Genomic DNA, 55,793 nt, shown 5'->3' on the forward strand with positions numbered 1-55,793 from the left:
ATGGACAGCCCGGATTTCGGCAAAACGATCGAAATGTCGATCCGCGCGCTGACGGCTGTCTCCGACATGAGCCATATCTCCTCCGTGCCGTCGATCGAGAAGGGCAATGACGAAAGCCATGCGATCGGCCTCGGACAGATGAACCTGCACGGTTATCTCGCCCGCGAGCGCATTTTCTACGGTTCGGAAGAAGGCGTCGATTTCACCAATATCTATTTCTATACGGTGACCTACCACGCCATTCGCGCCTCGAACCTGCTCGCTGTCGAGCGCGGCCAGAGCTTCAAGGGCTTTGAGAATTCGAAATATGCTTCCGGCGAATATTTCGATAAATATACGAACCGGGAATGGAAGCCGGCGACCAAGCGCGTCGCAGAAATCTTCGAAACTGCCAGCATCGCCGTCCCAACGCAGGAAGATTGGCTCGCATTGAAGAAAGCCGTCATGGAAGGCGGGCTCTATAACCAGAACCTGCAGGCCGTGCCGCCGACCGGCTCGATCTCCTACATCAACCACTCGACCTCCTCGATCCACCCGATCGTCTCCAAGATCGAGATTCGCAAGGAAGGCAAGATCGGCCGCGTCTATTATCCAGCCGCCTTCATGACGAACGACAATCTCGACTATTACCAGGACGCCTACGAGATCGGGCCGGAAAAGATCATCGATACCTATGCCGCGGCCACTCAGCATGTCGACCAGGGCCTGTCGCTGACGCTGTTCTTCCGCGACACCGCAACTACGCGCGATATCAACAAGGCGCAGATCTATGCCTGGAAGAAGGGCATCAAGACTATCTACTACATCCGGCTTCGCCAGATGGCGCTCGAAGGCACGCAGGTTCAGGGCTGCGTTTCCTGCACGCTCTGAACCTTTGAGGGACGATGAAAATGAACATGCAATTCAAGCCGTCAAGCCGGGTTCGCGCCATCAACTGGAACCGCATCGAGGACGACAAGGATCTTGAGGTCTGGAACCGCCTGACCGGCAATTTCTGGCTGCCGGAAAAGGTGCCCTTGTCGAACGATATTCAATCCTGGGCGACGCTGAAACCTGAGGAGCAGCAGCTCACCATCCGCGTCTTCACCGGCCTGACGCTGCTCGACACGATCCAGAATGGTGTCGGCGCCGTCAAGCTGATGGCTGATGCCGCCACGCCGCATGAAGAAGCGGTGCTGTCGAACATCTCCTTCATGGAAGCCGTGCACGCACGCTCCTATTCGTCGATCTTTTCGACGCTTTGCCTGACGCCTGACGTCGATGACGCCTATCGCTGGTCGGAGGAGAACGAGTTCCTGCAGAAGAAATCGACGCTGATCATGGAGCAGTATGCCTCCGGCGATCCCTTGAAGAAGAAGGTTGCAAGCGTCTTCCTTGAAAGCTTCCTGTTTTATTCCGGCTTCTATCTGCCGATGTTCTGGTCGAGCCGCGCCAAGCTTACCAATACGGCCGACATGATCCGTCTCATCATCCGTGATGAAGCCGTGCATGGCTATTACATCGGTTACAAGTTCCAGCGCGGGCTCGAGCGGCTTTCGGAAGAGCGCAGGCAAGAGATCAAGGATTTCGCCTTCGATCTTCTGCTGGAGCTTTATGACAACGAAGCCAAGTACACCGAGGCGCTCTATGATGGCGTCGGCCTGACTGAGGACGTCAAGAAGTTCCTGCATTACAACGCTAACAAGGCGCTGATGAATCTTGGTTATGAGGCGCTCTTTCCGGTCGAAGCCTGCAAGGTCAATCCGGCCATCCTCTCGGCACTATCTCCGAATGCGGATGAGAACCACGACTTTTTCTCAGGCTCCGGCTCGTCCTATGTCATCGGCAAGGCCGTCGCCACCGAGGATGAAGACTGGAATTTCTAAGATTGCATCTTCCGCCGCCTGGATAATTTATCCATCGTTTCCGATCGCAGCTATTAGGCTGCGATTGCTGTTCTAAGATGTCGGTGGCAGCGATCGGCATCGCGCTTTGCAGATCTGTCAAAATCCCATGATACGCCTCGTTGAAGACGTGCGATTCTGGGCGATTTGCGCGTATTTCCGCGAGATAAGGGCCTATCATGGACTATGCCGACTATATCGCCGACCCCTCGCGCGATTGTGCGATCGTCGTTCATCGTGGGATCTGGCGCGCCGCGCCGGAAAACAGCCTGCTTGCGATCGAGCGGGCGATTTCAGCCGGCTACGATGTGGTCGAGATCGATGTGCGATGCAGCAGCGATGGCGAGTTCTTTCTTCTGCATGACGATACGCTCGAGCGAACGGCTGGCCTCGCCCGAGAGGCGGAGGGGTTGACGCTGCAGCAATTGTCGAACCTGAACCTGCGCGATCGTGATGGCGGCGAGACGAACCGGATGACCGATGAAAAGCTGCCGAGCCTGAAGGACGTCTTCGATCTCACGCGCGGTCGCATTTTCCTGCATCTCGATGTCAAGCGCAGAGACATGATCCCCGGCGTGATCGCCTGCGCCCGGGCGATGGGCGTCGATCGGCAGGTCGACTTCTGGAGCGATCTGAAAACCTCGGACGATCTCGCCTGGATCCAGAGCAGCGTGTCGCCGGAGATGGTACTCCTCATGGCGAAAACACGCCTCGGTTCTGTGGATGCCGAGAGCCAGCTTGATCTTCTCCGTCAGCTCAAGCCGCTGCTCTGTGAAATCTACTTCGACAGTCTTGACCAGCTCGCGGCGCGCAAGGCGCTTTTTGTGGATGCGGGTATGCGCCTGTGGGTCAATACCCTCGATTCCGTTTCCTGCGCGGGCTTCACGGATACTGCCGCCCTGCAGGATCCTGCTGCGATTTGGGGCAGACTTGTCGATGCCGGCGTCTCTGCCATCCAGACGGATGAGGCTGAGGCGCTGAGGATCTATCTCGATTCGCGTTGACCAGCCCTTCGATGCGATCAGCAAGCGCGGTCGCCTTCGTTTGAAAACGCAAACGGCCGGCTCTAACAAATAGAGCCGGCCGTTGAACTGTGGGATCCTAACGATCCGGATTACTTGTTGAGCGCATCCTTCAGCGCCTTGGCCGGCGTGAAGGCGAGCTTCTTCGATGCTGCAACCTTGATGGTTGCGCCCGTTCCCGGATTGCGTGCTTCGCGCGCCGGCGTATCCTTGACTTTGAACTTGCCAAAGCCCGGGATCGAGGTTTCGGCGCCGGATGTTGCGGCTCCGGTAATGGCTGCAAAGACGGTTTCGACAATCGCCTTGCTCTGGACTTTGGTAAGCTTGTGGTCTGCAGCAATCTTGTCTGCAATTTCATTGGTGGTGGTCATGAGGCTTCCCCCGCATTGATGACGGTGGAATCATTTCCATTGCCGATGTCCATTGTCACCTGGAGTCCGGGCCGGAAAGGCTTAGAATGCCCGTATTTCCACAGGTTCCGACGCATCGAGGCCATTTCGAACGCTTTCCGCAAGCGATTTTCCAGGCAAGGCCTCGGTTAGGCCGGCCGAGAGGAGAGCGGTCAGCGCTATCCGCAGACGCCTGCGAATCTGCGGAAGGACCGGAATCAGAGATCCGGCACCCCTTCACCATACGGATGCGAGCGGTAACGGAGTCATTGAAACTGGCCTTTTGCCCGGCAGGTCTATAGAGGCTTGGCTGTGATCAATAGATGGAACGGACAATGGAACACGAGATCAAGATAGACAACCGCGGTGATTTCGGGCTTTGGGCCATCGAGGTCGCAAAGCAGATCATCAGTGATGAGGGCTTTGAATTGGCAAGAGCCGCACGGGACGGCACGGAGGATGATGTCCGCGCGGCCGGTAACGCACTTGGCCAGGCCATCACCAATGCGATGATGGAAGTCTATGACGGTTTGATCGAAGGAGCGGATGAAGATTAGGATCGTCTTCGAAGGGTGTGGCCAGTCATCCGCATGCTCGCGCGGCTGGCTTGCTCTGGATTGAAATCTGAAACTTGCACCAACTTAAAATCGCAGCCTTACAATCACGAACAGGCATCCCCATATAGGGGCGGGTTAGTCTTTCTGCCCTATGACAGGAGAGCCAATGTTCAGTGCAGTACCGCGTTTCGCCAAGATCGCAGCCATCGTCGTCCTTGCCGCCGCGTCGTCTTTAGCGACCTTTGACGCTGCCGATGCACGCCGAGCTGGATCCAGCGGCTTCGGAAGCCGCGGAACGCGCACCTTTGATACCCCGGCCATAACACGGACGGCGCCTACGCAGGCTGCCCCGATCGACCGGTCGATGACGCAGCGGCCGCAGCAACAAACGACGACGCAGCCGCCGCTCGGCGCGCCGCAGCGTCCAGGTCTTTTCGGCGGCTTCGGTGGGTCGATGATCGCGGGCCTGATTGCCGGCGGTCTTCTGGGCATGATGCTCGGTCACGGTTTCGGCGGCGGCATCGGCTTCCTCGGCATGCTACTGCAGATCGGTCTGATCGTGCTGCTGATCAGTTTTGCCATGCGTTTCTTCGCAAACCGCCAGCGGACACAATATGCAGCACCGGGATCGGGCACGTCCTACAATATGAATCCGATGAACAACGCAGGTGTTTCCCCGCGCCCTTCCTTCTCCATCCCGTCTATCGGCGGTGGAGCGGCGGCCGCGCCGAAGGCGCGCCAAGCCAATGACGAGATCGGGTTGCAGCAGGCCGATCTCGATCGCTTCGAGCACCTTCTGACAGAAATCCAGTCGGCCTATGGTAAGGAAGACTATGCCACGCTGCGCCGGCTGACCACGCCGGAGGCGATGTCCTACCTCGCCGAAGAACTTGGGGAAAACGCGACCAGCGGCGTGCGCAACAGCGTTTCCGACGTCCGGCTGCTGCAAGGCGATATCGCCGAAGCGTGGCGCGAGGACAATGCCGAATATGCGACGCTTGCCATGCGCTATTCGAGCATCGACGCGATGGTCGATCGCGCGACCGGGAAACTCGTCGACGGCGACGATCGTAACCCTTCGGAAACGACGGAACTCTGGACCTTCGTGCGCAAGCCGGGTTCGGACTGGACGCTTTCAGCGATCCAGGGAACGGAGCTGCACTGATCTGCGCAGTTTCCGCAGAGCCCCGCCTCGCGAGGGATCGCGGGCGGCTGGCCATGTCCATAAACTGATTGTTCTCATCCTTTAAACTTGAAGACGTCAAGCGGCTGTCGAAGACGACGCTGCATCCGCCTTGACTCGCCAAATCTGTCCTCTAATGTGCCGATGTGGAAACGTTACCACATCGGGAGGAAATAGATGAAATCCGCGCGGTTCAACCGCCTGTTCGGCGTGTCTGGAAATTGTTTCGACGTCGCCATAGACCATGGCATGTTCAATGAACGGACCTTTCTCGCCGGCATCGAGGATATGCGAACGGCGATCAAGGTCATTGCCGATGCCGCGCCCGATGCCATCCAGCTTCCGCCGGGCACTGCACCCATTCTGCAGGCTATTCCCGGCAAAAGTCGTCCGGCTTTGGTGCTGCGGACCGATATCGCCAATATCTACGGCAATCCGCTGCCATCGGCGCTGTTTTCCGAAATGATCGACCGAGGCGTGGAGCAGGCCGTCGCACTCGACGCCGCCTGTGTGGTCGTCAATCTTTTGATGCTGCCGGACCAGCCGGAAGTTTATCGCGCCTGCGTGCGCAACGTGAACAGCCTGAAGCGCGAATGTGAGATTTACGGTATGCCCCTAATGGTCGAGCCGCTGGTCATGCAGGATAATTCCAAGGGTGCCTACATGGTCGATGGGGCGATCGACAAGATCCTGCCGCTGGTACGTCAGGCTGCCGAACTTGGCGCCGACATCATCAAGGCCGATCCCTGTGACGACGTGCGGGAATATCACCGCGTCATCGAGATTGCTCAGGGCTTGCCCGTACTGGTGCGTGGCGGCGGCCGCGTCTCGGATCAGGAAATCCTTTCACGTACGAAACAGCTGATGGAGCAGGGCGCCCGCGGTATCGTCTATGGCCGCAACGTCATCCAGCACGATAATCCGGCCGGCATGACGCGCGCCCTGATGGCGATCGTCCATGAGGAGGCTTCCGTCGAAGACGCCTCGCGGCATCTCGCCTGACGCATCCCGGGAGGAGGAAACATGAAGAAGGTATTCCGCTTCGGCGTCATCGGCTGCGGCCTGATGGGGCGTGAATTCGCAAGCGCCGCCGCACGCTGGCTGCATCTTGCCGACACGAGGGCACGGCCGGAAATCGTTGCCGTCTGCGACACCAATGAGGCGCTGCTCGACTGGTTCAAGGACAATGCGCCGTCGGTTCGGCAATTCACCAGCGACTATAAGGAGCTGCTCGCCAATCCGGATGTTGACGCGGTCTATTGCGCCGTGCCGCATGTGCTGCATAAACAGTTTTACGTCGATATCCTGAAGGCCGGAAAGCATCTGCTGGGCGAAAAACCGTTCGGCATGGATGCGGCACAGAACCGCGAGATCATGGCGGTGCTTGCCGAGAACCCGAAGCTTCTGGTTCGCTGCTCGTCGGAAATGCCTTTCTTCCCTGGAGCGCAGAAGGTCATCGCGCTCGCCGAAAGCGGTGAGATGGGTGATATCCTCGAAGTCGAGGCCGGTTTCCTGCATTCTTCCGACATCGACAGGCAAAAGCCAATCAACTGGAAGCGCATGGCCGATATCAATGGCGAATACGGCTGCATGGGCGATCTCGGCATGCATGTGCTGCATGTACCGCTGCGGCTCGGCTGGCGTCCGCAGACCCTGCACGCGCAACTGGTCAAGAAGATCATCGAGCGCCCGGACGGCAAGGGCGGCATGGTGCCGTGTACGACCTGGGACAATGCGACGATCAGCAGCCGTGTGCAGACAAAAGATCAGGATTTTCCGATGGTGCTGAAGACCTGGCGCATCGCGCCGGGCGAAGCCAATACCTGGTATATTCGCATCCTCGGCATGAAAAAGAGCGCCTTCTTCACCACCAAAGCGCCGCGGCAGTGGCAATGGATGGATTATACCGGCGGTGCCCAGGCCTGGAGTACCGAGGACCTCGGATACGGCTCATTGTTCCCGGCTATCACCGGCAAGATCTTCGAATTCGGCTTCGCCGATGCCATCCAGCAAATGTGGGCTGCCTTCGTCGATGAATTGGCCGGCGGAAACGCCAACGGCTTCACCTGTGCCACGCCGGAAGAGGCGCAGGCGCATCACGCAGTGCTGACGGCGGCACTGAAATCCGGCCGTGAAAATATCGTCGTGCCGGTCGATTACGAAGGAGCGACCGTCCGATGAAGCGCTCGGAAATCAATGAAGCGCTGCGGCGCGCAAGCAAAATCGTAGACCATTGGCGCTGGTCGCTGCCAGAGTGGGGTTATTGGACCGCGGCGGACTTCGCTGCAAATCCGGAGGCGGCGCGCTATCTGCGTAGTCATCAGCTGGGGTGGGATGTCACTGATTTCGGCTCGAGCCGTTTTGCCGAATGCGGCCTCGTGCTCTTCTGCCTGCGCAACGGCATCGTCGGTGTCGAAGGCGAACGCACCTATGCCGAAAAGCTGCTTTTCGTTGAGGAAGGGCAGGTCACGCCGACCCATCGTCACCAGGCGAAGATGGAAGACATCATTAACAGGGCCGGCGGCGATCTCGTCATTGAATTCGCTGCGACCGATGCCGAGGGCAATGTGCTGCAGGATGATGTGACCGTCCCGGTCGACGGCTTGCCGAAAAAACTTGCGGCATGGGAGCCGTTGGTTCTTTCTCCTGGCCGGAGCGTGACGATCCCCACCGGGCTCTATCATCGCTTCTACGGCCGCAAAGGCGGCGGTCCGGTCTTTGTCGGCGAAGTCAGCCAGGTCAATGACGACAATAGCGACAATTACTTTCTGGAACCGATCGGGCGCTTCGCCGCGATCGAGGAGGACGAGCCGCCGCTCAGGCCTCTATGGAATGAGGCAGGTGGCTGATGCGGACCGGGGAGGAGGTTCGCGACGGCGAAAAGAAGGACCACGGAGGTATCGTCTGCGCGGGAAACTTCATCGTCGACCGTGTCCATACGCTGTCCTACTGGCCCGAGCAGGGTAATCTTGCTTATATTCAGCATCAGGATGTGGGCGTTGGCGGCGGGGCCGCCAATGTCGTCACCGATCTCGCCTCCCTCGGCTTTCCCGGGAAGCTTGCCGCCGCAGGCTGTATCGGGGCGGATATCGATGGCGGGATCGTCAAGGCGCGGCTTCAGAGCGCCGGTATCGATGCAAGCGGTCTGCGGGAGCTTCCCGACCGCGCAACAGCCCATACGCATGTCATGAACGTGCCGGGGCAGAACCGCACTTTCTTCTATCACGGCGGTGCCAATGATGCGGTGACGGACGCGCTCCTCTCGCCCGCGACCTTTGCCAACGCCGGTTACCGGCTGTTCTATCTCGGCTATCTAATGCTCCTGCCTGGTCTCGACATGCTCGATGCGGATGGCCGATCCGGAGCATCGCGCCTGCTAGAGGCCGCGCGCAATGCCGGCCTGATCACTTGCGTCGATTTCGTCTCCAGTGAGGATCCGGAATTCGCGGCAAAGGTTGGCGCTGCGCTGCCCTATTGCGATTATCTTGTCATCAACGAAATCGAAGCAGGGCGGGCAACCGGCGTGACCGTGCGGGACACGAAAGGGGAGTTGAACGAGACTGCACTTCGGACAGTCGGCGAACGGTTGCTGGAGGCAGGTGTCGCCAAGGGCACAATCATTCACGCTCCGGAAATCTGTTTCTGGTTTGCACCGGGTATGAAGCCAATTGTCTCACGCTCCCGGCCAGTCGATCCGGCTGAAATCGTCAGTACCGTCGGCGCCGGCGATGCTTTCTGCGCCGCTGTACTTTACGGTCTGTATGAGGACTGGCCCGTCGAGCGCATCTGCGCCGTTGCACATGCTGCCGCTGCGCGTTGCCTGAGGGGGGCAACCGCGACGGATGGCATTCCTGACATGGCGGCACTTCTGGAGGATATAAAGGAGATGCAGCTCGCCGGTGTCTAGCGCACCGCGGTGGAGCGGCAACGCGCATCATTGAGTGCTATAGTGCCGATGGGAGCGGCGCGATAGCGAGCGAATCAAATTTTACGCTTGGAGGAGGCGAATGAGGGCAGTCCGTTTGGAAGCAATCGGCGATATGGCCATGCATATGGTCGAGAAGCCGAGCGCCGGTCCGGGAGAGATTGTCGTGCGGGTGCTGGCCGCCGGCATCTGCGGGTCAGACCGGCACATGTACAAGGGCGAATATCCGACGGCGATCCCCGTGACCTTGGGCCACGAGTTCTGCGGCCTCGTCGAGGAGGTGGGCGAGGGCGTTACCTCATTCGTGGGCGGTGAACTCGTAACCATAGACCCGAATATCGCTTGTGGCACATGCCCCGCCTGTCGGCGCGGGCGGCCAAATCTCTGCGCCAACCTCACGGCTATCGGCGTGACGCGCGATGGTGGCTTTGCCGAATATGTCGTAGTTCCCTGCGAACAGGCGTTCATACTGCCGGCGGATCTCGATCCCGTTCATGGCGCCTTCTGCGAGCCGCTGGCCTGCTGCATCCATGCCATCGACAAGGCACAAATCCGTCCGGGCGACAGCGTCGCCATATTGGGCGGTGGTGTCATTGGCTTGCTCATGGTCCAACTGGCGCGCCTCGCAGGCGCTGACCAGATCATCCTGATCACGAGGCAGCTGTCACGGCGGGAAGCAGCTTTGCGCCTGGGTGCAACACAGGCCCTCGATCCGACGGCGACCGACGCTGTTGCTGCCGTGCGGGATGCGACCGGCGGGGGCGTCGATGTCGTCATAGAATGCGCCGGCGTTCCCGAAACGCTGCAGACCGGCGTCCGGATGATGCGGCGCGGCGGTGCCTTCGTGCTGTTCGGCGTGACGCCTGCGGGCCTCCAAGTGCCCGTTCTGCCGTTCGATCTGCTCGTCAATGAAGTCGAGATCAGGCCAGCCTATCTCAATCCATTCACCCACGCTCGCGCCGCTGCCATGGTGGCAAGCGGGATTCTTGAGCTGGATTCGCTTGTTACGAAGACGATTGGCCTTGAGGATGTTGCAAGCGTGGTCGGCAGCGCTCCGTTGGCTGGCGAAATCAAGGTCATCGTCCGGCCCTGAGCGCTGCTTGCATTCATGTGCGAACGAGGCCGGTGGAGTCGCGCCGGATCAAGGTGACAGGCACTTTGATGAGGCTGTCCATACGCGGCTCGCCATCGACCTGGTCTTCATCGATCAGGGCCTCCAATCGCCGGACCGCCTGCTCGCCGACGCCGCGGATCGGTTGGGCGATGGTCGTCAGCCGCGGAAAGACATAGGCCGCCTCCGGCAAATCGTCGAAACCGATCACCGAATAGTCGCGAGGCACGGAAAAGCCGTGATCTTGAACGGCGTGGATTGCGGCAATCGCCGAAATATCCGTCGTGCCGATGATAGCAGTCAGTTCGGGCCGAGATGCCAGCAACTCCCTTGCGAGTGGATAGGTCGCCGCGAAGCTGTGCTCCTCGGCCATGGCTATTGCGGCGGGAGCCATGCCGTTTCCAGCCATTTCAGCCGTGATACCGAGAAGGCGAAGCTGGACAGGCTGGCTATGGGCGGGAGCGCCGACAATGCCGATTGCGCGATGACCGAGTTCGATCAGGTGACGGGCCATCAATCGCCCGCCCTCCTCGTGATCGGCCATGACGGCCTCGCCGGCTATTCCGGGAAGCTCGCGGTCGATGGCGACGATCGGGATATGGGCCTCACGCAACGCCTCGAAATGCTCCGTGCTGCCGAAGGCGCTTGCAACGATGACGCCGTCGACGCGCTGAGACAGCAGCATGGAAATATAGCGCGCCTCGTGATCCATGTTTTCGGCGGTGCTGCAGATCAACGTCTGATAGCCGCGCCGGAACAATTCCTGCTCGATGGCGTGGGCAAGGATGCCAAAGAAGGGTACGTCGATGGAAGGCAGCATAAGGCCGATCATGCGGCTCGGCGCGCCGCGAAGCATCCTCGCGCCCTTGCTTGGCGTGTAATTGAGCGTGCGAATGGCTGCTTCCACGCGCTCTCGGAGTTCCGGAGAGGCATAGCCACTGTTGTTCAGCACGCGCGAGACCGACGAGACGGACGTTCCCGCAAGTTTGGCGATATGTCTGATGCTGGTCGTCACTTGCGCGCATTTCTTTGGCTTGCGGTCGAATGGTCGGGAGCAAGACTGTCGGAGTGCAGGCCAACTCGCCCTCGGACTTAATCACCGCCAGAATGCCGCATCAAGCGCCATCCATGCGGTCTTAATATCTGGCTATGCCAAATCTTTCTATATTAGATTTTTTGCATATGGAATGATGCAATCATGGAAGGTGATTGAGATCGATGAAGCATCTTAAATGTCCTGTGCGGATCGTTCAGGAAATTCAATAAAATAGCGGCCCCACGCCCGCGGAATATGCCTCCTTCTTCGAGCGAGTTCGGCAATGCAGGCAGGCATCCGCTTCGCGTATGAACATAGTTTTAGACCGTCATCATCCGCCCCGGCATTTATAAGATTTTTATATCTTCCGCTTTTCCGCCGTCTCGAACCTTAATGCGGTTCGGTCGCATATTACGTCTGGAAGATGCTCCCTAAGTGATCTTCCAGGTCGGCAGGAAAAAGAGGCGCTCTGAGCAAGGGCGCTCTCCATCATTTCTGCATTCAACAATAACAATCAAGGAATCGCGATCAATGATGGACATTATTCTTGTCGGGATCGGCGTTTTATTCTTCCTCCTCTGTGTCGCTTATACCAAGGCCTGCGACAGCCTCTAGTCGGAGAGACGGCAATGCTTCTCGATTACATTCTCGGTGGCGGCGTGACGATCTTTCTCACCGTCTACCTGGTCTATGCTCTCATTCGCCCCGAGCGCTTCTGACAGCGCTGGATAGGGAAAGTTACCTCCATGACCTTCAACGGATGGCTTCAGATCCTCATTTATATCGGGATCCTTCTCCTGCTCGTCAAACCGCTCGGCGGTTACATGACGCGTGTCTTTACCGGCGAGCGCACCTTCCTCTCTTTCGTCCTCCGTCCTGTGGAACGGGGGCTTTATCGTTTGGCCGGCACGGATGAACGCGAAGAGCAGCACTGGACGACCTATTCTGTCTCCATGCTGCTGTTCAGCCTCGCGGGTTTCCTCGTTCTTTACGCCCTGCAGCGACTGCAAGGCAGCCTGCCGTATAATCCGGCCGGCATGACCGCAGTCGGCCCGGAACTGTCCTTCAACACGGCAACGAGCTTCGTCACCAATACCAATTGGCAGAATTACGGCGGCGAGAGCACGATGTCTTACCTCGTGCAGATGGCCGGCCTGACGGTGCAGAACTTCGTGTCTGCGGCAACCGGCATTGCCATTGCCATTGCGCTAATCCGTGCTTTCGCACGTGCCTCGGGCAAGGCGATCGGCAACTTCTGGGTCGATATGGTCCGTGCGACGCTCTACGTCCTCTTGCCGATCTGCATCGTGCTGACGATTGCTTTCGTCTATCTCGGTGTGCCGCAGACGCTCGGCCCCTATGTCAATGCCACGACGCTCGAAGGCGCGCAGCAGACGATCGCCGTCGGTCCCGTTGCCTCGCAGCTTGCCATCAAGATGCTCGGCACGAATGGCGGCGGCTTCTTCAATGCCAACTCGGCGCATCCGTTCGAAAACCCCGACGCCATCTCCAACCTCCTGCAGATGCTGGCGATCTTCGCCATCGGCGCGGCGCTGACCAATGTCTTCGGTCGTATGGTCGGCAGCCAGCGTCAGGGCTGGGCGATCCTGGCTGCGATGGGCACGCTGTTCATCGCCGGCGTGATCGTCACCTATTGGGCTGAAGCGGCAGGCAATCCGCTTATTCATGCACTCGGCATCCAGGGTGGCAATATGGAAGGCAAGGAGGTCCGCTTCGGGATTGCTGCCTCCTCGCTCTTCGCGGTCATTACCACCGCCGCATCCTGCGGCGCGGTTAATGGCATGCTCGACAGCTTCACGGCGATCGGCGGCCTGATCCCGCTCATCAACCTGCAGCTTGGCGAAGTCATCGTCGGCGGCGTCGGCGCCGGCTTCTACGGCATCCTGATGTTCGTCGTCATCGCCATCTTCGTTGCGGGCCTGATGGTCGGGCGCACGCCGGAATATCTCGGCAAGAAGATCGAGGCCAAGGAAGTGAAGATGGCAATGCTTGCCGTGCTTTGCCTGCCCTTCGGCATGCTGATCTTCACGTCGATCTCCGTTGTATTGCCCTCTGCCGTTGCCTCGATCGCCAATGCCGGTCCGCACGGCTTCTCGGAAATCCTTTATGCCTATAGCTCGGCAGCGGCAAACAACGGCTCGGCCTTCGGCGGCCTGACGGGCAATACCTCCTGGTATAATATCACGCTCGGTATCGTCATGCTGATCGGCCGTTTCCTGGTCATCGTTCCGGCCCTTGCGATTGCCGGTTCCCTGATCAGCAAGAAGACGGTTCCTGCCTCGGCCGGCACCTTCCCAACGGATGGTCCGCTCTTCGTGGGCCTGCTTGTTGGTACGATCCTGATCGTCGGCGGTTTGACCTTCTTCCCAGCGCTGGCGCTCGGACCGATCGTCGAACATTTGTCGATGATTGCAGGCCAGACCTTCTAAGGAATGACGGCCATGAGCCAACCGCTTCTAGGCAAGCTTAGAAAAGTCATCGATCCACGCCCCTTCGACAGGGGGCGTGGCCCGGCCGGAATGACCTGCGCGTCCGACGCCATTTTGCTGGCGATGGTTGCCCTGTTTCTCGGCCTTGTCGTCTTCGGATTTCTAATCGGCTGATCGGCGGCGTTCCGATCTGACGTTTTCCTCTTCACGCTGGAGCCTCTTATGAGCCAGTTAAAATCAGCGAGTATTCTGGATTCTCGCATCCTCGTTCCGGCGATCGGCGCTTCGTTCAAGAAACTGAACCCGCGTACCCTCGCCAAGAACCCCGTCATGTTCGTGGTCGCCGTCGTTTCGATGCTGACGACCGTCCTCTTCCTGCGCGACCTCGTTACCGGCGGTGGCAATCTCGCCTTCTCGCTGCAGATCAATATCTGGCTCTGGTTCACGGTGCTGTTCGCCAATTTCGCCGAAGCTGTTGCCGAAGGCCGCGGCAAGGCGCAGGCGGATTCGCTGCGCAAGTCGCGCACCGAAACTCAGGCGAAGCTGCTCGTCGGCAACAGCCGCACTGATTACAAGATGGTGCCCGGCACCAGCCTCAAGGTTGGCGATGTCGTTCTGGTCGAAGCGGGCGATATCATCCCTTCGGACGGTGAGGTCATCGAAGGCGTCGCCTCCGTCAACGAAGCCGCGATCACCGGCGAATCCGCGCCGGTCATCCGTGAATCGGGCGGCGACCGCTCGGCTGTGACTGGCGGTACGCAGGTTCTGTCGGATGAGATACGCGTGCGCATCACCGCTGCTGCGGGCTCGACCTTCATCGACCGGATGATCGCGCTGGTCGAAGGTGCCGAACGACAGAAGACGCCCAACGAAATCGCGCTCAACATCCTGCTGGCCGGCATGACGCTGATCTTCGTGCTCGCGACCGTCACCATCCCGAGCTTCGCCGCCTATGCTGGCGGCTCGATCCAGACGGTCGTGCTCGTTGCGCTCTTCGTGACGCTGATCCCGACCACCATCGGCGCATTGCTTTCGGCGATCGGCATTGCCGGCATGGACCGCCTGGTGCGTTTCAACGTGCTTGCCATGTCCGGTCGCGCCGTCGAAGCCGCCGGCGACGTCGATACGCTGCTTCTCGACAAGACTGGCACGATCACCCTCGGCAACCGTCAGGCGACCGCCTTCCGCCCCGTCCGTGGTATCAGCGAGCAAGACCTCGCCGATGCCGCACAGCTTGCCTCCCTTGCCGACGAGACGCCGGAGGGACGCTCGATCGTGGTGCTTGCCAAGGAAAAATATGCGATCCGTGGCCGCGACATGACGAGCCTGAAGGCGACCTTCGTTCCCTTTACCGCCCAGACCCGTATGAGCGGCGTTGATCTCGATGGCTCCTCGATCCGCAAGGGTGCCGTCGATGCCGTCGTCGCCTATGTCGAAGGTGCTGCTAACGGCAGTCACGAAGGTACTGCCGTTATGTCCCGCACGACCAGTGAAACGCTGCGTGAGCTGCAGGTGATCGCCGACGAGATCGCCAAAGCCGGTGGTACGCCGCTTGCCGTTGCTCGTGACGGCCGTCTGCTCGGCGTCATCCATCTCAAGGATATCGTCAAGGGCGGCATCCGTGAGCGTTTTGCGGAGCTGCGCCGCATGGGCATCCGCACCGTGATGATCACGGGCGACAATCCGCTGACGGCTGCCGCCATTGCCGCCGAAGCCGGCGTCGACGACTTCCTCGCACAGGCGACGCCTGAGATGAAGCTGGCGCTGATGCGTCAGGAGCAGGCACAGGGCAAGCTGGTCGCCATGTGCGGCGACGGCACGAACGATGCGCCGGCACTCGCCCAGGCCGATGTCGGCGTTGCCATGAACACCGGTACGGTGGCCGCTCGCGAAGCCGGCAACATGGTCGACCTCGACAGCGACCCGACGAAGCTGATCGAGATCGTCGAGATCGGCAAGCAGCTGCTGATGACGCGCGGTGCGCTGACGACCTTCTCCATCGCCAACGATATCGCCAAGTATTTCGCCATCATCCCGGCCATGTTCATCGCCTTCTACCCGCAGCTGAAAATGCTGAACGTCATGGGACTGGCAACGCCGCAAAGCGCCATTCTCTCGGCCATCATCTTCAACGCGCTCATCATCGTCGCACTGATCCCGCTGTCGCTGAAGGGTGTCCGCTATCGCCCGATCGGCGCCGGTGCGCTGCTCAGCCGCAACCTGCTGATCTACGGCCTCGGCGGCATCATCGTTCCCTTCATCGGCATCAAGGCCATCGATATGGCGATCACCGCCATCGGCCTCGCCTAAGGAGTTTCTCTCGTGTTGAAACAAATCAGACCAGCGATCGTCATGATCGTCGCCACGACCGTCCTGACCGGCCTTGCCTATCCGCTTGCGATGACCGGTGTCGCCCAGGCGCTCTTCCCCCACCAGGCCAATGGCAGCCTGGTGGAGAAGGATGGCAAGGTGATCGGCTCCAGTCTTATCGGCCAGAATTTCACGGCGGATAAGTATTTCCACGGGCGTCCGTCAGCCACGACCGGCGCCGACCCAAACGATCCGACCAAATCGGTTTCCGTACCCTATAATGCCGCCAATTCCGGTGGTTCCAATCTTGGCCCGACCAATTCGAGCCTGATCACGCGTATCAAGGGGGATGCCGCGACATTGCAGGCGCAGAACCCGAATACGCCGGTTCCGATCGATCTGGCCACCACTTCGGGCAGCGGTCTCGACCCGGACATCTCGCCCGAAGCCGCCTATTTCCAGGTGCCGCGCGTCGCCAAGGCCCGCGGCATGGATGAGGCCAAGGTCAAGTCGCTCGTCGAGGCAGCCATAGAGCCGCGAGAGCTCGGCGTTCTCGGGGAACCTGTGGTCAATGTGCTGGCATTGAACCGGGCGCTCGATGCTTCTATGACTCAATAAGTTGAAGGGGTTGAGACGGTTCGTGTCGTCTCAACCTTATCAGGAAAGACAACCAGCGAATGGCAGACGACAGCCGCGATATGTTGAGCAGGCCTTCTCCCGATGCGCTTCTCGAAAAGGCGCGGGCCGAGACGCGCGGTCGGTTGAAGATATTCCTGGGGGCGGCACCCGGCGTCGGCAAGACCTATGAGATGCTGATGTCGGGCAGGGCGAAGATCGCTGATGGCGTTGATGTCGTGGTCGGTGTCGTCGAGACCCATGGCCGCCGTGAGACACAGGCCCTGCTCGAAGGGTTCGAGATCGTTCCGCGCATCAATGTCGACTATAAGGGCAGGGCGCTCGAGGAGATGGATCTCGATGCCATCCTGAAACGCCGCCCCGACCTGGTGCTGGTCGACGAACTCGCCCATACCAATGCGCATGGCAGCCGGCATCCCAAGCGCTACCTCGATGTCAAGGAGTTGCTTGAACGCGGCATCGACGTCTACACGACGTTGAATATCCAGCATGTCGAAAGCCTGAATGACGTCGTTTCGCAGATTACCCGCATCCGTGTGCGTGAGACGGTGCCGGATTCGATCATCGACATGGCCGATGATGTCGAGATCATCGATCTGACTCCTGATGATCTCATCAAGCGGCTGCATGACGGCAAAGTCTACGTGTCGAAAACGGCCGAGCGCGCGCTGACCAACTATTTCACGCCAGGCAACCTGACGGCCTTGCGGGAGCTCGCGCTGCGTCGCACCGCCCAGCGCGTCGACGACCAGCTGCTAACCCATATGCAGGCGCATGCGATCCAGGGACCTTGGGCTGCCGGCGAGCGCGTGCTCGTTTCCATCGATCACCACCCGCGCTCGGCCGCGCTTGTGCGCTATGCCGCGCGCATGGCCGCGCGCTTGCGGGCGCCCTGGGCAGCCGTCTATGTCGAGACCAACCGCTCGATCAGTTTGAGCGAGGCGCAGCGCGACACGATCGCCGCAACGCTGCGGCTCGCTGAGCAGCTTGGTGGTGAAGCAATCACACTTCCGGGGCGGGAGGTGGCGGAGGAGCTGCTGCGCCATTCTGCCAGCAACAACGTGACGCACATCGTCATCGGTTCACCGAAAATCGGTTCCTGGCGTGATTGGTCTCGCCGCTCAGTTTCTTATGATCTCATTCGCAAGGCCGGGGACATCAGCGTCCATGTCATTTCCGGCAGCGAAGCGGATGGCGAGGCTGCAAGGCGTGGCGTCAAAGTGGCGCCCTCATCGCCGCCTTTCCAACTCCGCGGCTATGTTCTGGCAACGCTCTATGTTGCCATCGCGCTGGGCTTCTGCGTCATCCTCGATCAGGTGCTGGATGTCCGCAATCTGGCGCTCGTCTTCCTGATGGCGGTGCTGGTAAGCGCCGTGACCCAGGGTCTGCGTCCGGCACTTTATTCCTGCTTTCTCGGTGCTCTTGCCTTCAACTTCTTCTTCCTGCCGCCGCGCTATACGCTGACGATCAGCGATCCCGAAAGCGTGCTTGCCTTTTTCTTCTTCCTTGGTGTCGCGGTCATTGCGAGTAACCTGACGGCGACGGTGCAGCGCCAGGCGGCGGCGGCGCGGCAACGGGCGCGAACGACGGAAGATCTCTATCTCTTCTCCAAGAAGCTCGCCGGCACAGGCACGCTGGACGACGTTCTATGGGCAACCGCTTTCCAGCTGGCGTCGATGCTGAAACTGCGGGTAGTGCTGCTTCTTCCCGAACATGGCACGATCGCCGTCAAGGCCGGCTATCCGCCTGACGACACGCTCGACGACGCCGATATCGCGGCGGCGCGGTGGGCCTGGGAGCATAATCATGCCGCCGGCCGTGGTGCAGATACGCTACCGGGCGCCAAGCGCCTTTACGTTCCGCTCCGTACAGGTCGAACCGCCGTCGGCGTCATCGGCCTCGATAGCGACCGCCGCGACGGCCCGCTTCTGACGCCGGAGCAACAGCGGCTGCTCGATGCTCTCGCCGATCAGGCAGCTCTTGCCATCGAGCGCGTGCAGCTGGTAGCCGATGTCGACCGCGCAAAGCTGGCGGTGGAGGCCGACCGGCTGCGGTCGGCTCTGTTGACCTCGATTTCGCATGATTTGAAGACGCCGCTCGCTGCCATCCTTGGGGCGGCGGGCACCCTACGCGACTATCTGGAAACCTTGCCACACGAAGATCGCGTCGATCTTCTGTCGACCGTCATCGACGAATCCGAACGCCTCAACCGCTTCATCGCCAATCTGCTTGACATGACCAAGATCGAGTCCGGCGCGATGGAGCCGAATTATGCCCTGCATTATGGCGGCGATATCGTCGGCAGTGCGCTGCGGCGGGCGGAAAAAATCCTGGCACATCACCGCGTCGACGTGCAGATGCCGGTCGATCTGCCGATGGTGAAAGTCGATCCGGTCCTGTTCGAGCAGGTGCTGTTCAATCTGCTCGACAACGCCGCCAAATATGCGCCGGAAGGATCGGCCATTCGCCTGGAGGCCTGGGCCGATATAGACAATATCGTCTTCCGCGTGATGGACGAGGGACCGGGCATTCCGCCCGCCGACCTCGAACGCGTCTTCGATACCTTCTATCGGGTACGCAAGGGCGATCAGGTGCGCGCCGGAACCGGGCTTGGCTTGTCCATCTGCCGCGGTTTCATCGAGGCGATGGGCGGCACGATCGCCGCCGGCAACAGAACGGATCGGCAGGGGGCAGTTTTCACCATCCGCCTGCCGAAACCAACAGATGTCCCGAAGCTGGATGAACTGAAATGAACACCACTGCCGTCAAGATTCTCGTTGTCGATGACGAGCCGCCGATCCGCAAATTGCTGCGCGTGGGCCTCGGTGCCCAGGGCTACGTCGTCAATGAGGCACAGAGCGCCGCGTCAGCCCAGGCGTCGATCGATGAAGACCAGCCCGATCTGATCGTGCTTGATCTCGGTCTGCCGGATAAATCAGGCCAGGATCTGTTGCTCGGTTGGCGCGAGGATGGGGTGCAGATCCCGGTGGTCATCCTGTCAAGCCGGACCGATGAAGCCGGCATCGTCAAGGCGCTCGAAAGTGGCGCCGACGATTATGTCACCAAGCCTTTCGGCGTTAACGAGCTTGCTGCCCGCATCCGTGTGGCGCTGCGCCATCGCCTGCAGCAGCAGGGCGAGAAGGCGATTTTCCAGACCGGCGGTCTTTCCATCGATCTCGTCAAGCGTATCGTCAAGGTCGATGGCAAGGAGATCAAGCTGTCGCCGAAGGAATACGACATCCTGCGCGTGCTCGCCCAGCATGCCGGCAAGGTGCTGACGCACCAATTCCTGCTGAAGCAGATCTGGGGGCCGGCGGCCGATGTGCAGTATCTGCGCGTTTATGTGCGCCAGCTTCGGCAGAAGATCGAAGAGATTCCCGATCAGCCGCACTATATCACCACCGAGACAGGTGTCGGCTACCGGCTGCGCGAGCCGGATTGAGGCGGCGGAAATTTCGAGCCCATCATCGAGGCGATTTGGCCTCGGACTTGTGGCGATGAATGCCATTTCAGAATTTATTGCCGGACCTTGAGTGCGACCATGGACCTTTCCACGATCATTCTTCCCGAACACGTCTTTGTCGGCGTCTCCGCTCCGACGAAATGGCGGGCATTGCAGATGCTGTCGTCGAAGGCAGCCCATTGCTTTGGCCTGGACGAGGCAGTGGTCCTGCGGGCGCTGGAGACGCGCGAAAAATTGGGCACGACGGGGATCGGCAATGGCGTCGCGGTTCCGCATGCCGCCATCGCTGGCATGACGAGGCCTCGGGGACTGATGGTGCATTTTGCACATCCAGTCGATTTCGAAGCCATCGACGACATACCGACGGAATGGGCCTTCGTGCTGTTGTTCGGAGAGGGCGGCCGGGGCGACTATCTGAACGTGCTTGCCGCGATCGCGAGGCGTTTGCGTACGGAAGGCGTTCTGACAGCGATGCGGCAGACGAAGAGCGCCGACGAACTCTATTCCGTCTTTATGTCCGACACCATCCGCTGACGACGCACTCGTTGCACGTCTGGCGTCATTCGGGAATGTGATTTCACTTTTCCGGATTCTATGGGATGCTGTTCTCCGCAGTTACCGAAAACGGAAACTGCCTTCGTTACTTTATACGACCAAGTTGATAGGGTTTAAGGACAAACGAAGGGGGTGCATCCATGCAGACGATTAAGCTTTCTCGGCTTCTCGCCACCGCAATTCTGATCGGCAGTTTCTCGATCGCGGCCGTCGCGCCGACCTGGGCGGCGGACAAGACGCTTCTCAATGTTTCCTATGATCCGACTCGTGAACTCTATAAGGACTTCAACACGGCCTTTGCTGCCAAGTGGAAGAAGGATACGGGCGAAACCATCAATATCAAGGCTTCGCATGGCGGTTCCGGCGCGCAGGCTCGCTCGGTTATTGACGGCCTCGATGCCGACGTCGTGACGCTCGCCCTCGAAGGCGATATCGACGCGATCGCCAAGGCGACGCACAAGATCCCGGCCGACTGGAAGACCAAGTTCCCGAACGATTCGGTTCCCTACACCTCGACCATTGTTTTTCTGGTGCGCAAGGGCAATCCCAAAGGCATCAAGGACTGGCCGGATTTGGTCAAGGACGGCGTCGAAGTCATTACGCCGAACCCGAAGACATCAGGCGGTGCGCGTTGGAACATTCTCGCTGCCTGGGCCTGGGCGAAGCAGGCCAATGGCGGCGACGATGCCAAGGCGCAGGACTATGTCGCGCAGCTCCTGAAGCATGTCCCGGTCCTCGACACCGGCGCGCGCGGCGCGACGACGACTTTCGTCCAGCGCGGTCTTGGTGACGTTCTGCTTGCCTGGGAAAACGAGGCCTATCTCTCGCTCGACGAACTCGGCCCCGATAAATTCGAAATCGTCACGCCGTCCGTTTCGATCCGCGCCGATCCGCCGGTTGCCGTTGTCGATGGCAATGTCGATACCAAAGGTACGCGCAAGGTCGCGGAGGCCTACCTGAACTACCTGTACTCGGATGAAGGTCAGAAGATCGCTGCGAAGCACTATTACCGGCCGATTAAGCCGGAAGCGGCCGATCCGAAGGATGTCGCTCGTTTCCCGTCCCTGAAGCTCGCCACTATTGACGACTTTGGCGGATGGTCTCAAGCTCAGCCGAAATTCTTCGCTGACGGGGGCGTCTTCGATCAGATCTACAAGCCGGGACAATAAGACTGAATGCATTCTATAACCCGCAAACGGTGGCGGTTACGGCAGCCGAGCGTCATTCCGGGATTCGGATTGGCGCTCGGCGTTACCTTGGCTTGGCTCATCTTCATAGTACTCATTCCGCTGTCGGGGCTTCTCTGGAAAAGCAGTGCCCTCGGCTGGCAGAATTTCTGGGCCCTCGCGCTTGACGTGCGCACGCTCTATGCGCTGCGCATGAGCTTCGGCGGCGCCTTCATCGCCGCGCTCGTCAATGCCGTGCTCGGGCTTATTCTTGCCTGGGTGCTGGTGCGCTATCGCTTTCCGGGCAAACGCATCCTGGATGCCATGGTCGATCTGCCGTTCGCCCTGCCGACGGCCGTCGCCGGCATTGCCTTGACGACGCTATACGCGCCGAATGGCTGGATCGGTCAGTTCCTGACGCCGCTCGGCATCAAGATCGCGTTCACTCCGGTCGGCATCGTCATCGCATTGATTTTCGTCGGCCTGCCTTTCGTGGTGCGCACGGCACAGCCGGTCATGGAGGAGATCGACCGCGAAGTCGAAGAGGCTGCGGCGACCCTTGGTGCCTCGCGTTTTCAGACCATAACCCGCGTGCTGCTGCCGGGCCTCGCCCCTGCCGCTCTGACGGGCTTTGCGCTGGCATTCGCACGTGCGGCCGGCGAATACGGATCGGTCATCTTCATCGCCGGCAACAAGCCCTATGTTTCGGAAATCGCGCCGCTGCTCATCGTCATTCGCCTGGAGGAATATAATTATTCCGCAGCGACGGCGATCGCGACGGTGATGCTGTTCATTTCCTTCACCATGCTTTTGATCATCAATCTCATCCAGTCGTGGAGCAGAAGGAGATATGGCTATGGCGCATGATCTTTCTGCATCAGTCGAAACCGGTCATTCGGTCATCACCGAAAGCCGGCTTGCGCGCATCGTCTTCATACTGATCTCGCTCGCGTTCCTGACGCTGATGGTGCTTCTGCCTCTCGCCGCCGTTTTCGTCGAAGCTTTCCGCAAGGGGATCGAGACCTTCTTCGAAGCCTTGGTTGACGAGGAAACCTTCGCGGCGATCCGGCTGACATTGATCGTTGCCGGCATCAGCGTGCCGCTGAACCTCGTCTGCGGCATTGCAGCCGCCTGGGCGATCGCCAAATTCGAATTCAAGGGCAAGGCCTTGCTGACGACGCTGATCGATCTGCCCTTCTCGGTGTCGCCGGTCATATCGGGCCTGGTCTTCGTGCTGTTGTTCAATTCGAACAGCACACTCGGCCCCTGGCTGCAAAGCCATGGCATCCAGATCCTGTTTGCGGTTCCTGGGCTAGTACTGGCGACGATGTTCGTCACCTTTCCCTTCGTCGCGCGTGAATTGATCCCGCTAATGCAGGAACAGGGCAGCGCAGACGAAGAGGCGGCGCTCTCGCTCGGGGCTAATGGGTGGCAGACCTTCTGGCATGTCACGCTGCCGAACATCAAATGGGGCCTGCTTTACGGCGTGCTGCTCTGCAACGCCCGCGCCATGGGTGAGTTCGGAGCCGTTTCGGTCGTTTCGGGTCATATCCGCGGCGAAACCAACACCATGCCCCTGCAGGTCGAAATTCTTTATAACGAATATAATTTTTCGGGGGCATTCGCGGTTGCCACGCTCCTGGCCCTGCTCGCTCTTGTCACATTGATACTGAAGACGCTGCTGGAAATGCGCTATAGCGAAGAGATCGCAGCCAGCCGGCGTCACTGAAGGAATTCTTGATGGAAGTTCGCGTTCAAAACCTGCGTAAGGAATTCGGTCGCTTTCCCGCATTGCATGACGTGTCGCTGGATATCCGCTCGAGCGAATTGATTGCGCTTCTTGGTCCATCGGGCTCCGGCAAGACGACGCTGCTGCGCCTGATTGCCGGTCTCGAAACCCCGACGGAGGGACAGATCTTCTTCGGCGAAGAGGATGCGTCGCGAAAGACGGTGCAGCAGCGCAATATCGGCTTCGTGTTTCAGCACTACGCGCTGTTTCGGCATATGACGGTGCTGGACAATATCTCTTTCGGCCTGAAAGTCCGCTCGGCATCGCGTCGTCCGCCACGCGATGAAATTCGCCGGCGTGCCCTGGAGCTGTTGGAACTGGTGCAGTTGAACGGCCTGGAGAAGCGCTATCCGGCCCAGCTTTCCGGCGGCCAGCGCCAGCGCGTGGCACTGGCGCGCGCCATGGCGGTCGAGCCGAACGTGCTGCTTCTGGACGAGCCCTTCGGCGCTCTCGATGCTCAGGTCCGCAAGGACCTGCGCAAATGGCTGCGGGAAATCCACGACCGGACCGGCCATACCACCGTCTTTGTGACCCATGACCAGGAAGAGGCGCTGGAGCTCGCCGACCGCGTGGTCGTACTCAACAAGGGCGCGATCGAACAGGTCGGAACGCCGGACGAGATCTACGACTCGCCGAATTCTCCCTTCGTCTATGGCTTCATCGGCCAATCCAATCGTCTCAAGGTGCGCATCACCAGCGGCGAGATCTGGTTCGATGACAAACCGCTGGGACTCAGCACGCCGCATGAGCCCGATGGCGAAGCCTATCTCTATTTTCGACCCCACGATATCGAAATCCGTGACGGCGATGGCGGCGCGATCGCGGGTCTGCTCGTTGCCAGCAGGCGCGTGGCAGGCACTCGCCATCTTGAAATCAACATCGGTGCCGAGCACGATCCCATCGAGATCGAACTGCCGCCGAACAAGGCGGATGCCTTGGATCGCAACCGCATCGCCTTCAGACCGACACGCTGGAAGCTCTTTCGCAACGGTGTCTGACGATCAGTCCTCGGGGTGAGCGGCAGAAGCAAAGCCGCCGCCCTGATAGACGATTGCGGGATCATTCGGATCCTCAGCGGGTGTTTTCGACAGAATTTCGGCGCGCCAAGGAGCCGCACTATCGCGCGGCTTCCAGCCAAGAAAGGCAGCGTTGCTGTTGTCCCACCATTGTTCGTCATTGTCCGAGACGCCGTAGACGATCGTATGGCCGAGGCGCGGGGCGTTGAAGGCGCAATCGCAAAGCGAGACGAAATCCCCGATGCTGAACCACGTGGCGAGCATGCGCGTGCTGCGCGGCTCGGGAAAGCACGAGCCGATGCGTACCGAAAGCGTTTCCTGGCCGAACTTGTCGAAGTAGAGGCTCGCAACGGCCTCACCGAACACCTTTGAGACGCCATAGAGCGAATCCGGCCGGGTCGGCACCTTGTTGTCGATCCGCTCATCCCGCCGGTAGAAGCCGATCGTGTGATTGGAGCTCGCAAAGACGATACGCGGCTTGCCGGCGGCGCGCGCGGCCTCATAGAGATTGTAGAGGCCGAGGATATTGCCCTGCAGGATCAGATCGAAGGGTTTTTCCACCGATATCCCCCCGAGATGGATGATACCATCAACACCTTTCACTATCGCATCGACGCCGCTGCGGTCGGCGAGGTCGCAGGCGACGAAACGCTCGTTCGGGCGCAGGTCGCTTATCGGCGCGAGGTCTGACAAAAGGACGTTCTCGGCGATCTGCGACAGAAGCGGCCGGATTGCCTGGCCAACACCGCCGGCGGCGCCGGTCAGCAACAGAGTTTTCAGCATGATTGTCTCCCGGATCGGTCATTTCGGCGGAGAGCCTATAAGATGGTCCTCCGCCCGTCATCACATATATCGGTGGGATCAACATGAAGTATGTCGATAACGTCTAGGCAGTCTGTGAATGCGTCCGAGCGTCGATGTCGAGCACTTCCAGGCTGACCACGGCCTTGATGGGCAGGTGATCGGAAGCCACGCGTGCCAGCGGCGAGTCATGCACTTCGACTGCGGAGATCATGCCGCGGCGGTTTGCCATGATGCGGTCGAGCGCCAGAAGCGGCAGTGTCGAGGGAAAGCTCGGTACGGCAGGCGGTAGCGGTCCGAACGCGTTCTGGATGGTATTGAGAGATGAGCGGTCGCCAAGGCGCCATTCGTTGAGATCGCCCAGCAGGATGGTCGGCGTCTCGCTGCCGTCGTTCATGAGGTCGACGATCAGACGCGTCTGCTGCGCGCGCGAGCGATGCAGCAGGCCGAGATGCGCCGCGATGATCCTGAGGCTTCCGCCACGAGCCAATTCCAGTTCAGCGATCAAGGCGCCGCGCGGTTCAAGCCCTGGCAGATTGATCTGGTGAACGTCGCGAACCGTGCCCTGTTTGAAAAGAACCACATTGCCGTGCCAGCCATGCGCCTTGGTGACGCCGGAAATCGGCACCGGGATGAGGCCTGTCTCGCGTTCGAGCCGGCGCAGATCGAGAATGCCCGTGCGTTCTCCAAAACGCGTATCGGCTTCCTGCAGACCGATGATATCGGCATCGATTTCATGGATGACGCGGCTCGTTCTTTCCGGATCGAAGCGGCGGTCGGCGCCGACGCATTTGTGGACATTGTAGGAAGCGATCAACGTGCCGTCCGGGCGGTCCGGCTTGCTGCCGGCCGGTGTGGGGCGCGATTTCTTTCGGTTCTTCAGGCTTTCCAGAATGCTCGCACGGAGACTTTCTTTCTTTTTTCGCATCTATCCGTCGACCGTTCCTTGATCAGATCATGTCGGGCACGTGGGACAGAGTATAAGAAGCGATTGTTGGCGTTGTCATGTAAAAAGGCTGCGACAAAGGCAGATAGTCTTTCGTTGCAGTCGTCAGAGATAGGGGGAGCCAAGCCACAGCACCTTTTCGATAAGCCGTACGACAAACGGCCGCGCCCTGAGCTTTTCGAGGTCTACCGGATGTGCAGTTTCCAGGATCGCGCCGATATGATCGTCGATCGTGCTCGCAAAGCCGCGATCGAGTACCTCGAGATCCACTTCGAAATTGAGCCGCAGGGAGCGCGGATCGAGATTGGATGAGCCGACATAGGCCCAGATACCGTCGATGGACAAAAGCTTGGAATGGTTGAAGGCGCCTTCGGCGCGCCAGATGCGGCAATAGTTCTTCAGCATCTGGTCGAATTGCGCCGTCATGGCCCGGTCGACGAGTACCAGATTGTTGGCTGTCGGCACGACGATATCGACTTCGACGCCACGCCGGGCCGCCGTCACCAGCGCACTGATCAACTCGCGATCCGGCAGGAAATAGGGCGACATGATTCGGATGGATTTGTGCGCCACCGACAGCGCGCCGATGAGCATCTTGTGATTGGTCTCGACGCTGCGATCCGGGCCGGAGGCAACCACCCGCATGAAAACGGGCGCTCCAGGCTCGTTGGAGGGCGCGGCAATTCGCCATTCCTCGCCATTCAGGACTTCGCCTGTGGTGAAGCGCCAATCCTCGGCTGCCGTATTGAAGAGATCGGCGACTGCAGGTCCCGTCACGCAGAAATGCATGTCGCGAGCGCTGTGCTCGTGCGCGAATTCGCGCGTGAAACCCTGACGGATATTCATGCCGCCGGTAAAGGCAATTCGCCCGTCTATGCTGAGGATCTTTCGGTGGGTACGCAGGTTGGCGTAGGGCAACCGGAGACCGATGATGACGTTGCCATTGAAGACGTCGACCTGCACGCCGCCTTCGCGCAGATAGCCCATGATGCTCGGCACGGAGTAGCGGGCGCCGACAGCATCGATGAGTACACGCGTGCTGACACCGCGTTTGGTCGCAGCAATCAGGGAATCGGCGATGCGGAGGCCGATCGGGTCGCGATCGAAGATGTAGGTTTCCATCAGGATGCTGCGCTCGGCGCCGTCGATTGCAGCCTTCATCGCGGCATAGGCAACGTCGCCGTTCGTCAGCATCTCGATGGTGTTGCCGGTGCTCATCATATAGCGAACGACGCGGTCGCCGAGCGTCTTCATAGAACCGAAACGATCGCCGAACCGCCGGCGCACCTCGCCGCCATCGGCGTCGAAGCTGGAGAGCTCGCCATTCGCATCCTTGCGAAAGAGCGCGTCGCGCTGCGAGCTGAGGGAGGCCCGGCGGATGCGATTGATGCCGGCGACAGCATAGAGGACGGCACCGATGATGGGCGACAGGATGATGACGCCGACCCAGCCGATCGCGGCGCGGACATCTTCTTTGGTCATGGCTGCATGGATTGCAGCGGCCGCCCCCATCACAATGGACAGGACGGCGAGAATTTGGCCCCAATGGGCAGCCACGAGGTCGATCATGATGCAAGTATATCCTTGCCCGCAAAAGCTGCAATGAGTGGGCCGGCGATCGTCAAGATGTCATCAATAGCGGTGCGAAACTTCATCTTATTAGATAATTTTAATTGAACCCTGTTCTGACCAGCATCATACTTAGGTTGCTTCGGCTGCTTCGCTACCGTCCCCCACGGTAACTTCTGTTTCTCGTTCGAAGCGCCACTGCGGTTCGACAGTCGAGATCGAAGAACGCTAGCCATAGCGTCTTGGCTGCTCGGGGGAGGCATCAAAGCCCGCGTTTCAAGAACGGGCATCGTTCATCAAAACCTTGTTCAATGATGCGAACGGAGAACAGCAGATGTTGGAATCTCGGGACGAATGGATCAAGAAGCGCGCATACGCCATATGGGAAGAGGAAGGCCATCCTTCCGGTCGCGACGTCGAGCACTGGGCGCAGGCGAGCAGTGAGCGCATCGCGCTTGAGAAAACGGCAGCAGACGGCGGCGCGATCGACATCAAGCCCAAGGCGAAGCGCAAGACGGCGGTCGCCGCGGCGGCTGTTGCCGAGGAAAAATTGGCTAAGCCAGCAAAGAAGATATCGAAGAAGGGTGTAGCCGCGAAGGTGTAGGACGCGTCAGCTTTAGGAGTGTGGCGGAGATGAGGGCGGCTCGATGGCAACATCGGGCCGTCTCTCTTTTCGAGATGGTAGCTGGCGGAATATTCGCAATAATTTCGGTGATTTGGCTCTCATCCGCGAAATAGTTGTCACACATTGATGCTACAGATTGTGAAGGGAGCTCAGCAATGTGTGGCAGCTATATCGATGATGTGGAAATGACGGTTGCGGCGATTGTCGCAGCGCAGTGGCCTTTGTGGCTTGCCGCTAGATTGGAGCTGGTGGGATGACATCACTCCTCGTGCTCGCTGCGCTGTATCTTCTGACGGCCTTGGTCCTCATTCTGATCATCGATCGCTCGGTCGGCGTCTTTTTCCCTGCCTCTGCCAAGCAGCGTGTCGCTGTGCGGCATGGTCGGCGCTTCTGGATACTCCCGAGCAATCTGCTATCCGGCAATCGCAATTCTTCAGGCCAAATCTCGGAACCTTTTCCCTGACGACGGGTTGCTCTTCCTTCCCAGCAAGGAGAAAGATCATGCCCCGAGGAGATAAATCCGCCTATACCGACAAGCAGAAGCGCAAGGCCGAACATATCGAGGAAGGCTACGAAGACCGCGGCGTTTCGCACGCAGAGGCGGAGCGGCGTGCCTGGGCGACCGTAAACAAGGAAAGCGGCGGCGGTAAGAAGTCAGGCTCCGGTCGCGGCCATTCCGAAAACCACGAATCGTCCGAAAAGGGCGGGAGGATCGGCGGACGCGCCGCTGCAAGCCGACCCGCTGCGGAGCGCTCCGCCTCTGCAAAAAAGGCGGCTGCGACGCGTAAACGCCACGAGCACAACACACATTCCTAGGCCATCGGTGAGAACTGGATGCGATCGTCGAGATCCATTCGGCCGTCGCTATGAAGTTCATAAGGTTTCCGGTGCATATGCCTGCGCCTGTAATCGTCGATTGCCTCTTACCTTTCGCGATGTCGACGCTAAATTGCAGTCTTGCGGCGATCATTGCAGCGGATTGCTCTCAATATCGGGGAGATGAAACCGAATGGCCTATGAACTCTACTATTGGGATGGCATTCAGGGGCGCGGCGAATTCGTTCGGCTGGCGCTGGAGGAAGCCGGTGCAGACTATGTCGATGTTTGTCGTGCTCCTGCAGGCAGGGGGCAGGGTATGCCCGCCATGTTCGCCATCATGGAGGGTAAATCTGAACTCGGTCTCCCATTTGCCCCACCGTTTCTGAAGGACGGTGATCTCATTATTCCGCATGTGGCGAATATCCTGATGTATCTCGGGCCGAAGCTGGGTCTGGCGCCGAGGGACGAGGGAAGGCGCCATGTGTTGAACGGGCTGCAGTTGACGATCACCGATCTCGTCGCCGAGGTACACGACACGCACCACCCGATCGCGACGTCGAAATATTACGAGGATCAGAAGCAAGAGGCCAAGGCGCGGGCTGCAGAATTCATCGAAAACCGCATTCCCAAGTTCCTCGGTTATTTCGAGAAAGTGCTTCAGCAAAACCCCGAAGGATCGAGCCATATCTTCGGCGGAGAATTGACCTATGTCGATCTTTCGCTGTTTCAGGTCTATGAGGGTCTGCGCTATGCCTTCCCCCGCGCGACGGCACATCTGGATCGCCGATATCCGCATCTGACCGCGCTGCACAGAGCTGTCATGAAACGGCCCAACATTGCTCGCTATCTTCAGTCCGATCGCCGCATTCCCTTCAATGAGAGCGGCATTTTCCGACACTATCCGGAACTTGACAGAGATATGGCGTGAGCGATGCTCATCTATCAATTCATTCCCGCATGCTGGATCGCCTGGCTACTGATCTGGCTTTTCGCTTCATTCAGCGTCAAGAGGAGCGTGCGGCAGGAGGATCCGTTGTCGCGGCTTGGCAATACCGTGCCGATCTGGATCGGCGCTTTCCTTCTTGTCGTCAATCCATCCTGGCTGGGTCCCTTGCGGTTACGCCTCATCCCACAGGATCTCACATCCTATGCGATTGGCGCGGTTCTGACCTTCATCGGTCTCGTTTTCGCTGTCTGGGCTCGCTATCATATTGGGCGCAACTGGAGCGGGGTAATCACTCTCAAGGAGGATCACGCGCTCATCCGCTCCGGTCCTTATGCGCTTGTGCGGCACCCGATCTATTCCGGTCTGATGCTGGCCATTATCGGCTCGGCAATTGCGCGCGGTGACATCGCGGCCGTCCTTGCGATCATCGCGGTGCTCTATGCCGTATTGCGTCGCGTGCAAATCGAGGAGAGCTGGATGAACGAGACGTTCGGCTCGGCCTATGCCGATTATAAGGCCAGCACGCCCGCGCTGGTCCCGTTTCTGGTGTAACGTCAGACCTCGAGAGGCGATGCCGCCTTGAAGAAATCGGCCCAGGGATCCGTGCTCGATTGGTCGAGGCGCGATGCCGCATTCTTGACGGTAAAGGAAGCAGGCCCGATCTTGCCGTCCAATTCTTCCCAGCTGACCGGCATCGAAACGGCAGCGCCCTTTCTGGCGCGTGTCGAATAGGGTGCCACGGCTGTGTTGCCGCGGCCGTTGCGCAGATAATCGATGAAGATATGGCCCGCCCGCTTCGCCTTGCTGGCGACCGACAAATACGTCTCCGGGCTATCGGCACTCATGGCGTGGGCGATTGCCTCGGCGGCATCCTTGACGTGCGGCCAGGTCGCCTGCGGCTTGACGGATGCAACCACATGCAATCCCTTGCCGCCTGACGTTTTGACGAAGGATGTTAGTCCCAGGGTGGCGAACTGCTCCCTGATCTCCTTCGCTGCAGTCACGACCTCACTCCATGCGACATCCTCCCCGGGGTCGAGATCCATGATGATCATGTCGGGCTTTTCCCAATGATCCGTCGTCGTGCCCCAAGGGTGAATTTCCAGCGCCGCGGATTGGACAAGAGCTGCCAGGCCATCGAAATCCCCAATCTTCAGAAGCTTCGCAGCGTCCTTATCTTCTGGATCGGCAATTTCCTGGATATGCGGATTGATGCCCTTCCAGGCATGTTTCTGGAAGAAGCGTGGTCCATCGATGCCATCCGGACACCGCAGGAGGGCGAGGGGGACGGTTGACGACGAAAGGCGCCATTCTACGCCAGGCCAATGCGTAGTAATCAAGAAGGTCTTGCTTGCTGACCTCGTCGCCGGGCCAATAGATCCGTTCCGGATGGGTCAATTCCACCAACGTTTCAATGCCGTCATGAATGGGCGTCTTTGCCATCTGCATGCGCTCCATCTTCCTCGACGCGAAGGCGCCGTGCCGGACAAGACTAGCATTGCCCGCCACACAAAGCGACCGCGGGCCACTTCTCACGGCATGAGCTGGCCGCCATTGACCTCGATGATCTGGCCGGTAATGTAGCCAGAAAGAGTGGGAGAGGCGAGAAAGAGGTAGGCGCCAACGCAATCTTCCGGCGTGCCCACGAATCCCATGGGGATCGTCTTGCGCTGCAGCTCCATCTGCTCGTCATTGGTATAGCGCTCGTGGAAAGGCGTTGCGATGACGCCGGGTGCGACGGCGTTGACGCGGATCTTGTCGTTGACGAATTCCTTGGCATGGCCATGGGTAATGGTCGAGACGAACCCTTTGGAGGCCGCATAGAGGATCGCGCCGTTGCCGCCGCCATTGCGTGCGGCAATGGAGGTCGTGTTGATGACGAAACCGCCCTGTTTTTTCAGGTGAGGATGAGCGGCGCGGGTCGCCGCAAGCACGGAGCGTGCATTGAGGTTCATCACCCGCTCATAATGCTCATCCGTCATTTCGGCGGTCGGAAGACGCCCGAGCATGCCGCCGGCATTATTGATCAGGCCATCGAGGCCTCCGAAAGCTTCGGCTGCGTCCTTGACCACACGTTCGGTCTCGCCATCTCGGGAGACATCGCCCTGGATGAGATGCACAGTTCCGCCGCCAGCCTTGATTTCATCGGCCAGTTTTTCCGCCGGTTCGCGGCTTGCATTGAAGTGGAGGCCGATCTTCATGCCCTGGGCGGCAAGGGCGCGCGCGACGGCAGCGCCAATACCGGTCGAGGCGCCCGTTATCAGCACTCTTTTGCCGGCAAGATCGGGAATGCGGATGGACGCAAGCGATTGCGCGAGTTCTGTCATGACGACTCCTCCTGAACGTCAACCAATCATACGACGAAATATGTCTTTGTCTTATCAGGCTCCGGGGCAGAAAGGCAATCATGCCAGGCGCGACAAAAGGACGAGATGAGATTTCGTGGAGGAAGCGTCCGTAATCTGCGGAAAATAAAAGAGTTTTTCTTGCATTTGAAGTTAAGGTTTCGATCGAAGTCGCAGATGCATTGCTCCACACCCATCTCGCAAACGGACAAAACGATCTGGCGTGGCGCCGCTGCGACAGATAAGGAAGCTACCAGGAGAGTCGAACGCGTGCGCCTGTTCCGATGAAACGATGGCGACCGCGGCTTTCAGCAACAGGGAAAGACTGAGGATATCATGAGCAAGAACAAGCTGATCCGTTTCGACGTCGCCGACAATCAGGCTGGCGGCCAGCGCCGCCCCTTCGCCAAGGCCGTCAGGGCAGGCGATTTCGTCTACGTCTCGGGCCAGGTTCCGACCATCAACGGTGAAATCGTTGCGGGCAATATCGTCACTCAGGCCGAGCAGGTCATCGCCAATATCAAGGATGTCCTTGCCCTTGCCGATTGCACGCTCGAGCATGTGGTGAAAGTGAATGTGTGGCTGGATGACGCTCGCGATTTCTCGAGCTTCAACGCCGTCTTCGAAAAGCATTTTATCGATCATCCGCCAGCCCGCTCGACCGTTCAGTCGCCCATGATGGTGGATGTCAAAGTCGAAATGGATGTGGTCGCCTACAAGCCGCTCGACTGAGCAAACGCTGATTTCGCTTCGATTGCGGTGCGGCCAGAACTGCATCGCAATCAATCCCGCGTCCATGTGCAATGGCGCGTCCAGATGATCAATCTCCCGAATATTTGCTCTTAAATGCACAAGCCGGCAGGGTGCCTGTTTCGGTATTGTGGATAAGCGCACGCTTTTTCGCGCTTGCGGCTCCGTATGATCGCAACTGCAAACGTGCCACTGCGCCGTAGCTTCCGATATCTCCTCGCAATTTCCGGTAGCGGCGGTGTGGGTGCCGACATCCGCGGCAACCCTTCAGACCTCAAAATCAATGCCTGTTGATTTCCAATCAGCGATTGACGAGTTTCAAAACTCACGATTAAATCAATTTGATTGACTACTCTAAAACAGCAAGAGGGGCTGGAAATGAGAATGAGGAAAAAGTCATTGCGCAATCTATTTCAGCGGACATCACTGGCAGCGGCGGCGCTCAGCGCTTCGCTGGCACTTAGTGCGGGTATCGCCTCCGCGGCTGAATCCGTACTGACGATGCATATCGAGGAGCAGACCAGCTGGGTCAGCAACTTCAATCCGTTCGATCTGGCCGGTCGTCGCCAGAGCACGATGGATTTCATCTACGAGCCGTTGGTCATCTTCAACGCCAATGATGGCGGCAAGCCCGTCTGGCGCCTGGCGACAAGCTACAAGTTCTCCGACGATCTCAAGTCGATCACCTACGATCTGCGCCCCGGCGTGAAGTGGTCGGATGGTCAGCCGCTGACCTCCGCAGACGTCAAGTACACGATCGACCTGATGCTGAAGAACCCGGCCGTCGATACCGTCGGTGTCGGTCAGACGGTCGCCTCCGTCGAAGCGCCGTCGCCAACGCAGGTGACGATCAAGCTCAAGGCTGTGAATTCCGAATTCCCTGAATCGCTCGCCGATCTCGCCGTCGTACCCGAGCATATCTGGAAAGACGTTGCCGATCCGGTCGCTTTTAAGAACGAGAAGCCCGTCGGTTCCGGCCCGATGACCGAGGTCCGCCGCTTTACGCCGCAAGTCTACGAGCAGTGCCGCAATCCGAACTACTGGGATGCCGCGTCGCTGCATGTCGACTGCCTGCGTCTGCCGCAGATTTCGGGTAATGACCAGATGCTGGCGCTGCTGCCGGAAGGCACCGTGGACTGGATCGGCTCGTTCCTGCCGCAGATCGACAAGACCTTCGTCGCGCTCGACCCGCAGCATAATGGTTACTGGCAGCCGCCGGCTGAAACCGTTGCCTTCGAGATGAACTTCAAATCCACGAATGCCGGCAATCTCGAAGCTTTCAAGGACCTCAACTTCCGTCATGCCTTCAGCCTGGCGATGGACCGCAAGTCGATGGTCGATATTGCCGGCTTCGGTTATCCGGTCGTCAACCTGCATGCCAGCGGCCTGCCGCCGCGCTTCGAGAGCTGGCGCAATAAGGCTGCCGAGGGCGATAAGGACGCCTTCATGGGCTTCGACACCGAAAAGGCAAACAAGATCCTCGACGATGCCGGCTACAAGAAGGGTGCCGATGGTTTCCGCACCACGCCGAGCGGCAAGCCGATCACCTTCGCGGTCATCGTACCGAACGGCTGGACTGACTGGATCGACGCAGTGCAGATCGCCGTCGAAGGGCTGCGCGCCGCAGGCATCAACGCCTCGGTTGCCACGCCCGAATACGAGCAGTGGCGCAAGCAGCTTCTCGACGGCAGCTTCGATGTCGTCATGAACTCGCGTGCCGACAGTGCAACGCCGTTCCAGGGCTATTATCAGAGCCTGTCGACGGCCTATGCCGGTAAGCTTACCGTCGCCGCGGCGCGCTATTCCAACCCGAAGCTTGATGCGCTCTTCGATCAATATCTGAAGTCTTCTTCTGATGAGGATCACAAGAAGATCTTCAACGACATTCAGGTTCTAATCGCCGATGACTTCCCGGTCGTTCCCGTCTTCAACGGTCCGACCTGGTACCAATATTCCAGCAAGCGTTTCACCGGTTGGGTCACGGACAAGGATCCGGTGATGAACCCGGAAAACCACGACAACAACCGCATGCGTCTCATGCATCTGCTGCGTCTGAAGCCGGTCCAATAAGACCACAGCGAAGGAAGCAGAGATGCGTGTTTCAAGCCGGCGCCTCGGCGTCTATGCGGTGGCCTTGGCCTTCGCGATCGTCGTGAATTTCATTCTTCCCCGGCTTATGCCGGGGAGCCCCGTCGATGCCATGGTCGCGCAACTCGGGCCGCGGGCTACACCCGCGGCGGTGGAGGCGATCAAGGCGCGTTTCGGCGAGATCGATCAGCCGATCATGATGCAGTTCCTCGACTATCTCAAAGGCCTTGCCACCTTCGATCTTGGCGTTTCGGTCAAATATTACCCTCAGACGGTGGTCCAGGTGCTGAGCCGGGCGACGCTGTGGACCATCTTCCTGGTGGTTACGGCGATCATATTTTCGCTGTGCGTCGGCGTCGTGCTCGGCGCCATCGCGGCCTGGAGACGCGGCGGGCGGTTCGATACGATCGTATCGCCTTTCGCAGTCATCCTGTTCTCGATACCGCCCGTCATTGTCGCGCTCACGACCCTGTTCATCTTCGCGGTGTCACTGCGCTGGTTCCCGGTGGGATATGCCTACGATCCCAATCTCGATCCGGGCTTTAATTTCACCTTCGTGGGCAGCGTGTTCATGCACGCGATCCTGCCGGTTCTGACGCTATCGCCTTTCCTGATCGGCGAGTTTCAGACGACGATGCGCTCATCCATGATCGTCGTGCTCGGCGAGGATTACGTGACGATGGGGCGGGCCAAGGGGCTGAGCAATCTCGCCGTCATGTTCGGCTATGGCGCGCGCAATGCGCTTCTGCCTGTGCTCACCAACCTCGCGCTGATGCTCGGCGCCGTTTTCGGCGGCTCGATCGTCACCGAGATCGTCTTCAACTATCCAGGCCTCGGCCTGACGCTGTTTACCGCCAGCGTGGCGCGCGACTATCCTGTGATCCAGGGGCAATTGCTGCTGATGACACTCGCAACCCTCGGCGCCAATTTCCTCGTCGACATCATCTACGGTCTCGTCGATCCGCGATTAAGGGAGGCAGGCCGATGAGCTTCTCGTTCCGATCCATCTTCAGCCAGAAGAAGGCGCTTGTCGGCTTCATCATCGTCGCGGCGCTATGCCTGATGGCAATCTTAGCGCCGGTCATTGCTCCAGGCGAACCCGGCGCTCGCGTCGGTCGGTCGCATCAGCCGCCATCTGTCGAACATGTCTTCGGCACGACAAAGATGGGCCGCGACGTCTACAAACAATTTGTCTGGGGCGCCAGAAGCTCGCTTTCCGTCGGCTTTGCCACGGGTATCGCGATTACCGTGCTCGGCACCGCCATCGGCCTCATCGCCGGCTATACCGGCGGCAAGACGGACGCGGCGCTCGACCTTGCTACCAATGCCGTGCTAGTCATCCCGAACATGCCGCTCCTGATCCTGCTTGCCTCCTTCGCGGGCACGGTCGGGCCGATGACAATCATGACCATCATTGCGCTGACATCCTGGCCATGGGGCGCACGCATGACGCGTTCGCAAACGATGGCGCTGCGCAACCGTGATTTCGTTACTGCAGCCAAAATGATCGGCGAACCGGCCTGGCGCATCATCTTTGTCGAAATCCTGCCGAACCTGACGCCGCTCATCGGCATCAACCTGGTCGGCAGCATCATCTACGCGATCGTCGCCCAGACCACGCTCGAATATCTCGGCTTCGGCGATCCGCTAAAGGTCACGTGGGGTACCATGCTTTATAACGCCCAGAATGCCTCGGCCATCATGGTCGGCGCCTGGTGGGATATCGGCGTGCCGGCCATCGGTATCGCACTGACGGGGCTTGGTCTCGCGCTGATCAATTTCACCTTCGACGAAATCGCCAATCCGCAATTGCGTTCCGGCCCGGCCTTGACCCGCTGGTTCCGCCTGACGCGTGCCCGCAACCGCATGATGAGGGCCGAGCAATGAGCGAAAACCTGCTTGAGATCGAACATCTCAATATCGACTATCTGCTCGATAAGGGCGATTTCCGGGCGGTGAAGGATGTATCCTTCAATATCGGCCGCGGCGAGATTTTCGGCCTAGCCGGCGAATCCGGCTGCGGCAAGAGCACGATCGCCTATGCGATCACGCGGCTATCGAAGGCGCCGGCCTGGGTCAGTGGCGGAAGCATCCGGCTCGACGGGCAGGACCTGCTGAAGATGCCGGAAGGCGAGTTGCAGAAGATCCGCTGGAAGCGCATCGGCATGGTGTTCCAGAGCGCCATGAATTCGCTCAATCCGCTAATGCGGGTAGAGGCGCAGTTCCACGACGTCCTGCATCGCCATACCGGCTGCTCACGCCAGGAATCGCGTGCGCGGGCCGAGGAGATGTTCAAGCTGGTCGGCATTCCCGCGCATCGCGTCGGCGATTATCCGCACCAGTTTTCCGGCGGCATGCGTCAGCGCATCGTCATCGCCATCTGCCTGGCGCTGCGTCCTGAACTCATCATCATGGATGAACCGACGACGGCGCTCGATGTCGTCGTGCAGCGTGAGATTCTGGAGCAGGTTCTCGACCTGCAGCAGACCTATGGTTTCTCGGTGCTCTTCATTACCCATGACCTGCATCTGATGGCTCAGCTTTGCCATCGCATCGGCGTGATGCTGAAAGGCGAATTGGTTGAGGTCGGCGATGTCGCCCAGGTCAGTCAGTCGCCCATCCATGAGTACACGCGCAAGCTCTGGAATGCCATCCCGCAGCTTCCGGCCAGCGCCCACCCCTCCGGAGTTTTCGCATGAAGCCGCAGATACAGGCCGTAACTGCAGAACCCGTCATCCGGCTCGATGATATCCAGCGCCATTTCGGCCCGGTACACGCATTGAAGAGCGTCTCTTTCTCGCTGTTTGCGGGACGGGCGCTGGCATTGGTCGGCGAATCCGGCTGCGGCAAGACCACCTGCGCCCGCATCATCGCCCGGCTCGACAAGCCGACGGCCGGCAGGCTGCAGTTTCGTGGGCAGGATCGCACGGCGCGAGGGTCGGGCAGGGAAGAGCGGATGTACCGTAAGGACGTCCAGATGGTCTTCCAGGATCCGTTCTCATCGCTCAACCCGGCCTTTACCATCAATCATCACATCGCAAGGCCGCTGCAATTGCACGGTCAGGACAAGCCGAAGGCCGAGCGGGACGAGGATATAGCGAAGCTACTCGAAAGCGTCGGGCTCGATCCTTCGGTGACGCGTCAGAAATTCCCGCACGAACTCTCCGGCGGCCAGCGTCAGCGCGTCAATATCGCCCGTGCGCTAGCGGTCTCTCCGAGCGTGCTGGTGGCGGATGAGCCGACCTCGATGCTTGATGTCTCGATCCGCAAGGACATTCTCGATCTGCTGGCGCGGGTAAAGCGGGAAAACGATCTCGCCATGCTCTACATCACCCATGATATCGCAACGGCGGCTCATGTTGCGGAAGAGATCGTCGTGATGTTTGCTGGCCAGATGGTCGAGTGGGGCGAGACCAATGCCGTGCTCGCCGATCCGAAGCATCCCTATACGCAGCTTCTGCTTTCGGCTGTGCCGGACGGCGGCCGCAGGTTCGTGACCGGTGGCAGTGCCCGCTTCTTGGAGCAGGCGGAGAGGATCCGCGCGCTCAGCCGTCCGATCTCGACGGTGGTCGAGGAGGTCGGCCCCAATCATTTCATGCGTGCGCTGGTCGCATCGAATTAGGAGGAATTCCCCTTGGACTACCTAGTCAATCTATCGACCCTGCCGGTCGACACGCAATCGCCCGAGCGCATGGCGAAGGCTGATGTCACCATCCGCCGCGCGCTGCCGCCGGAACTGCGACTGATCACCGGCTGGGTGGCTCAACATTTCAGCGAGGGCTGGGCAAGCGAGACGACGGTCGCGATGACCCGCCAGCCGCCGACCTGCTTCATCGCTACCCGTAATCGCGAGCTTGTCGGCTTTGCCTGCCACGAAGCGACGGCGCGCGGCTTCTTCGGCCCGACCGGCGTCGACGAGAGCGTGCGCGGTCTTGGCATCGGTCGCGCGCTTCTCTTTGCCTGCCTCAATGACGCAAAAGCCATGGGTTATGCCTACACCGTCATCGGCGATGTCGGGCCTTCGGAATTCTACGAGAAGACGGTCGGCGCGATCCAAATCCCCAATTCCGCACCCGGTATCTATGCCGGCATGCTCAAGCTTTGAACGATCCTTCAGGAAGAAAGAATGCTCATGTCCACACCGCGATCCCCGGCTCTGCTGCTTGAAACCACCTGGAACCCGCCAACCGACGAAAAGGAATTTTCTTATGTGCTGCGGCTGAAGAACCTGTCATCGGAGCCGCTTTCCGGCTTTACGCTCTGTGTCAGCGGCCCCGGTCGTGTCGATCCAGCCGGCATTGTCGAAGGTGCGACGGTTACCAGGCGGCTGTCCAATTTTACCGAATTCCAGCCGCCCGAGGGCTTCGTGCTGGCCGGTGGCGGGACGTGGACGATCACCGTTCGCGCGCTGAGCTGGCAGTTCCGACATTGGAACGATGGTGCCAACAGCGCCTATCTCGCATTTGCCGATGGCACTACGGTTTCACTTGGCACGGAGCCGACGCGTACGTCGTCAAGCAATGCGCCGTTGAAGCGCGGCGCGGAGGTCTACCCGGTGCCGGCCAATCCGCCGGTGCCGCTGGCGATCATTCCCTGGCCGAATCGCGTCGCTGTCTCCTCCCGTCGCCCGCTTCCCGCAGGCTTTGCCTTGAAGGCCATGGCGCCGGAGGCGCAGGCTGCCGCCGAAAGCTTTACGGCTCTCGTCGAGCACCTCTTTTCCGCCGAAGGACTGATCCGCTCCGAAGCGGAGGGTGCCGTACCCGTGGAATTGCGAGAGGTCGAGGGTTTAGGCGCCGAGGCCTATAAAATCGTCTTTTCGCCCGAAACCATAACCGTCGAAGCGAGCGCGCAGACCGGCTTCGTCTATGGTCTCGTCACCATCGGCCAGATCTGGCGCGGCGCGCGCCTGCACCCACAGGCTTTCCATTTCCCTGCGGCCGGCGAGATCGTCGACGAACCCGCGATGAGCTGGCGCGGCCTGCACCTCGATGTCGCACGGCAATTCTACGGTTCGGCTGAAATCAAGAAGCTGATGGCAGTGCTTGCCTGGAATAAGCTGAACCGCTTCCATTGGCATTTGTCGGATGATGAAGCGTGGCGTGTCGAGATCGATGCCTATCCGGCTCTGACCGAGGTCGGCGCGTGGCGCGGCCATGGCCTGCCGGTGCCGCCGCTTCTCGGCTCCAGCCCGGCCCGCACCGGTGGTTACTACACCAAGGCCGTTGTGCGCGACATCGTCTCCTACGCTAAGGGTCTTGGCATCGAGGTTCTGCCGGAGGTCGATATACCCGGCCATTGCTATGCCATGCTTCAGGCAATTCCGGAGCTGCGCGATCCAAACGAAGCCGGCAGCTATTATTCTGTTCAGGGTTTCCCGGATAATTGCATCAACCCGGCGCGTGAAAAGACCTATGAAGTGATCGAGACGATCCTCTCTGAGCTGATCGAGCTTTTCCCGTTCAAGACGATCCATATCGGTGCCGACGAGGTTCCCCTCGGCGCCTGGTCCGGCTCGCCGGAGGCGCTGGCACGCTTGCGTGAGATCGCCGGTGATGACGTTGCGCAAGCGCATGCCAAGCGATTGAACGTCATCACCAATACGCATGGAGCCGACGATATTCATGGCTCGGGCGCGGCCTTCCTGCAGGCGGAATTCCTGGAACGCATCCAGGCATTTCTCGCCTCAAAGGGTTGCGTGACCGGTGGATGGGAAGAGGCGGCCCATGGCGACAGGATCGACAAGGACAAGAGCTATCTCTGCAGCTGGCGTAGCGTCGAGGTGGCGGCGGAGCTTGCCGGTCGCGGATACGAGATCGTCGTTTGCCCGGGGCAGGTCTATTATCTCGACATGGCGATGCGCCCGGATTGGGACGAGCCGGGCGCAAGCTGGGCAGGCCATTCGGATCCGGAGAAACTCTACACCTTCGATCCCATCGGTGGTTGGACGGACGCCCAGAAGGAAAAGCTTCGTGGCATTCAGGCCTGCATCTGGTCGGAATCGATGACCGATCGGGCCATCTTCGACCGGCTGGTCTTTCCGCGCCTCTCGGCACTTGCCGAGACGGGTTGGACGAAGCCGTCGGCTAAATCCTGGGAACGTTTCAAGGCATTGGCCGGCACCATGCCGCTGCTATACGGCCTGCATCAATTGTGACAGCCTGATGCGTGGCCTTCAGGCGCGACCCGCATTGGTCGCGCCTGAGTTAAATCAATAATGCAAGGCTGGCGCTATGCTGGCCCTTCAAGGCTGAGTAACGGCACGATGCGTCAACGGCTTCTGCAGGACATCGAACTGCGGGTTCGTTTCGGAAAAGATAGGCAGAGCGGCCGCACCTAAAATGGCGGTATCCTTGCCGCTGGCGCCGATCATCAACCGCGGAATGCTGCGCTCTTCGGTTGGGTTGACTGGGGTGTGGAGAGGTTCGACGCTTTCGGCCAGCCCCGTCATCAAGGATGTTGGCGCACTGCCGCCAAGCACGATCGTCTGCGGATCGAAGGCCAGCTCGAGAAAGTCGATCGTCTGGCGCAGCGGCTGTACCGCCTGTTCCAGCCATGCCTTCAGGCCATGGCCGTTTGCCGCGATCAATGCATCCAGATCGTCGGGGTCCAGCTCCTGTGCATTCTCGATGCCCAGACATTCGTAAGCGACGGATGGCGAGACATAGCGATCGAGGCAGCCGCGCTTGCCGCAAGTGCAAAGCCTGCCATGCGGCTCAACGATGATGTGGCCGATTTCGCCGGCATTGGCGCGGCTACCCTTGTAGAGATGGCCGTCGAGGAACATTCCGGCGCCAATGCCGCCATCACCGGCAAGAAAGAGATAGACGAAGCTGCCAAGGCCGCGGGCAACGCCATAGAGCCGCTCGCCGATCGCCGCTGCGGTAGCGTCGTTTTCGACAAGTACGGGCAGGCCGATCAGGCGTTCCAGCTCACTGGCAACGGGAAAATCCTGCCAACCCGGCAGGTTGAGCGGACTGAGCGAGGTTACGCCGCCATCGGCATAGCGTCCGGGCAAGGCGATACCGACGCCGAGCAGCCGGTCGCGGTCAAAGGAGAAGGCTTCCTGCAGATCCCTGACGATCTCTGCAAGGACCGGCATTGCCTCGGTCGGCCCCGGTCTGTCGACATGGCGCTCGACGCGGGCGCAGACCGTGCCGGACAGATCGGTGAGCACGCCGGCCGCACGCTGGCGCCCGAGTTCCAAACCGATGGAGTAGGCGCCAGCCGGATTGATCATATAGGGCGTAATCGGTTGACCGCGGGCGATCTTCTGCGCCTCCATCGCGATCAGGAGATGCGAACGCGCGAGTTCCTCCACGATATTCGAAACGGTCTGTGTGGTCAGCGCCGTCATGCGAGCAATGGCGGCCCGCGACATCGGGCCATTGGTGCGAATGGCTTCGATCACGACGCGCCGGTTGTGAGATTTGGCCTGTTCGAGATTCGTGCCTGAAATAGTCTTCATGAGAGGATAGTGGAGCACTCAGTTCGTGTTGCTGCTTGTCGCGCTTCGCCAATGCGTGAGGTGAGGGTGGCCGCATGACATTGCTTGCCCCTATGTGGGCAGTTTCTATTCTTTTGTCGATCGATTCAAGACGGGGTCGGCCAGGTCCGTGCCGTTTGAGGGATAATACAGAAGGCTTTTTCTTTTGCATGGATGATTGGCGCATATCTTTACTCCGGCAGGCATTCCGTTAGACTCCACTAACCCAGTCTTTTGCCGGGATAGCCCGGAGGAATTCGATGATCAGACTGCTCGCAATAGCCATTGTCTCGACCAGCATCGCCGGCGGTGCGATGGCAGCGGATGCGACATGCAAGGCCCAGGCCGCCGACAAGAAGCTCGCAGGCGCCGCTTTGACGAGCTTTACCAAGAAATGCGAGAAGGATGCCGCAAGCGCCTGCGATACTCAGGCCGCAGCGAAGAAGCTTGCCGGTGCCACCAAGACGAGTTTCGTCAAGAAGTGCACCTCCGACGCAGTTGGCAGTTGATCACCGGATTTCAGTCTTTCTCAAATCACCCGGCCGCCGTTGGCGGCTGGATCACAAAAATTCCTGGTTATCGATGACGGCCTGGTGCACGGTGACGTTGCCATATTGCGAGATATTCCTCGCCTGGCAGTCAACCGGGCTTAGGCCATATCACTGTTTGCGATAGGTACCCTGCAAGGTTACCCCGGCGGCGAAATCGCACACGCCCGCCTGCGACACACGCCAGGTCTTTGCGTTAAGGCGATCGAGATCGATCTTGCAGGCGTCTCTGGAGAGTTCAGCGTGTCCCTTCGTCAGCGGTACGACGCTATCGAGACCGTCGGCGTTGACGTCGCCGGCATCTGCTCCGCCCGGGCCGACGAAGGTCGAGGAGAGCGAAACTGCGAGGAGACCACCGACCGGTCCGAAGATGACAAGATGACCCTCATTGCCGTCGGCGCTGCTCGACTGGAAATCCGTCGAAGCGCTTTGTCCGCCCTTGGTCCTCAAGAGAGACGCAATCTAGTCGTCATAGGCCTGCCGGGCGCATGCTGCATCGCCGCAGGATTGCACTTTGGTGATCCAGCGGCGCTGCCGTTCCCGGATCTTGTCCGAATCATCGCGTTTCAGAGCGGCGGCATAGAGATCCCTCACCATCGCATCGCGGGCAAGCAGCGATTTGTCCTGACAGATCACATGATCGCTTGGCGAGCCCGGCTTTAAGCAATCGATCCCCGCAGCTTCGACAGGAATGGCAGAAAGGCCGATGATGATCATCGCCGAAAGGGATCTTCGTATCTTCATGAGTACCTCCATCACCCGATACGTCAGCTAATTATGGCCGCTCGCTGCTTCGTAAAGATCATGCCGGCGTGCAGCTGAACTGGGCTGAATATCGCGCCGGCATTTGAAGATCGTCGGCATCCTCCTAATTTGCATTGAGCAGATGGACGTCGATGGGGAGGTCACGTGGTAGGCGAAACGCAATTATCCGGCAGGGTCACATTCCTGATTGTCGGTTCCCTGTTTCTTGCCATTACCATAGCGATGGGAGCTTTGGCACTTCACCTTTATCGGACTTATGCAAACGCGACCGCCATGGCAGCATGCACGGTTTTCTCCTGGGGCTTCGGCAGCATGCTGATATCGATGGCGCTCGTGCTTCTGACCTCAAGAAAGAAGGTTCGGGGTAGGCTCGCCACCAGACGCGGCAAGGTGACGGTCAGGCTCGTTAATCGATCACCGGGCTCCAATGGTCACGTGACCGGCGATGGCGTCGAAGCCGAAGGCGAGGCGGGGGTGCCCATCACAAGCATAATCCCCTCGCTCTTCCTGATCGCCTCCTCGATCGGCTTGGCGCTTCTCGGCCTCTTCCTTTTCGGCCGCCATCGGCTGGACCTTATTGGATCGGGAATGTTCATCGCATTTGTAATCTATATTGCAAATTGGAGCAGGCTGGCTTGGCCGCGCGAATAGCTCCTCCGTGCCGGCAGGCATAGGGAATTGCGCCGGCTATTCCGATTTCCTAGATTGGCCTCAGCAGACCGACCGAATGTCAGGCGGCATCCTTGTGAGCGCTTTCGGTTGAGGGATTTGCCTTGAGCGGGTCGAGATCGACTCGATATGCAAACAATCTGCGGCCGGCTCTGACACTTAACGGAATAAGCAAGGGCAGAAGCAAATCGCGCAGAAACAGGCTGAGCCTACTGTTTTTCCGCTTCCTGGAAGCATTTTGCCGGGTGAGCTTCACCACGCGGGCAATGCGAGGGCGCCGCAGGGCCTCATAGCGGGCAAAGGCGGCACCGTAATCGAGCGTATCCGCCAGGCAAGATGACAAGACCACCGCATCTTCTATAGCCATCGAGGCGCCTTGGCCGGCATGCGGGCCAATGGCATGCGCGGCGTCGCCGAGCAAGACGACACGCCCGCTCGACCAGACCGGAAGCTGCGGCATGTCGAAGATGGGATAGCTGCGTTCGATCTGACCGACCGCCTGGAGGATCGATCTGTTCGGTTCGGGATCGTCGACATGCATCTGGCGAACATGAGCGGCCAGTGCCGTCGGTTCCAGTGTGCGTACAGCGTCGGGTGTGTCGGCGGGGAAGGACTCGAACCAGTAGACGGGGTGGGATGCCGTCTTGATGTAGCCGAAGAAGGCCTTCTCTCCGAAGGTCATGCGCATCACGCCATCCATATCTGGTATGTCGGCATCGACGAGGCCGCCTGTGCCGATCAGGCCGGTAAATTGCGGCAGGGGATAATCCGGAAATATTTGCGTACGGACGAAGGATCGCAGTCCGTCGGCGGCGACGAGCAGGTCGACGGCAAGGCCTGCGCCTTCGGAGAAGTTGAGCGTTACGGCATGCGGGAGGTTGTCGACCTTGGTCGCGCGCCAGCCAAATTGCACGCTGATGCCTTCGGCTTGGCACTTTTCGATCAGGATGCCTGTGAGAACGCCGCGCTTAATAGTGACGGCGGGCGTGCCGAATGTCGCCAAATGGTCGCTCTGGTCGATGAGTGCGAGCCTTTTACCGCGCGCGTTGCAGAGTTCGATGGCGCGGGTCTCCAATCCCTGGCGCAATACTTCTTCGTAGCAGTCCACCGTGCGCAGCCCGTTCATGCCGTTGGAAGCGAGCGTCAGAAACTCCCCTTCGGACAAGGCGGCTTCCTTTGAGCGGGCTTCGAACAACACCGGACGAAAGCCGAGCTTTGCCAGCCGGAGCGCGAGCACAAGCCCGCCGATACCGGCGCCGCATATGCCGACCGTCACCTCGCGGTTTGTCGCTCGATTCATGGTTGCAGCAGGATCGTCAATGGGGCACATTGGTTCTTCCTTCTAATAGTTTGATAAATGAATTATTCGATGATCGAACAAAAGTCAAATGAAGATGAGCATCACCTCGTGGAAGCCATCAGCCTTGCCTGCATGCGCTGGCAAGAGGCGACGGAGAGCTTCGACGAAACCTTCGGCAAGCTGCATGGGCTCAACAGCGCCGAGCGGCGCTGTCTCAGCGTGATCATGCGAGCGCCGCAGCCGGCAAACGCCGTCGCCAAGGCTATCGGCCTTGCGCCTCCGTCGGTTACTGCTTTGATTGACCGCCTTTCGGCACGCGGTCTTCTTCACCGCGTTCCCGATCCCAACGACCGGCGTCGCGTGCTGGTAGCACCATCCGAGAAGGCGATCAGGCTAGGACGCGAAGCCTATGGCCCGATCGCGCAGGCCGGCTCGCAGATGCTCAAACAGTTTTCAAAGGCGGAAAAGCAGGTGATCTTGCGCTTCGTCACGCAAGCTATCGAGATGCAGGAGCGGGAACTGGAGCGGCTGTTGCAGCAGGACAAGAGCTGATTTCGGCCGCCGTGAGGTCGGTTGGAAGAGTGCGTTCGGTCGGCTCTTGAACTCGATAGGGTGACATCTCATTTGAATAGTCACCACTTCAATCTGTCGAACTGACAGCCTCCTGCCTCCCAACAGTTGCTGCCGGTCCTCGTAGCGACGCGTCCGCGTCGGAGGAGTTTTCATGGGCTTCATTGATCGTGACATCCAGCCGTCATCCGATGCCGGGCTGCTGGATGCCTATTCGCAATCGGTATCGAGTGCCGTCGATTTCGTCGGGCCCGCCGTCAGCCGGATCGAGCGTTTGGGCGGCCGCGCCGGACATGGCTCCGGCTTCGCCATTTCGCCGGACGGCTTGGTTGTCACCAACAATCATGTCGTCGACGACGCCAAAGCCGTACGCATCAAGACCCCGGAAGGTGCGACTGTCGAGGGCAGGGTTCTGGGGCGCGATCCGGATACCGACCTCGCTCTCATCCGCGCCAATGACTGGCCGGGTTATTGGGCGAGACTTGGCGATTCCAAATCGCTGAAGCGCGGTCATATCGCGATCGCCATCGGCAATCCTCTTGGCTTCGAATGGACCGTCACGGCCGGGATTGTCTCGGCGCTTGGCCGCTCCATGCGCGCGGCGAGCGGAAGGCTGATGGAAGACATCATCCAGACCGATGCCGCCCTCAACCCAGGTAATTCCGGCGGTCCGCTGGTCTCCTCGGCGGGTGAAGTCATCGGCGTCAATACCGCCGTTATCCAGGGCGCGCAGAGCATCGCTTTCTCGGTCGCTTCCAACACGGCCAAGCATGTTGTGTCCGAGATCCTGCGTTTCGGCCACGTCCGGCGCGCCTATATTGGCATTGCCGCCGACACGGTCGAGCTGCATCGGCGCATCGCGCTGGAGGCTGGCGTCACGCATTCGACCGCTGTGCGGCTGCGTCGTGTCGAGAAGGATAGCCCGGCCGAAAAGGGCGGACTGCAGGAGGGTGACTACCTGCTCGCCATCGATGGCCAGGCTGTATCCGGCATAGACGATGTCGTCCGGTTGCTCGATGGCGACAAGATCGGCATGGAGATCGAGGTCCTGATCTTCAGCGTTGCCGGCCTGATCGAGCGAAGGCAGGTCAAGCCTTCCGCACGACCCGCAATCTAACGAATAGCCCAAACCACAAAAACGGCAGCATTGCACTCGCGGTACTGCCGTTCTCTTTTATCCTCTGCCGACAAGCGGCATCTTCGTTGCCATGACGGTCATGGAGAGAACATTGGCGTCGAGCGGCAGCGTGGCCATGTAGACGACGGCGCGGGCGACATGCTCTGCCGAAATCGTCGGTTCTGCTGCGGTCTCGCCATTTGCCTGCAGTACGCCGGCGCTCATCCTCGCCGTCATGTCGGTGGCGGCATTGCCGATATCGATCTGCCCGCAGGCGATATCGAAGGGACGGCCATCGAGCGCCGTCGATTTCGTGAGACCGGTGATTGCGTGTTTCGTGGCCGTATAGGGTGCGGAATGCGGCCGCGGCGTCGTTGCCGAGATCGAACCGTTGTTGATGATGCGGCCGCCTTGCGGCACCTGGGCTTTCATCAGGCGGAAGGCCTGCTGCGTGCACAGGAACGCGCCGGTCAGATTGGCTCCGACAATCGCATTCCATTGCTCGAAGCTCAGTTCCTCCATCGGCACGGCCGGCAGGCCCATGCCGGCATTGTTGACCAGAAGGTCGAGGCGGCCATAGCGGTCGGCGATCACATCAAAGAGGCTGCGGACCGATGTGGGGTCGCTGACATCGGCTGCAACCGCAAGAAACTCCGCCCTGGTCTCCTCCGAAAGCTCACGAGCAGCTTTTTCGAGAACATCAGCCCGGCGCCCTGAGATGACGACCCTGAAGCCTGCCGAGCCAAGCGCCTTGGCGATAGCTCGGCCGATGCCGGTGCCGCCGCCGGTCACCAGCGCGATTGCACTTTGTGCGTTCGATGACGCCTCCGTCATGCGACCCTCCCGTCCAGTTCGTCTTCGATATGCGCCCGCAGGATCTCGTCGAAGCTCTGTTCTGCTTCGAAGCCGAGATCACTCGCCCGCTTGGCATCGAACTGCGTCGCCCAGCCGGAAACGATGCGCTCGATCACCGGATCGGATTCGCGGCGGATCAGCGCAACCGCCTTGTCGCCGCCGACACGGCGCAGCGCATCGATCTCATCGGAAACGAGCGCCGAAAGCCCCGGCATGGTGAGATTGCGCCGCGGCCCGATCTTTGCCGTATCGAGCGTTGCCGCATGAACGAAGAAACCGACCGCCGCTCGCGGGCTTGCAAACCAGTGGCGCACCGTATCGCTGACGGGCAGGACAGCCTCTTTGCCGACCAGCGGCTCACGCAGGATGTTGGAAAAAAACCCGGAGGCCGCCTTGTTCGGAGCGCCGGGCCGAACGCAGATGGTTGGCAGTCGGATGCCGATGCCATCGAAAATGCCACGGCGTGAATAATCGGCAAGCAGGAGCTCCGCGATCGCCTTCTGCGTGCCATAGCTCGTCAACGGCGCGGTCAGGAATTCATCGCCGATAACTTCGGGGAAGGGGGTGCCAAACACGGCAATGGAAGAGGCGAAGATGACGCGCGGTACATAGGCGGATTTCAGTCCCTGCTGGCGGATGGCTTCGAAGAGTGCCCGCGTGCCATCGAGATTAACAGAGTACCCCTTGTCGAAATCGGCCTCGGCTTCGCCGGAGACGATGGCGGCCAGATGGAAGATCATATCCGGACGGTCTTCGATGAGCTTTTCTGCAACACGAGCTGTCGCAAGATCGATCGTCAGGGCTTTTGATACGGATTGAAGCGCTTCCGGCACTGGCGGCTGGAAGGCATCGACCAGTGTCAGGCGATCGATGGCTTGCCCGAGAATTTTCGGCTCGGCGGTGATGCGGTTGACGAGCTTGCGGCCGACCATGCCTGCGGCACCCAGGATCAAAACATGCATATCGGATTTTCCTCCCAATAGAGCAATTCCAGGAAAAGTGCGTAGCGGTTTTCCGTCCGGAATTGCGAGAAACAAACAGACGGAGCGGCTCACGGATTCAAGGAAAAGCCGAACTGCTCCAAGCTGACATCAGTATTCGGGACACTTCCCGAGTGAATCTCTTTGAAGGCCGTTAGTCGTTCTCGAAGCCGGTCTCTCATTTGAATGCCTGCAGCCAGGCAAGTCCTGCATCCGTCGTGGTTGCCGGCCGATATTCCGCGCCGATCAGTTTGTCATAGCCAAGCTTTTCCAGGACCTGCAGAATGTGACGATAATCGATCTCCCCATGGTCCGGTTCGCGCCGATCCGGCACGGCAGCGATCTGAATATGGCCGATTGCCGTCATATGATCCTGCAGCCTGCGGGTCAGATCGCCCTGCATGATCTGGATGTGATAGCAGTCGAACATCAGTTTGAGGTTCTCGGCACCGGCCGCGGCTATGATGTCGCGTGCCTGATCCGCCGTTTGAAGGAAGTAGCCTGGCGCATCGCGATAGTTGAGTGGCTCGATCAGGATGGTCGCCCCCATCTTGCTGGCGCGTTCGCACGCATAGCGCAGATTGGCAATGAAGGTGGCCCGCGCGTCATCGCCGGCGGCCTTGCCTGCCATCACATGCACGTTTCGCGCCCCGATGGCGGCTGCATAATCGAGCGCCTGATCGATGAGCAGGCGGGCTTCGTCCTCGCGGCCCGGAATGGCGGCAAGTCCGTTGTCGCCGGCCGCGACATTGCCGCGGGCGGTGTTGAGGCCGAGCATGGGAAGGCCGGTTTCCTCCAATGCCTGACGCACGGCCTCAGCGGGAGTGTCGTAAGGGTAATGGCATTCCACGGCATCGAAGCCGGCGGCCTTGGCGGCGCGGATGGCGTCAGGAAGGGAAAGCTCCTGCCACAGGAATCCCAGATTGGCCGAAAAGCGCGTCATGTTCAGTCCCATTCCACATCATAGGTGCGGACGAGATCGGCGATCTGCGCATCCGTCAACAGCGAAGGATTGGCCCCGCGTGTCAGAATGGCAAGCTTTGCCGTCTCTTCCAGTTCTTCGATTGCATAAACAGCCGCTTCCAGATCTTTCGCCGAGACCACGGGACCATGTGCCGCCAGCATCACGGCGCTGCGCTTGCCGGCCAGGCCGCGGATGGCATCGCCCATGGCCGGATCGCCAGGCATGAAATAGGGCAGGAGTTTCACTTTGCCGAGCTTCATGATCGAATAGGCTGTCAGCGGCGGCAGCATGTTGTCGGCGTCGACGCCGGGCAGGATCGAGAGTGCCACCGAATGGCTGGAGTGGAGATGGACGACGGCGCCTGTCTTTTTCGGCCGGGTCTCATAGAAGGCGGCATGTAGCGGCATTTCCTTCGTCGGCTTGTCGCCGCCGATCAGGCGCCCTTCGCTGTTGAAAAACGAGAGGCGGGCGGGGTCGAGGCGACCGAAGGAGCTGCCCGTCGGCGTCACCAGCAGTCGTCCGTCGCTGAGCCGCGCCGAAATATTGCCGGAGGAGCCAGCGGTCAGGCCGCGATCGTAAAGCGATTTGGCCATCATGCAGATCTGTTCGCGCAGCGCGGCTTCTTCGCTCATGCCGCTCCCAATCTGTCGAAAGCGTCCGTAAAGAAGGTTTCCTCGCCGAAATTGCCAGATTTTAGAGCCAGGGCGACTGTTTCATTCCCAAGGGTCGTGAAAGTCCAAGGCACGCCGGGTGCAATTTCTGGTCCGATAGTCAGATGCGCCGCGCCGAGCGCCTGCGTGATCGCGCCGGATGTCTCGCCGCCTGCAACGACGAAGCGGCGCGTGCCGCAATCGAAAGCGATGCGGGCTATTTTCGAAAGAGCATCCTCGACGACCTGCCCCGCTTTGTCCTTGCCCAGCTGCTCCTGAGCTTGCCGCACCTCGTCGGGTTCGGCGGTGGCATAGATGAGCTTCGGTGCATCGGGAGATTGCTGATGCAACCACTCCAGTGCAGCACTTGCGCCGTTTTGCGCAAGCGCGATCGGATCGAGCCGCAGGCTGGCAACTTTGTCGGCATAGTCGGCAACCTGTCGGCGCGTCATGGCGGAGCAGCTGCCGGATAGGACGATCGAGCCGCCGGTGACCTTTGGCAGTGCCTGTCGATGTTCGGAGAGGCGGACGAGGCCCTGTTCCATGTAAAATCGCGGAAGCTGACCGGCGATCGCGCTGCCGCCCGTCAGCAGCGGCATGTCGAAGGATGCCGCCGCGATCGTTCGAAGATCATTGTCGGATATGGCATCGACAATCACATGCCGAATGCCCTCACTGCCCAACTCCTCCAGCCGTGCTTTCAACGCTACGGCGCCCTTTGAAACTATGTTGCGATTGGCAAGGCCAACCCGGCCGGACACTTGCGGTGTCAGAAGCCGCACGAGGTTGGAATCGCGCATCGGCGTCAGCGGATGATCTTTCATCGGACTCTCCGACAGAAGCTGTTCGCCGACGAAGAGATGACCCATGAAGACGCTGCGTCCGTTCTCCGGAAAGGCGGGGCAATAGATCGTCTGGGTCGCGCCGGTCTCGGTGATCAGCATATCCGCGACTGGACCTATATTGCCTTCGGCCGTGCTGTCGAATGTCGAGCAATATTTCCAGAAGAAGCGGCTAGCACAGGCGTCCTTCAGCCATGCCAGCGCCTGACGTGCCTGATCAACGGCGGTATCGACGGGCGATGTCCGGCATTTGAGGGCGATGACCTCGAAGGCGGCCGTCTCGTTCGGGTCGCGTTTGTCTTGCGGAATGCCGATCCGCAACGAAACGGGCAATCCGCTGCGCGCCAGCAGCGCGGCCAGATCGGTCGCCCCGGTAAAGTCATCCGCGATGCAGCCAAGCAGGAGCGTCATGGCCTAGTCCCTTACGCCCGGCAGGCTGGCACCGCTCCTGGCGGCCAGGATCTTCGCAACGGCTGCGTCATCCTCCAGGCCCAGGCCCGCCTCCGATGCTTCTACAAAGAGGTTGAGCGCCGTTGCTGCAAGTGGAGTAACAGCACCGGCTTTGTCAGCTTCCGAGGTGACGATCCCGAGATCCTTGACAAAAATGTTGACCGCCGAGCGCGGCGTATAATCGCCCGATACGATGTGTTCGCCGCGATTCTCGAACATCCAGGACGAGCCGGCAGATACGCAGATCACGTCATAGAGCGTTTTCAGATCGATGCCGGCCTTGGCGGCGAGCGTCATGGCCTCGGCTGTCGCGGCGATGTGCACCCCGGCCAGCAGCTGGTTGATCATCTTGACCTGCGAGCCGGCGCCCGGGCGATCTCCCAGCCGGAACACCTTGGCCGAGATGGCGTCGAGCACCGCGGAGGTTCGTTCGAAAGCTTCGGGAGTGCCAGATGCCATGACGGTAATCTCACCCGAAAGCGCACGGACATGGCCGCCGGAGACGGGAGCGTCGATAACGAGCATGCCTGCTTCCTCCAGTCGTTCCGCAATGGCGATCGTAGCGCTCGGGGCCATGGTCGTACAGAGCAGGAACACGGTTGAGGGCCGTGCGGTCTTCAGCGCACCGTCTCGGCCGAAAAGCACGTCTTCGACCTGCTTGCTGTTGACGACGTAGACAAGGATCACGTCTACATCGTCGGCCGCTGATGCCGGCGTCGTGCAGGGCGAGCCGCCGTTCTCGGCAAAGCGGGCAAGAACCTCGCTGCGAACATCGCAGCCACTGACGGCAAAACCTGCCTTGAGAAGGGACAGGGCGGCGCCCCAACCCATGGACCCCAGGCCGATGACGGCGGCCTTCTTCGTGTTCTGCACCGTGCTACCTCTGCAATTTTCGGCTATGTTACCGGTACCGGTATCGATAACAAGCCTCAATTTCCCGGTATTTGTCAATAGGAGGATGTTTGCCTTTTTCGGGAAACATTCTATGAAGAGGGGCGGCATCGTGCCAGCCGCCATGGTTCATCGAGGGTTGCTTGGGGATGCGCAAACCCACTCTGGAAGAAGTCGCGATCGAAGCGGGCGTCAGCAAGATGACGGCATCGCGTGCGCTTCGCGGCGTCGCCGACGTTTCCAGCGAGACGCGTGACAGGGTGATCGAAGCAGCGACGCGGATGAACTACGTCGGCAACAGGCTGGCGCTCTCCTTGTCTTCGCAGCGCACCAATCTGGTCGCCGTCGTCGTTCCCAGCATGTCGAACATCGTCTTTCCGGAGGTCCTCGCCGGTATTTCCGCCGGGCTCGACGGTTCCGGCATGCAGGCCGTGTTCGGCATATCTGACTATGATATAGCCAAGGAGCGCGAGATCATCCGCGACATGCTTTCCTGGCAGCCCTGCGCCATCATCGTCACCGGGCTCGATCAGCCGGAGGAGACCGTGGAGCTGCTCCGCCACTCCAATATTCCGGTTATCCAGCTCATGGATCTCGATGGCACGCCGATCGATTTCAATGTCGGACTGTCTCATAGTGCGGCGGGGGAGGATATGGCCGAGGCGCTGATTGCGGCGGGACGAAGACGGTTCGGTTATGTCGGCAGTGCTCTGGTAAAGGATCTGCGCGCGGCCAAGCGCAAGGCCGGCTTCGAACGCGTCCTGCATGCCCATGGTCTGGGGTTTGCCGAGCAGCGGATAGAAGATGCCTTTTCCTCGATCGCGCTTGGAAAGCGGCTCACGACATCGCTGCTTGCAGCGGTGCCGGATCTCGATTGCATCTATTATTCCAACGACGACATGGCGAGCGGCGGCTTGTTTGCCTGCATGGAGCTGGGTGTCGCGGTTCCTGAGAAGATCCTGATTGCCGGCTTCAACGGGCTGGATCTGGTCGCTTCGCTACCCGCGCCGATCGCAACCTCCCGCTCGCCCCGACGCGCTATTGGTGAGGTTGCGGCGCAATTGGTGCGCCATGCGGTCGTGACCGGCGGGGATGCAATGCGGAAAACCGTAGCGTTCAAGCCGACAATCGTGGGAATCGATGGTTATGGAGCGGCTGAGGGCGCTTCCTGATATCTCTTCATAATTCCTCCCTTCCGACGCATGCCTAGATTGATGTCGGCGACAGGTCCGTTTGAACCAGATGAGCCGTGATGCCTGCATGTGGGTTCCAGCCCTTTTAAGCCTAAGCTTTGCAACAAGATTTCCCCGAAAATCCACAGTTCGGAAATATTTGGAAACCGGCAGGCCAAGACGATCGGATAGACGCATGGGGAGTTATCTTATTGCGGAGTCCGACTGCCGATGTTCCTGACCAATCCGTGGCAACGGGAAGAGCTGAGCCATATCGTTGTCACCACCTTTCATGAAAAGGGTTATCGTGACTACGGCAAGAAATGTATCGAGACCTTCCTTGCCTGCTGGCCGAAGGAAGTCTCTTTGGTCGTCTATGCCGAGAATGTCGGAATCGAGGAGAAGGACCGCCGTCTTCTGGTTTTCGATCATTGCGAGACATTGCCCCGGCTGCGCGGCTTTCGCGATGCCTATGGTAGCGAACCGCAGGCAAATGGATATATCTCGTCACGCAATGGGCTGGTGCGGGATTTCCGGTGGGACGCCGTGCGCTTTTCCAACAAGGTCTTTGCGGTCGCCGATGCCGTCAGGCGCTATCATAACACGGTCGATCAACTGATATGGCTCGATGCCGATACCGTGACCCATAGGCCCATTCCGAAGAGTTTTCTCGATGGAATCGCCCCGCGTGGAAATCAGCTTGCCGCCTATCTGAACAGGAGAATCTATCCCGAATGCGGATGGGTGGGATACAACCTGCGTCATCCGGCGATATTGACCTTCATCGACCGTTTCGAAGGGGCTTATTCCTCCGGCTATTTCCTGACGCTGAAGGAAAGCCATGACAGCTTCGTCTTCTGGAAGGTGCTCCAGCAGATGGAACAGGACAAGGAAGCCAGATTCAGGCGGCTCGGCTCAAGTCTGACGAAAACCCATGTTTTCATCAATAGTGTCCTGGGCGGTTATCTGGATCATTTGAAGGGTGACAGGAAGGCTGAGGGAAGGAGCCGCCGGCGTGATCTTAAATGGCATCGCCGCGAACCATGGTGGCAATGATTTCCGATCATTTGTAGCGGTGAAAGCCTCATTTCTGCTGGGTGTGGGCGCAGACGATCAAGTTGTTTTTTAGGGTGCATGGCACTAATCTGGGTAGCATT

Annotated in this window: 57 protein-coding genes and 1 pseudogene; 41 read left to right on the top strand and 17 right to left on the bottom strand. The window is 59.7% G+C overall.

Annotated elements, in window-relative coordinates:
- From AC13QY_RS28420 to AC13QY_RS28430, 3 genes are all read left to right on the top strand, one after another.
- Positions 1 to 870 (top strand): ribonucleotide reductase large subunit (locus AC13QY_RS28420; protein ID WP_488494360.1); only part of this gene is annotated, 870 nt, incomplete at its 5' end.
- Between the two features lie 20 nt (positions 871 to 890).
- Positions 891 to 1,865: a class 1b ribonucleoside-diphosphate reductase subunit beta gene (nrdF, locus tag AC13QY_RS28425; RefSeq protein WP_113351072.1), complete on the top strand. Its 975-nt coding sequence runs from the start codon at positions 891 to 893 to the stop codon at positions 1,863 to 1,865.
- 197 nt (positions 1,866 to 2,062) lie between these two features.
- On the top strand, positions 2,063 to 2,887 hold the full coding sequence (locus AC13QY_RS28430; protein ID WP_113350932.1) for a glycerophosphodiester phosphodiesterase family protein: 825 nt from the start codon (positions 2,063 to 2,065) through the stop codon (positions 2,885 to 2,887).
- A 110-nt stretch (positions 2,888 to 2,997) separates the two neighbouring features.
- Here the strand turns inward: AC13QY_RS28430 and AC13QY_RS28435 are convergent, their stop codons facing one another.
- The gene (locus AC13QY_RS28435) at positions 2,998 to 3,276 is read right to left on the bottom strand and encodes an HU family DNA-binding protein (protein WP_488494361.1); all 279 of its coding nucleotides are present in this window, start codon (positions 3,274 to 3,276) and stop codon (positions 2,998 to 3,000) included.
- 353 nt (positions 3,277 to 3,629) lie between these two features.
- Here AC13QY_RS28435 and AC13QY_RS28440 point away from each other — a divergent pair, with 353 nt between their 5' ends.
- The 7 genes from AC13QY_RS28440 to AC13QY_RS28470 all read left to right on the top strand — a co-directional run bounded on the left by AC13QY_RS28440 (position 3,630) and on the right by AC13QY_RS28470 (position 10,052).
- Positions 3,630 to 3,851, top strand: coding sequence for a hypothetical protein (locus tag AC13QY_RS28440; RefSeq protein WP_095437446.1), 222 nt, complete (start codon positions 3,630 to 3,632; stop codon positions 3,849 to 3,851).
- Positions 3,852 to 4,017: 166 nt separating this feature from the next.
- Entirely contained in the window at positions 4,018 to 5,016 is a 999-nt protein-coding gene (locus AC13QY_RS28445) for a Tim44 domain-containing protein (RefSeq protein ID WP_145635533.1), read from the top strand.
- 195 nt (positions 5,017 to 5,211) lie between these two features.
- On the top strand, positions 5,212 to 6,036 hold the full coding sequence (locus tag AC13QY_RS28450) for a class I fructose-bisphosphate aldolase (RefSeq protein WP_113350934.1): 825 nt from the start codon (positions 5,212 to 5,214) through the stop codon (positions 6,034 to 6,036).
- Positions 6,037 to 6,057: 21 nt separating this feature from the next.
- Positions 6,058 to 7,215, top strand: a complete 1,158-nt coding sequence (locus tag AC13QY_RS28455; RefSeq protein ID WP_113350935.1) for a Gfo/Idh/MocA family protein — start codon at positions 6,058 to 6,060, stop codon at positions 7,213 to 7,215.
- Complete coding sequence (locus AC13QY_RS28460; protein WP_113350936.1) at positions 7,212 to 7,883, top strand: D-lyxose/D-mannose family sugar isomerase; 672 nt, start codon at positions 7,212 to 7,214, stop codon at positions 7,881 to 7,883. Before AC13QY_RS28455 ends, AC13QY_RS28460 begins: the two co-directional genes overlap by 4 nt.
- A complete protein-coding gene (locus AC13QY_RS28465; RefSeq protein WP_113350937.1) occupies positions 7,883 to 8,941 on the top strand; it encodes a carbohydrate kinase family protein in 1,059 nt (352 codons plus the stop codon). The genes AC13QY_RS28460 and AC13QY_RS28465 overlap by 1 nt, the downstream gene beginning before the upstream one ends.
- 100 nt (positions 8,942 to 9,041) lie before the next feature.
- Positions 9,042 to 10,052 (top strand): zinc-dependent alcohol dehydrogenase family protein, encoded by a 1,011-nt coding sequence (locus AC13QY_RS28470; protein WP_113350938.1) that lies wholly within the window; start codon positions 9,042 to 9,044, stop codon positions 10,050 to 10,052.
- A 13-nt stretch (positions 10,053 to 10,065) separates the two neighbouring features.
- On the opposite strand, the gene AC13QY_RS28475 is transcribed toward AC13QY_RS28470, so the two are convergent.
- Positions 10,066 to 11,085 carry a LacI family DNA-binding transcriptional regulator gene (locus AC13QY_RS28475; protein WP_113329244.1) on the bottom strand — a complete coding sequence of 340 codons (1,020 nt, stop codon included), beginning with the start codon at positions 11,083 to 11,085 and terminating at the stop codon, positions 10,066 to 10,068.
- 650 nt (positions 11,086 to 11,735) lie between these two features.
- Here AC13QY_RS28475 and kdpF point away from each other — a divergent pair.
- The 12 genes from kdpF (at position 11,736) to AC13QY_RS28535 (ending at position 24,473) form a co-directional block, all read left to right on the top strand.
- Positions 11,736 to 11,825 carry a K(+)-transporting ATPase subunit F gene (kdpF, locus tag AC13QY_RS28480; RefSeq protein ID WP_041678183.1) on the top strand — a complete coding sequence of 30 codons (90 nt, stop codon included), beginning with the start codon at positions 11,736 to 11,738 and terminating at the stop codon, positions 11,823 to 11,825.
- A gap of 27 nt (positions 11,826 to 11,852) precedes the next feature.
- The gene (gene kdpA, locus AC13QY_RS28485) at positions 11,853 to 13,556 is read left to right on the top strand and encodes a potassium-transporting ATPase subunit KdpA (RefSeq protein WP_113350939.1); all 1,704 of its coding nucleotides are present in this window, start codon (positions 11,853 to 11,855) and stop codon (positions 13,554 to 13,556) included.
- Positions 13,557 to 13,568: 12 nt separating this feature from the next.
- Positions 13,569 to 13,730, top strand: a complete 162-nt coding sequence (locus AC13QY_RS28490) for a hypothetical protein (protein ID WP_162746286.1) — start codon at positions 13,569 to 13,571, stop codon at positions 13,728 to 13,730.
- Positions 13,731 to 13,778: 48 nt separating this feature from the next.
- Entirely contained in the window at positions 13,779 to 15,866 is a 2,088-nt protein-coding gene (kdpB, locus tag AC13QY_RS28495) for a potassium-transporting ATPase subunit KdpB (RefSeq protein ID WP_113350940.1), read from the top strand.
- Positions 15,867 to 15,878: 12 nt separating this feature from the next.
- Entirely contained in the window at positions 15,879 to 16,484 is a 606-nt protein-coding gene (locus tag AC13QY_RS28500) for a K(+)-transporting ATPase subunit C (RefSeq protein ID WP_113350941.1), read from the top strand.
- A gap of 59 nt (positions 16,485 to 16,543) precedes the next feature.
- On the top strand, positions 16,544 to 19,255 hold the full coding sequence (locus AC13QY_RS28505) for a sensor histidine kinase (RefSeq protein WP_113329239.1): 2,712 nt from the start codon (positions 16,544 to 16,546) through the stop codon (positions 19,253 to 19,255).
- Positions 19,252 to 19,944, top strand: coding sequence for a response regulator (locus tag AC13QY_RS28510; protein WP_069609971.1), 693 nt, complete (start codon positions 19,252 to 19,254; stop codon positions 19,942 to 19,944). Before AC13QY_RS28505 ends, AC13QY_RS28510 begins: the two co-directional genes overlap by 4 nt.
- A gap of 99 nt (positions 19,945 to 20,043) precedes the next feature.
- Positions 20,044 to 20,499 (top strand): PTS sugar transporter subunit IIA, encoded by a 456-nt coding sequence (locus tag AC13QY_RS28515; protein ID WP_113350942.1) that lies wholly within the window; start codon positions 20,044 to 20,046, stop codon positions 20,497 to 20,499.
- Between the two features lie 161 nt (positions 20,500 to 20,660).
- Positions 20,661 to 21,689, top strand: a complete 1,029-nt coding sequence (locus AC13QY_RS28520; protein WP_113350943.1) for a sulfate ABC transporter substrate-binding protein — start codon at positions 20,661 to 20,663, stop codon at positions 21,687 to 21,689.
- Between the two features lie 6 nt (positions 21,690 to 21,695).
- A complete protein-coding gene (cysT, locus tag AC13QY_RS28525; protein ID WP_069609968.1) occupies positions 21,696 to 22,553 on the top strand; it encodes a sulfate ABC transporter permease subunit CysT in 858 nt (285 codons plus the stop codon).
- Positions 22,543 to 23,415: a sulfate ABC transporter permease subunit CysW gene (cysW, locus tag AC13QY_RS28530; RefSeq protein WP_113350944.1), complete on the top strand. Its 873-nt coding sequence runs from the start codon at positions 22,543 to 22,545 to the stop codon at positions 23,413 to 23,415. Before cysT ends, cysW begins: the two co-directional genes overlap by 11 nt.
- Positions 23,416 to 23,426: 11 nt before the next feature.
- Positions 23,427 to 24,473: a sulfate/molybdate ABC transporter ATP-binding protein gene (locus AC13QY_RS28535; protein ID WP_112721908.1), complete on the top strand. Its 1,047-nt coding sequence runs from the start codon at positions 23,427 to 23,429 to the stop codon at positions 24,471 to 24,473.
- Between the two features lie 3 nt (positions 24,474 to 24,476).
- Here the strand turns inward: AC13QY_RS28535 and AC13QY_RS28540 are convergent, their stop codons facing one another.
- The 3 genes from AC13QY_RS28540 to AC13QY_RS28550 form a co-directional block, all read right to left on the bottom strand.
- Entirely contained in the window at positions 24,477 to 25,274 is a 798-nt protein-coding gene (locus tag AC13QY_RS28540; protein WP_113350945.1) for an NAD-dependent epimerase/dehydratase family protein, read from the bottom strand.
- 103 nt (positions 25,275 to 25,377) lie between these two features.
- Positions 25,378 to 26,220 (bottom strand): endonuclease/exonuclease/phosphatase family protein, encoded by an 843-nt coding sequence (locus AC13QY_RS28545; RefSeq protein ID WP_113350946.1) that lies wholly within the window; start codon positions 26,218 to 26,220, stop codon positions 25,378 to 25,380.
- Between the two features lie 123 nt (positions 26,221 to 26,343).
- Positions 26,344 to 27,807, bottom strand: coding sequence for a phospholipase D-like domain-containing protein (locus tag AC13QY_RS28550; protein ID WP_113350947.1), 1,464 nt, complete (start codon positions 27,805 to 27,807; stop codon positions 26,344 to 26,346).
- A 334-nt stretch (positions 27,808 to 28,141) separates the two neighbouring features.
- On the opposite strand from AC13QY_RS28550, the gene AC13QY_RS28555 reads away from it, so the two are divergent.
- The 5 genes from AC13QY_RS28555 (at position 28,142) to AC13QY_RS28575 (ending at position 30,749) form a co-directional block, all read left to right on the top strand.
- Positions 28,142 to 28,411: a DUF2934 domain-containing protein gene (locus AC13QY_RS28555; protein WP_112721911.1), complete on the top strand. Its 270-nt coding sequence runs from the start codon at positions 28,142 to 28,144 to the stop codon at positions 28,409 to 28,411.
- A 274-nt stretch (positions 28,412 to 28,685) separates the two neighbouring features.
- Complete coding sequence (locus AC13QY_RS28560; RefSeq protein ID WP_113329232.1) at positions 28,686 to 28,895, top strand: hypothetical protein; 210 nt, start codon at positions 28,686 to 28,688, stop codon at positions 28,893 to 28,895.
- Positions 28,896 to 28,933: 38 nt separating this feature from the next.
- The gene (locus AC13QY_RS28565; RefSeq protein WP_113350951.1) at positions 28,934 to 29,248 is read left to right on the top strand and encodes a plasmid stabilization protein; all 315 of its coding nucleotides are present in this window, start codon (positions 28,934 to 28,936) and stop codon (positions 29,246 to 29,248) included.
- Positions 29,249 to 29,441: 193 nt separating this feature from the next.
- Positions 29,442 to 30,179: a glutathione S-transferase gene (locus AC13QY_RS28570; RefSeq protein ID WP_145635543.1), complete on the top strand. Its 738-nt coding sequence runs from the start codon at positions 29,442 to 29,444 to the stop codon at positions 30,177 to 30,179.
- A gap of 3 nt (positions 30,180 to 30,182) precedes the next feature.
- A complete protein-coding gene (locus tag AC13QY_RS28575) occupies positions 30,183 to 30,749 on the top strand; it encodes a methyltransferase family protein (RefSeq protein WP_145635545.1) in 567 nt (188 codons plus the stop codon).
- A gap of 2 nt (positions 30,750 to 30,751) precedes the next feature.
- On the opposite strand, the pseudogene ligD reads toward AC13QY_RS28575, so the two are convergent.
- Positions 30,752 to 31,646, bottom strand: a pseudogene (gene ligD / locus AC13QY_RS28580) (non-homologous end-joining DNA ligase).
- A gap of 83 nt (positions 31,647 to 31,729) precedes the next feature.
- Positions 31,730 to 32,524, bottom strand: coding sequence for an SDR family NAD(P)-dependent oxidoreductase (locus AC13QY_RS28585; protein ID WP_145635549.1), 795 nt, complete (start codon positions 32,522 to 32,524; stop codon positions 31,730 to 31,732).
- Positions 32,525 to 32,878: 354 nt separating this feature from the next.
- Here AC13QY_RS28585 and AC13QY_RS28590 point away from each other — a divergent pair, with 354 nt between their 5' ends.
- From AC13QY_RS28590 to AC13QY_RS28625, 8 genes are all read left to right on the top strand, one after another.
- On the top strand, positions 32,879 to 33,274 hold the full coding sequence (locus tag AC13QY_RS28590; RefSeq protein ID WP_145635551.1) for a RidA family protein: 396 nt from the start codon (positions 32,879 to 32,881) through the stop codon (positions 33,272 to 33,274).
- Between the two features lie 396 nt (positions 33,275 to 33,670).
- Entirely contained in the window at positions 33,671 to 35,362 is a 1,692-nt protein-coding gene (locus AC13QY_RS28595) for an ABC transporter substrate-binding protein (protein ID WP_145635554.1), read from the top strand.
- A 22-nt stretch (positions 35,363 to 35,384) separates the two neighbouring features.
- Entirely contained in the window at positions 35,385 to 36,368 is a 984-nt protein-coding gene (locus AC13QY_RS28600) for an ABC transporter permease (RefSeq protein WP_145319827.1), read from the top strand.
- Positions 36,365 to 37,267 (top strand): ABC transporter permease, encoded by a 903-nt coding sequence (locus tag AC13QY_RS28605; RefSeq protein WP_145635556.1) that lies wholly within the window; start codon positions 36,365 to 36,367, stop codon positions 37,265 to 37,267. Before AC13QY_RS28600 ends, AC13QY_RS28605 begins: the two co-directional genes overlap by 4 nt.
- Positions 37,264 to 38,079, top strand: coding sequence for an ABC transporter ATP-binding protein (locus tag AC13QY_RS28610; RefSeq protein ID WP_145635558.1), 816 nt, complete (start codon positions 37,264 to 37,266; stop codon positions 38,077 to 38,079). Before AC13QY_RS28605 ends, AC13QY_RS28610 begins: the two co-directional genes overlap by 4 nt.
- Positions 38,076 to 39,002 (top strand): ABC transporter ATP-binding protein, encoded by a 927-nt coding sequence (locus AC13QY_RS28615; protein WP_145635561.1) that lies wholly within the window; start codon positions 38,076 to 38,078, stop codon positions 39,000 to 39,002. Before AC13QY_RS28610 ends, AC13QY_RS28615 begins: the two co-directional genes overlap by 4 nt.
- 12 nt (positions 39,003 to 39,014) lie before the next feature.
- Positions 39,015 to 39,485: a GNAT family N-acetyltransferase gene (locus AC13QY_RS28620; protein WP_145319835.1), complete on the top strand. Its 471-nt coding sequence runs from the start codon at positions 39,015 to 39,017 to the stop codon at positions 39,483 to 39,485.
- 21 nt (positions 39,486 to 39,506) lie between these two features.
- Entirely contained in the window at positions 39,507 to 41,534 is a 2,028-nt protein-coding gene (locus AC13QY_RS28625) for a beta-N-acetylhexosaminidase (RefSeq protein ID WP_269244787.1), read from the top strand.
- Between the two features lie 87 nt (positions 41,535 to 41,621).
- On the opposite strand, the gene AC13QY_RS28630 is transcribed toward AC13QY_RS28625, so the two are convergent.
- Complete coding sequence (locus AC13QY_RS28630) at positions 41,622 to 42,845, bottom strand: ROK family transcriptional regulator (RefSeq protein WP_113350961.1); 1,224 nt, start codon at positions 42,843 to 42,845, stop codon at positions 41,622 to 41,624.
- A 278-nt stretch (positions 42,846 to 43,123) separates the two neighbouring features.
- Between AC13QY_RS28630 and AC13QY_RS28635 the strand changes: the two genes are divergently transcribed.
- Entirely contained in the window at positions 43,124 to 43,372 is a 249-nt protein-coding gene (locus AC13QY_RS28635; RefSeq protein ID WP_113350962.1) for a hypothetical protein, read from the top strand.
- A gap of 150 nt (positions 43,373 to 43,522) precedes the next feature.
- Here the strand turns inward: AC13QY_RS28635 and AC13QY_RS28640 are convergent, their stop codons facing one another.
- Together AC13QY_RS28640 and AC13QY_RS28645 are read right to left on the bottom strand one after the other, a co-directional pair.
- Positions 43,523 to 43,861, bottom strand: coding sequence for a hypothetical protein (locus AC13QY_RS28640; RefSeq protein ID WP_269244786.1), 339 nt, complete (start codon positions 43,859 to 43,861; stop codon positions 43,523 to 43,525).
- A 12-nt stretch (positions 43,862 to 43,873) separates the two neighbouring features.
- The gene (locus AC13QY_RS28645) at positions 43,874 to 44,155 is read right to left on the bottom strand and encodes a lysozyme inhibitor LprI family protein (RefSeq protein ID WP_269244785.1); all 282 of its coding nucleotides are present in this window, start codon (positions 44,153 to 44,155) and stop codon (positions 43,874 to 43,876) included.
- Positions 44,156 to 44,320: 165 nt separating this feature from the next.
- Here AC13QY_RS28645 and AC13QY_RS28650 point away from each other — a divergent pair, with 165 nt between their 5' ends.
- Positions 44,321 to 44,827, top strand: a complete 507-nt coding sequence (locus AC13QY_RS28650) for a hypothetical protein (protein ID WP_113350964.1) — start codon at positions 44,321 to 44,323, stop codon at positions 44,825 to 44,827.
- A gap of 79 nt (positions 44,828 to 44,906) precedes the next feature.
- On the opposite strand, the gene AC13QY_RS28655 is transcribed toward AC13QY_RS28650, so the two are convergent.
- Complete coding sequence (locus AC13QY_RS28655; protein WP_488494362.1) at positions 44,907 to 46,175, bottom strand: FAD-dependent monooxygenase; 1,269 nt, start codon at positions 46,173 to 46,175, stop codon at positions 44,907 to 44,909.
- A gap of 39 nt (positions 46,176 to 46,214) precedes the next feature.
- On the opposite strand from AC13QY_RS28655, the gene AC13QY_RS28660 reads away from it, so the two are divergent.
- On the top strand, positions 46,215 to 46,697 hold the full coding sequence (locus AC13QY_RS28660) for a MarR family winged helix-turn-helix transcriptional regulator (RefSeq protein ID WP_233788654.1): 483 nt from the start codon (positions 46,215 to 46,217) through the stop codon (positions 46,695 to 46,697).
- A 172-nt stretch (positions 46,698 to 46,869) separates the two neighbouring features.
- A complete protein-coding gene (locus tag AC13QY_RS28665) occupies positions 46,870 to 47,832 on the top strand; it encodes a S1C family serine protease (RefSeq protein WP_152095882.1) in 963 nt (320 codons plus the stop codon).
- A gap of 57 nt (positions 47,833 to 47,889) precedes the next feature.
- Here the strand turns inward: AC13QY_RS28665 and AC13QY_RS28670 are convergent, their stop codons facing one another.
- The 6 genes from AC13QY_RS28670 to ltnD all read right to left on the bottom strand — a co-directional run bounded on the left by AC13QY_RS28670 (position 47,890) and on the right by ltnD (position 53,446).
- Entirely contained in the window at positions 47,890 to 48,666 is a 777-nt protein-coding gene (locus AC13QY_RS28670) for an SDR family oxidoreductase (protein ID WP_145319847.1), read from the bottom strand.
- Positions 48,663 to 49,649, bottom strand: a complete 987-nt coding sequence (gene denD / locus AC13QY_RS28675) for a D-erythronate dehydrogenase (protein WP_152095883.1) — start codon at positions 49,647 to 49,649, stop codon at positions 48,663 to 48,665. Before denD ends, AC13QY_RS28670 begins: the two co-directional genes overlap by 4 nt.
- A gap of 196 nt (positions 49,650 to 49,845) precedes the next feature.
- The gene (locus AC13QY_RS28680; protein ID WP_173004608.1) at positions 49,846 to 50,610 is read right to left on the bottom strand and encodes a hydroxypyruvate isomerase family protein; all 765 of its coding nucleotides are present in this window, start codon (positions 50,608 to 50,610) and stop codon (positions 49,846 to 49,848) included.
- 2 nt (positions 50,611 to 50,612) lie between these two features.
- Positions 50,613 to 51,263, bottom strand: a complete 651-nt coding sequence (gene otnC, locus AC13QY_RS28685) for a 3-oxo-tetronate 4-phosphate decarboxylase (protein WP_488494363.1) — start codon at positions 51,261 to 51,263, stop codon at positions 50,613 to 50,615.
- Positions 51,260 to 52,534 carry a 3-oxo-tetronate kinase gene (otnK, locus tag AC13QY_RS28690; RefSeq protein WP_113389533.1) on the bottom strand — a complete coding sequence of 425 codons (1,275 nt, stop codon included), beginning with the start codon at positions 52,532 to 52,534 and terminating at the stop codon, positions 51,260 to 51,262. Before otnK ends, otnC begins: the two co-directional genes overlap by 4 nt.
- Positions 52,535 to 52,537: 3 nt before the next feature.
- The gene (ltnD, locus tag AC13QY_RS28695) at positions 52,538 to 53,446 is read right to left on the bottom strand and encodes an L-threonate dehydrogenase (RefSeq protein WP_113389563.1); all 909 of its coding nucleotides are present in this window, start codon (positions 53,444 to 53,446) and stop codon (positions 52,538 to 52,540) included.
- A gap of 167 nt (positions 53,447 to 53,613) precedes the next feature.
- On the opposite strand from ltnD, the gene AC13QY_RS28700 reads away from it, so the two are divergent.
- Both AC13QY_RS28700 and AC13QY_RS28705 read left to right on the top strand, forming a co-directional pair.
- On the top strand, positions 53,614 to 54,636 hold the full coding sequence (locus AC13QY_RS28700; protein WP_488494364.1) for a LacI family DNA-binding transcriptional regulator: 1,023 nt from the start codon (positions 53,614 to 53,616) through the stop codon (positions 54,634 to 54,636).
- A 231-nt stretch (positions 54,637 to 54,867) separates the two neighbouring features.
- Positions 54,868 to 55,692, top strand: coding sequence for a hypothetical protein (locus tag AC13QY_RS28705; protein WP_113350973.1), 825 nt, complete (start codon positions 54,868 to 54,870; stop codon positions 55,690 to 55,692).
- Positions 55,693 to 55,793: the final 101 nt, after the last annotated feature.

The sequence above is a fragment of the Martinezella sp. CNPSo 3795 genome, assembly GCF_057784475.1.

What these genes read in the sequence shown, in the direction of transcription:
- nrdF (WP_113351072.1), top strand. Translation starts at nt 891, where the DNA reads ATGAACATGCAATTCAAGCCGTCAAGCCGGGTTCGCGCCATCAACTGG.
- AC13QY_RS28430 (WP_113350932.1), top strand. Translation starts at nt 2,063, where the DNA reads ATGGACTATGCCGACTATATCGCCGACCCCTCGCGCGATTGTGCGATC.
- AC13QY_RS28435 (WP_488494361.1), bottom strand. Translation starts at nt 3,276, where the DNA reads ATGACCACCACCAATGAAATTGCAGACAAGATTGCTGCAGACCACAAG.
- AC13QY_RS28440 (WP_095437446.1), top strand. Translation starts at nt 3,630, where the DNA reads ATGGAACACGAGATCAAGATAGACAACCGCGGTGATTTCGGGCTTTGG.
- AC13QY_RS28445 (WP_145635533.1), top strand. Translation starts at nt 4,018, where the DNA reads ATGTTCAGTGCAGTACCGCGTTTCGCCAAGATCGCAGCCATCGTCGTC.
- AC13QY_RS28450 (WP_113350934.1), top strand. Translation starts at nt 5,212, where the DNA reads ATGAAATCCGCGCGGTTCAACCGCCTGTTCGGCGTGTCTGGAAATTGT.
- AC13QY_RS28455 (WP_113350935.1), top strand. Translation starts at nt 6,058, where the DNA reads ATGAAGAAGGTATTCCGCTTCGGCGTCATCGGCTGCGGCCTGATGGGG.
- AC13QY_RS28460 (WP_113350936.1), top strand. Translation starts at nt 7,212, where the DNA reads ATGAAGCGCTCGGAAATCAATGAAGCGCTGCGGCGCGCAAGCAAAATC.
- AC13QY_RS28465 (WP_113350937.1), top strand. Translation starts at nt 7,883, where the DNA reads ATGCGGACCGGGGAGGAGGTTCGCGACGGCGAAAAGAAGGACCACGGA.
- AC13QY_RS28470 (WP_113350938.1), top strand. Translation starts at nt 9,042, where the DNA reads ATGAGGGCAGTCCGTTTGGAAGCAATCGGCGATATGGCCATGCATATG.
- kdpF (WP_041678183.1), top strand. Translation starts at nt 11,736, where the DNA reads ATGCTTCTCGATTACATTCTCGGTGGCGGCGTGACGATCTTTCTCACC.
- kdpA (WP_113350939.1), top strand. Translation starts at nt 11,853, where the DNA reads ATGACCTTCAACGGATGGCTTCAGATCCTCATTTATATCGGGATCCTT.
- AC13QY_RS28490 (WP_162746286.1), top strand. Translation starts at nt 13,569, where the DNA reads ATGAGCCAACCGCTTCTAGGCAAGCTTAGAAAAGTCATCGATCCACGC.
- kdpB (WP_113350940.1), top strand. Translation starts at nt 13,779, where the DNA reads ATGAGCCAGTTAAAATCAGCGAGTATTCTGGATTCTCGCATCCTCGTT.
- AC13QY_RS28505 (WP_113329239.1), top strand. Translation starts at nt 16,544, where the DNA reads ATGGCAGACGACAGCCGCGATATGTTGAGCAGGCCTTCTCCCGATGCG.
- AC13QY_RS28510 (WP_069609971.1), top strand. Translation starts at nt 19,252, where the DNA reads ATGAACACCACTGCCGTCAAGATTCTCGTTGTCGATGACGAGCCGCCG.
- AC13QY_RS28515 (WP_113350942.1), top strand. Translation starts at nt 20,044, where the DNA reads ATGGACCTTTCCACGATCATTCTTCCCGAACACGTCTTTGTCGGCGTC.
- AC13QY_RS28520 (WP_113350943.1), top strand. Translation starts at nt 20,661, where the DNA reads ATGCAGACGATTAAGCTTTCTCGGCTTCTCGCCACCGCAATTCTGATC.
- cysT (WP_069609968.1), top strand. Translation starts at nt 21,696, where the DNA reads ATGCATTCTATAACCCGCAAACGGTGGCGGTTACGGCAGCCGAGCGTC.
- cysW (WP_113350944.1), top strand. Translation starts at nt 22,543, where the DNA reads ATGGCGCATGATCTTTCTGCATCAGTCGAAACCGGTCATTCGGTCATC.
- AC13QY_RS28535 (WP_112721908.1), top strand. Translation starts at nt 23,427, where the DNA reads ATGGAAGTTCGCGTTCAAAACCTGCGTAAGGAATTCGGTCGCTTTCCC.
- AC13QY_RS28540 (WP_113350945.1), bottom strand. Translation starts at nt 25,274, where the DNA reads ATGCTGAAAACTCTGTTGCTGACCGGCGCCGCCGGCGGTGTTGGCCAG.
- AC13QY_RS28545 (WP_113350946.1), bottom strand. Translation starts at nt 26,220, where the DNA reads ATGCGAAAAAAGAAAGAAAGTCTCCGTGCGAGCATTCTGGAAAGCCTG.
- AC13QY_RS28550 (WP_113350947.1), bottom strand. Translation starts at nt 27,807, where the DNA reads ATGATCGACCTCGTGGCTGCCCATTGGGGCCAAATTCTCGCCGTCCTG.
- AC13QY_RS28555 (WP_112721911.1), top strand. Translation starts at nt 28,142, where the DNA reads ATGTTGGAATCTCGGGACGAATGGATCAAGAAGCGCGCATACGCCATA.
- AC13QY_RS28560 (WP_113329232.1), top strand. Translation starts at nt 28,686, where the DNA reads ATGACATCACTCCTCGTGCTCGCTGCGCTGTATCTTCTGACGGCCTTG.
- AC13QY_RS28565 (WP_113350951.1), top strand. Translation starts at nt 28,934, where the DNA reads ATGCCCCGAGGAGATAAATCCGCCTATACCGACAAGCAGAAGCGCAAG.
- AC13QY_RS28570 (WP_145635543.1), top strand. Translation starts at nt 29,442, where the DNA reads ATGGCCTATGAACTCTACTATTGGGATGGCATTCAGGGGCGCGGCGAA.
- AC13QY_RS28575 (WP_145635545.1), top strand. Translation starts at nt 30,183, where the DNA reads ATGCTCATCTATCAATTCATTCCCGCATGCTGGATCGCCTGGCTACTG.
- AC13QY_RS28585 (WP_145635549.1), bottom strand. Translation starts at nt 32,524, where the DNA reads ATGACAGAACTCGCGCAATCGCTTGCGTCCATCCGCATTCCCGATCTT.
- AC13QY_RS28590 (WP_145635551.1), top strand. Translation starts at nt 32,879, where the DNA reads ATGAGCAAGAACAAGCTGATCCGTTTCGACGTCGCCGACAATCAGGCT.
- AC13QY_RS28595 (WP_145635554.1), top strand. Translation starts at nt 33,671, where the DNA reads ATGAGAATGAGGAAAAAGTCATTGCGCAATCTATTTCAGCGGACATCA.
- AC13QY_RS28600 (WP_145319827.1), top strand. Translation starts at nt 35,385, where the DNA reads ATGCGTGTTTCAAGCCGGCGCCTCGGCGTCTATGCGGTGGCCTTGGCC.
- AC13QY_RS28605 (WP_145635556.1), top strand. Translation starts at nt 36,365, where the DNA reads ATGAGCTTCTCGTTCCGATCCATCTTCAGCCAGAAGAAGGCGCTTGTC.
- AC13QY_RS28610 (WP_145635558.1), top strand. Translation starts at nt 37,264, where the DNA reads ATGAGCGAAAACCTGCTTGAGATCGAACATCTCAATATCGACTATCTG.
- AC13QY_RS28615 (WP_145635561.1), top strand. Translation starts at nt 38,076, where the DNA reads ATGAAGCCGCAGATACAGGCCGTAACTGCAGAACCCGTCATCCGGCTC.
- AC13QY_RS28625 (WP_269244787.1), top strand. Translation starts at nt 39,507, where the DNA reads ATGCTCATGTCCACACCGCGATCCCCGGCTCTGCTGCTTGAAACCACC.
- AC13QY_RS28630 (WP_113350961.1), bottom strand. Translation starts at nt 42,845, where the DNA reads ATGAAGACTATTTCAGGCACGAATCTCGAACAGGCCAAATCTCACAAC.
- AC13QY_RS28635 (WP_113350962.1), top strand. Translation starts at nt 43,124, where the DNA reads ATGATCAGACTGCTCGCAATAGCCATTGTCTCGACCAGCATCGCCGGC.
- AC13QY_RS28645 (WP_269244785.1), bottom strand. Translation starts at nt 44,155, where the DNA reads ATGAAGATACGAAGATCCCTTTCGGCGATGATCATCATCGGCCTTTCT.
- AC13QY_RS28655 (WP_488494362.1), bottom strand. Translation starts at nt 46,175, where the DNA reads ATGTGCCCCATTGACGATCCTGCTGCAACCATGAATCGAGCGACAAAC.
- AC13QY_RS28660 (WP_233788654.1), top strand. Translation starts at nt 46,215, where the DNA reads ATGATCGAACAAAAGTCAAATGAAGATGAGCATCACCTCGTGGAAGCC.
- AC13QY_RS28665 (WP_152095882.1), top strand. Translation starts at nt 46,870, where the DNA reads ATGGGCTTCATTGATCGTGACATCCAGCCGTCATCCGATGCCGGGCTG.
- AC13QY_RS28670 (WP_145319847.1), bottom strand. Translation starts at nt 48,666, where the DNA reads ATGACGGAGGCGTCATCGAACGCACAAAGTGCAATCGCGCTGGTGACC.
- denD (WP_152095883.1), bottom strand. Translation starts at nt 49,649, where the DNA reads ATGCATGTTTTGATCCTGGGTGCCGCAGGCATGGTCGGCCGCAAGCTC.
- AC13QY_RS28680 (WP_173004608.1), bottom strand. Translation starts at nt 50,610, where the DNA reads ATGACGCGCTTTTCGGCCAATCTGGGATTCCTGTGGCAGGAGCTTTCC.
- otnC (WP_488494363.1), bottom strand. Translation starts at nt 51,263, where the DNA reads ATGAGCGAAGAAGCCGCGCTGCGCGAACAGATCTGCATGATGGCCAAA.
- otnK (WP_113389533.1), bottom strand. Translation starts at nt 52,534, where the DNA reads ATGACGCTCCTGCTTGGCTGCATCGCGGATGACTTTACCGGGGCGACC.
- AC13QY_RS28700 (WP_488494364.1), top strand. Translation starts at nt 53,614, where the DNA reads ATGCGCAAACCCACTCTGGAAGAAGTCGCGATCGAAGCGGGCGTCAGC.
- AC13QY_RS28705 (WP_113350973.1), top strand. Translation starts at nt 54,868, where the DNA reads ATGTTCCTGACCAATCCGTGGCAACGGGAAGAGCTGAGCCATATCGTT.